The following is a 46,570-nucleotide window of genomic DNA, read 5'->3' as shown; positions in this document are numbered from 1 at the left end:
TGGACGAGATCAACGAGGATTTCCCCGACACCGATGTGGCGATCGTCATCGGCTCGAACGACATCGTGAACCCGGCCGCGCAGGAAGACCCCAACAGCCCGATCGCCGGCATGCCGGTGCTGGAATGCTGGAAAGCCAAACAGGTGTTCGTCAGCAAACGCGGCCAGGGCACCGGATACTCGGGCATCGAAAACCCGCTGTTCTACAAGGAAAACACCCGCATGTTCTATGGCGACGCCAAGGACAGCGTGTCGAGCCTGTTGGCGAAAATCGACTGATCGCGGTTCTTCGTGGATCACGAAAGGGGGCGCTCCGACCGGGGCGCCCCTTGTTCATCCGGTGGCGCGTGGCGGGAGCGGCGGGAATTGAGTATTTTTGCCAAGAAGAAGCCCGAAGTCCGTGCAGTATACCGATGTGTGCCGCTAAATCATTGGAATCGAGGGAAAAACCCTTTTGCGTGGCTGGCAGGTCGGCTATGAAGCCGGGGAATAAGGAGATCGGAAAATGCCCCCGATAGAGGATCATCCCCTGCGCTATGAGCTGGCCAATGAGCTGCACGCGCGCCCGTTTCCCTCGCTGAGCGCGCCTTGTACCGCCGCCTACCTCGCAATCAAACAGCCCCATGATGCCGCCAAGCGGGACCGCGCCGCGGATCTGGCGCATCTGACTGCCTTGCTTGATCGCTATGGGGCGAGTCATCCGCAACCCGGTGCCACGCATTATTCCGGGCAGATCGGGCGGCATGTTCTGAAATGGGAAAGCCACACCGAATTCGTGACCTACACGGTCTTTACCGAAGGGGTCAGCACGCGCCCCTTTGATCCGGCCGATTTCGAGGTCTTCCCCACCGACTGGCTTGCCAGGTCTCCGGGGATGCGGGTGACCTCTGCGCTGATCCGGGTGACGCCGTGGGAAAACAAGGACCGGACCCGCGAAGATACCGATCAGTGGTTTGTCTCTGAAAGCGTGGCGGTAGCACGGGTGCTTGATGATGCTGCGGTGATCGTGGGGGATTTTCGTATTGATACGGCGGGGCATCTGCGATTTTCGGTCAATGTTGCCCCAGGCACCGGGGCGCGCCGGATCGGTCGTATCGTCCAGCGCCTGTGCGAGATTGAAACCTATAAGTCGATGTCGATGCTCGGCTTTGCGCGGGTGCGCGAAATGGGCCGCCAGATGGGCGAGACCGACAGCCAGCTGAGCCGCCTGATCGGCGATATGACGGGGGGGGCACAACCGGCCGAGGACACCCTGCAAGACCTGCTGCGGGTGTCAGCCGAGCTTGAATCGCTGGTGGCGCAGTCGTCGTTTCGTTTTGGGGCTACGGCGGCTTATGAACAGATCGTCAATCAACGCATCAGCGTGCTGCGCGAGGACCGCTTTGAGGGCCGTCAGACATTCGCCGAATTCATGATGCGCCGCTATGAACCCGCGATGCGCACGGTGCGCGCCACCAAGGAGCGGCTGGATGCGATGGCGGACCGCGCGATGCGCGCGGGCGAATTGTTGCGCACAAGGGTGGATGTAGAGCGCAGCGCGCAAAACCAGGCTCTGCTGGAAAGCATGGACAAGCGCGCCGATCTGCAACTGCGCCTGCAACGCACGGTCGAGGGGCTTTCGGTGGTTGCGATCAGCTATTACGCGGTGTCGCTTGCGGGCTATCTGCTTTATCCGCTGACCGGGGTGCTGGGGCTGAGCAAGGGCATGATCACCGCCGCCGTGACCCTGCCGGTGGTTGGCTTCGTGTGGTGGATGGTGCAACGTATTCGCAAGAAATTGCACTGAGACGTCGCGCGCGCCTTTGCGGAGCGCGCGCAGTGCTTCAGGTGATGTAATGCAGGCGGTCAAATTCCTGCCGCCAGGCCGACACTTCGGGTAAAAGCACGGCGGCGTCATTGCCGCGCAGCGCCTGTGCGATAAGCGCGGCCATGCGTGGGGCGTCATCCGGGGTAAACCCCCACCGCACCAGTTCTGGCGTGCCAATCCGCAGGCCGTTCATGTCGCCCGCAACCGGATCAATCGGAAGCCCGATGCCACAGGCCAGAAATCCGGCCTTGCGCAGGGTTTTCGATGCGGCCTGTCCGCCGCCAAACCCGGCGGCGGCAATCGCGAACTGATGCGAATTGGTGGCTCCCTGCGCGCCCTTGAACACCGGCAGCCCCTCGGCCTCAAGCGCTGCCGCCAAGGCCTGCGCCACGGCCACCATCTGCGCGGCATAGGCCACGCCATGGGTGCGCCAATCCAGCAGGGTCACAGCCAAAGCCGCCGATTTGGCCGCATCGAAATTGGCCGTCATACCCGGAAAAGCGATCGCATCAAGGCGTTCGGCAAGGGCGGCGTCATTGCTCACGATCAATCCCCCCGCCGGGCCGCCAAGGCTTTTATAGGTGCTCATCGTCATCATATGCGCGCCCTCGGCCAGAGGGTTGCGCCAGGCGCGCCCTGCGATGATGCCGCATTGATGGGCCGCGTCAAACAGCAGTTTTGCGCCCACCTCATCGGCAATCGCGCGCACCTCGCGCACCGGATGCTCGAAGAGATTGAGGCTTGCGCCAAGCGTGATCAGTTTGGGGCGTTCCTTGCGCGCCAACTCGGCCAAACCGGCCAGATCGACGGTATAGCCATCTGCATCGACCGGCGCCTCGATGATCCGCAAGCCATAAAGCCCGGCACAGCCGCCCATATGATGCGTCACATGCCCGCCGATGCTGGCGGGGGGCGCGATGATCGTATCGCCCGGTTTGCAGGTGGCCATAAAGCCGTAGAGATTGGCAATCGCCCCCGAGGGCACGCGGATTTCGGCAAATTCGGCTTCGAACACCTCGGCGGCGAGGGTGGCGGCGATCACCTCGATCTCTTCAATGGCCTCAAGCCCCATTTCGTATTTATCCCCCGGATAGCCAAGCGAGGGTCGCGAGCCGATGCCGCTGGCCAACAGCGCCTCGGCGCGCGGGTTCATCACGTTGGTGGCGGGGTTGAGGTTGAAACACTCGGCCTCATGAATGTGGCGGTTATCGGCGGCAAGCGCCTCGATCCGGGCGGCGATGCTGGCGCTGTCCTCGGCATCTGTGCGCGTGGCGAGGGTTTGAACAAGGTCTTCGCAGGGGGCAGGCACCCAAGGGCGGCGGGCCAATGTCATTGTGAAATCTCCCAGACTGGTTTGGGTCAATCTGCCCCGGCGCGGCTTGTGTGCGCAAACCAGAATATGTAAAAATCAGCTTAGAAAAACTAAGGCTAGAAAAATGTCAGTTTCCCCGCCGCGCCCCAAGGGGCCGCCGCTGAACGCCCTGCGCGCCTTTGAGGCCGCCGCCCGGCTAGGCGGCTTTGCCAATGCCGCAGACGAGCTTTGCGTGACGCCGGGCGCCGTGTCGCAACACATCAAGGCGCTTGAAGATTGGATCGGTGCCGATCTGTTCGAGCGCCGCTCGCAGGGCGTGCGCCTGAGCGCCTTTGGTGCCGAGGTCGCGCCCGGCTTTGCCCTGGCTTTCGATGCAATGGGCGCGGCGGTGCATGGCATGCGCAGCGCCGCGCGGCACAAGACGCTGCATATTGCGGCCCTGCCGAGTGTGGCGCAACTTTGGTTGTCACCGCGCTTGCCAAAAGTGCGCGTCGCCTTGCCAGAGCTAAGCATTTCGGTCTCGGCGGTTGAGGCCCCGCCAAATCTGGCGCGCGAATTGTTTGACCTTAGCCTGTTCATCCGCCGCCCCACCGGGCGCGCGCGCGAAACCGTGCTGGCCAGAGATGTGATCTTTCCCGTCTGTACGCCGGTGATTGCCGCGCGGCTCGAGACCCCTGCTGACCTTATGCATCAGACGCTGTTGCATGATGCGCTCTGGCCCGGCGATTGGGCGCTTTGGGGTGGGGTGGCGCTGCCCGATCATAAGCTGCCCGACAAGGGCCCACACTTTTCGCTTTACAGCATTGCCCTGGAAGAGGCGCGCAACGGGGCGGGTGTTCTGATGGGGCATCAATCGCTGGTGGAGGCCGCGCTTGCCTCTGGTGATCTGGTCGCGCCGTTTGCGGCCAAGGTCGAAACCGGCAAGGCCTTGGTGCTTGAGCGGGCGGGCTTTGAGGCGGGGCCAAATCACCTGGCGCAGGTTCTGAGGTTGCTGCAAGAGGCGTAATCTGCACCATTCACCTCTGGCCAATGCCGCCCGGCTGCGCTATCCGGGCCGGGCTATGCAAGCGAGAAGGGGGCACCTGATGTCCGACACTGTGCCATTTGAAAAGCCCGGCCCTGTCGAGGCCACTTTAAAAGGCGCGATTGCGCCCACCGAAGAGATCATCGCCGAGGCGCGCGCCGGGCGGATGTTCATTCTTGTCGATCACGAGGATCGTGAGAATGAAGGCGATCTTGTGATTGCCGCCGAATTTGCCACGCCCGAAGCGATCAACTTCATGGCCAGGCATGGGCGCGGGCTGATTTGCCTTCCGATGACCTCAGAGCGGATCGACCGGCTTGGCCTGCCGATGATGGCGGTCAATAATTCGTCGCGTCATGAGACCCCGTTTACCGTTTCGATCGAAGCGCGGGAGGGTGTCAGCACCGGCATTTCCGCTCATGACCGCGCCCACACGGTTGCAACCGCGATCAACGAACAGAACACCATGGCCAGCCTCGCCACGCCGGGCCATATCTTTCCGCTGCGCGCGCGCCGGGGCGGGGTGTTGATCCGCGCAGGCCATACCGAGGCAGCCGTCGATATTTCGCGACTGGCCGGGTTGAACCCCTCGGGCGTGATCTGCGAGATCATGAAGGACGACGGCAGCATGGCGCGGCTGCCTGACCTGATCACTTTTGCACAGACGCATGGCATGAAAATCGGCACGATTTCGGATCTGATTGCCTATCGCCACAAGCATGACAACTTGATCACCGAAGTGCGCCGCGAGACGGTTCAGTCAAGTCATGGAGGCGCCTGGGATATGCGGATTTTCGCGGATCAGATCACCGGCACCGAGCATGTTGCGTTGATCAAGGGCGATATCACCGATGGCAAGCCGGTTCTGGCACGCACCCATGCGCTTGACGCGCTTGAAGATGTGCTTGGCATTGGCCTCGCGGCCTCTGAGGAGGGCGGGCCGACCGGCAAGCTGCCGCGCGCGATGGAGAACATCGCGGCCGAGGGCCGTGGCGCGGTGTTCCTGTTTCGCCAGCCCCGCCCCAAGCTTTCGGGCGAGATGGAGGATGACGACACCCCCCGCACGATCAAGCAAACCGGCCTTGGGGCGCAGATCATGTCGACCATGGGCGTGCATGAGTTGATCCTGCTGACCGATAGCCCCAAGACCCGGTATCTTGGCCTTGATGCCTATGGCATTTCCATCATTGGCACCCGCCCCATCACATAGGTTGATCCCAAATGGCCGAAAAAGAATACACCCTGCCGCGCGCCGAATTTGACAAGCCGGTCAAGATATTGATCGTGGTGGCGCCGTTTTATCGCGATATCGCCGACAATCTGATCGCCGGTGCACAGGCGGAAATCGAAGCTTCTGGCGGCACCTGGGAGCTGGTCGAAGTGCCCGGTGCGCTGGAACTGCCCACCGCCATCGGCATTGCCGAGCGGATGTCGAACTTTGACGGCTATGTGGCGCTTGGCTGTGTGATCCGAGGCGAGACGACCCATTACGAAACCGTCTGTAACGACAGCTCGCGTGGGATCACTCTGCTCGGGCTTCAGGGGTTGTGCATCGGCAATGGCATCCTGACGGTTGAAACCCGCGCCCAGGCCGCGGTGCGCGCCGATCCGGGCGCGATGAACAAAGGGGCAGGGGCGGCAGCCGCAGCCTTGCATCTTATCGCGCTCAGCCGTAAGTGGGGCGCCTCGCGCAAGGGCGTTGGGTTTGTTCCCTCGACCAAAGAATACAAGCTGGCAGGCGAGCCGAAGGATACCCCCAAAGCATGACGAGCCCCGATCCCGACAATATTGGCCCGGTCTCTGGTAACCAGAAACGCAAGATGCGCTCCGCGGCGCGTCTTTATGCGGTGCAGGCGTTGTTTCAGATGGAGCATTCAAACCAGACCGTCGATGCGGTCATTGAGGAATTCCTTGAACACCGGTTCGGGGCAGAGGTGGATGACGGTGTGGACATGGCCGAGGGCGATGTTGATCTCTTTCGCAAGCTGCTTGGGGATTCGGTCAACTGGCAGGCGTCGATTGACCAGATGACAGACCGCGCGCTTGTGGCCAAATGGCCGATTGCGCGGATTGATCCGACCCTGCGTGCCCTGTTTCGCGCAGCGGGCGCCGAAATGACCCAGTCCGATACGCCGCCGCGCGTGGTGATCATGGAATACGTCGATGTAGCCAAGGCGTTTTATCCGGAGGGCAAGGAACCTAAATTCGTGAATGCGGTTCTTGATTTCATGGCGCATGAGGCCAAACCGCAGGGCTTTTGACACTTCGGGTTTTTCCAAACGGAGCGCGTCGGGACGCGCGCATTTATGGTCATTGAATGAGGGGCGCTGCCCCTCAAACTCCCCGGGATACTTTCGGCCAGAAGAAGGTAGAAAAGCCACTTCTGTTTCTTCTGGCTTTAAATATCCCCGCCAGAGGCTCCTGTTGGTTCCGCAGGCGCTGAGTCTTCGGGTGTAGCGGTATTGCAAACTAATCCGGCGAAAAAGCGCGCGTGTTAGCTCTTTATTAGCCACTCCCTTGGGAAGATGGGGGAAACCGGCTATACTAAATCAAGACCGTCGAAGGATTTCCAGATATGCCCAAGCTTGTTCGTCTCTACATCACGCAGGTTGCTATTGGATTTGGCATAGCCGGTGCCTTTGTGGCGATGTTGCTATGGTTTAATGTCGCAAACCTTTGGCATCTGGTCAGTCATTCCGACAAGGGTCTGCTTGCGGTGGTTATCCTGTGGCTTGCCAATGGGATCGTGTTCGCGGGTGTTCAATTCGGCATTGCCGTGATGCGGATGAAGGACGACGATGATGATGAACCGCGTGGCGGTCACCGTCAGCGTATCATGCAGCAGGAGTATTCCGTCATCCCTATCCCGGTGGATCAGGGTCAAAGGCCGAATCCCTGGCGCAATCGTTAAGGCGTCGCCCCTGTAAATTCATCAAATTCTGAACAACGACCGGCGGCGGTAAAGGTGTGGCGGGCCCGCCGCAGCCGTTTGGTTTTCTCATTCCCGAGGACCTGTGTGTACAGGTGGGCACCGGATAAACGGACCACGGTCCGGACAGAGCCAGTTCCCTCGGAATTGCTTAAGGCCACCGGAATGCAACCGTTAACGAGAAGGGCAGCACCCGCCACCCGTCTTAGGTAGTCCTTTGTGTGACTTGGGACAAGGGGCGTCAGTTCAGAAATGACGCGTCGCCGCCAACATGTGCATTCGGCCCATGTAATCCGTGATCCACTCGCCGTGATCGCCCCTAGCCAAACCCATCATAAAGGACTGGCGCGGCCGAAACGATCAGGCCCTGCATCGCCGCGAAATGGCGCAAATTTGGCCGGATGTCCTGCGGCTCTGGTAGCGGGGGCGTGGGTATGGATCATGTCGAACTGCTTGCAGGCAAAGCGACTCGTGAAAGCTGGCACGATCACCGGGCCTTCGCCCCCGAATTCGGTCGTTGATAGTGGGGCAGTCGCCGCGCGTCGCGAACATAAGCCATCCCGGCGCAATCTTGCGGGAGCGTCGCGTCCACCATGTCGGGCCGATTCGAGCGCCAGCCATTGACGTCTCATCGCGCCAGTTTAGAGGCGCGCGAAGCGCCGTTTAGCTTGAATGTCATATTGACTTTGTTCATGAAATGTTCATGTTTGTCTCATGACAATGCGTTCCGACCCAATGCCTCAACCCGGCCAACTTCTGGCGCGCGGTGTCTGCCGCCATTTGCGCAGTTATAACTTTGATTCTATTGTTGAATTCACGCCCGAGCGTGGCCGCCGCGTGGATGTGATGGCGCTTGGCCCCAAGGGCGAGATCTGGGTGGTGGAGTGCAAATCAAGCCGTGCCGATTTCATGTCGGACGGCAAATGGCAGGGCTATCTGCAATGGTGCGACCGGTATTTCTGGGCGGTCGATTCAGAGTTTCCGGTCGAGTTGCTGCCCGATGGCACCGGTCTGATCATGGCCGACGCCTATAGCGCCGAGATCATTCGCATGGGGCCGGAAACCCGTCTTGCGGCGGCGCGGCGCGCGGCGCTCACGCGCAGGTTTGCCCGGCACGCGGCACGGCGGTTGCAATCGGCGCTTGATCCGCGACTATGAGGTTTTGGCGCGTGCGGCCTTGGCCGAGGCCATCAGCTCCGAGGCGATTTCCTCTGCCTCGTCAGGGGTGAAGTCCATCGGAATTTCAACACCTTGCCCTTCAACGTAAAGGCGCACCATGCCCTGATCGGTAGGCCCGATTTGCAGGTTCGCTTCGATATCGCTTTCGCTGTTGATGCCCATGGCTGCCTCCTTGAAACAGGCGATGAGCTACTCTTTTCGTTCTTGCTTGGCAAGCGGCTTCGCGGTTTTCCGGTGGGGATGATCATGGTCACCCTGCGCGCGATTGTGACTATCGGCGATACCGCTTTGACCCCATGAAAGCCACCGCGCGGCCTGTGCGCTTTGACAAAAAACCGGCTGGCGTATGCTTGGCGCGGTGCCGGTCCGCTCTTTTGCGCAGGACCTTGTTGAACAAAGCTGGGAAATCACGCTCTAAGAGGCTTGCAATCGGACGTGGGAAAAGATAATTCGCCTCCCAGTGCCGCCTTAGCTCAGTTGGTTAGAGCGCTGGATTGTGGATCCAGAGGTCCCCCGTTCAAGCCGGGGAGGCGGTACCATCCCACCCTTTACCTAATCGTCTGGCTCGATCGTCACGCTTTGGCGCAGGTTTCCGGTGGTGCGATCATAGATCAGAATGCGGTCATCGGCGGTGACGATCGCGTACCAGCCGGTGCCTTGGGTAAAGGCCGTGGCGCGGGCGCCGTCGGGGAGGGTGATCGTCGCGGGCAGGTCTGGCGCATCATTGCCCCAGAAGCGGATGACAAACAGCGCAATGATCACTAGAAGGCCAGCAATCATCGTGGCGGTCAGCACCGTGACCAGCCGCGTCAGAAATTTCAGCATCGCCGGATTGACCGGCTGAGGGGTATCATCCATGGGCCACGCCCCGCTTAGCTTTGAGATCGAAAGTGATCCGCCTGCGCGCCTTGATAAGGCGCTTTCGCGCGATGTGCCAGAGGCAGCGAACCTGTCGCGCACCCGGCTTATGCGGCTGCTGGCCGAGGGGTTGGTGACGGTGAATGGCGTTGTGGTGAAAGACGCCAAGGCCCGCGTGGCCGAGGGCGACCGAATCGAGATCACCGTGCCTGAGGCCCGCGAGAGCCATATCAACGCGCAGGATATCCCGCTTGAGGTGGTGTTCGAGGATGACGATCTTATCGTGGTGAACAAGCCCGTTGGCATGGTGGTGCATCCGGCCCCCGGCACACCCGAGGGCACGCTGGTGAACGCGCTGCTGCATCATTGCGGCGATACCCTGTCGGGGGTCGGCGGCGCCAAGCGGCCCGGCATCGTGCACCGGATCGACAAGGATACCAGCGGCCTTCTGGTGGTGGCGAAATCCGACGCGGCGCATCACGGCCTTGCGGCGCAATTCGAGGCCCATACCGTCGAGCGTTATTACCGCGCCATCGTGCATGGCGCACCCGAGGCCAGCGACCCGCGGCTGCGCGGCGTGCGCGGTGTCAGTTTCGAGCCGGGCAATGTGATTCGGATCATCACCCAACTGGCGCGCCACAAGACCGACCGCCAGCGTCAGGCGGTGCTGTTTCAGGGCGGGCGTCATGCGGTGACCCGCGCCCGCGTGGTTGAAACCTTCGGCATGCCCGCCACCGTCAGCCTTGTGGAATGCTGGCTTGAGACCGGGCGCACCCATCAAATTCGCGTGCATCTTACCTATGCCGGGCACGGGCTTGTCGGCGATCCGGTCTATGGCGGGCGGCGCAAGCTGTCGGAAAAGGCGCTGTCAGTGGCGGGCATCGAGGCCGCGCGCGATTTTCCGCGCCAGGCGCTGCATGCCGCGATTTTGGGGTTCGAACATCCGGTAACGGGCGAAAACATGCGCTTTGAGGCGCCTTTGCCCGCCGATATGACCGGTCTGATCGAAGCGCTGCGGGGCTGAACCTCGCCAATTTCAAGAAATTTTAATTTTCTTTGCGACGGAAAGTCTAAGTTTTGCGTTAAACTATATGACCTACCAAGCCTTGAAAGAGGCGGCGTGAGTTCCTAGGTCAATGTTAACGATATAAACATCGAGAGGGATGCAGTCATGGGCAACTATAAAAATCTGCCGGCTCCGACACCAGAAGGCGGGCTGAACCGCTATATGCAGGAAATCCGCAAGTTTCCGTTACTGGAACCGGAAGAAGAATACATGCTGGCCAAACGCTGGGTCGAGGAACAGGATACCGAGGCCGCGCATAAAATGGTCACCAGCCACCTGCGGCTCGCGGCCAAGATCGCCATGGGCTATCGCGGTTACGGGCTGCCGCAGGCCGAGGTGATCTCCGAGGCGAATGTGGGCCTGATGCAGGCGGTCAAACGGTTTGACCCCGAGCGCGGCTTTCGCCTTGCGACCTATGCCATGTGGTGGATTCGTGCCAGCATTCAGGAATATATCCTGCGCAGCTGGAGCCTTGTGAAACTGGGCACCACGAGTGCGCAGAAAAAGCTGTTCTTCAACCTGCGCAAGGCCAAGGCCAAGATCGGCGCGTTCGAGGATGGCGACATGCGCCCCGACGTGGTCAAGAAGATCGCCACCGACCTTGGCGTGACCGAGGCCGAAGTCGTCAGCATGAACCAGCGGATGGCGGGGGCGGATGCGTCTCTCAACGCCACGGTCGGCTCCGAGGGCGAAGGCAGCATGCAATGGCAGGACTGGCTTGAGGATGAAGGGGCCGATCAGGCCGGCGATTACGAACGTGCCGACGAACTTGATGCGCGCCGCGAGTTGTTGAGCGAGGCGATGGATGTGCTCAATGAGCGCGAGCGCGATATCCTGACGCAACGCCGCCTGAGCGAAAAGGCGGTCACGCTTGAGGATCTGAGCGGGTCCTATGACGTGAGCCGCGAGCGTATTCGCCAGATCGAGGTGCGGGCCTTTGAAAAACTGCAAAAGCGGATGCGTGCCCTTGCGCAGGAAAAAGGCATGCTCGCCTCTGCATAAGGCTTGGTATGCGCCGTGATTCCAAGTAGGTTCTGCCGCAAGGCGAGGGGCTGTGGGTCATGGGGCATGCAATGGGTTTGGCGGTGCGCAGGGGGCGTTGGGGTGGCACAGCGGGCAACCGGTTGAGCCGCGCCACGCTTTGCCTCTGCGCGCTGCTTTTGACGCTCGCAGCCTGCTCCGAGCGCATGACCGCCGAGCGCGCCTTGCCGCACCCCGATGCGCGCATTCAGCCGATCTTTGTCGCGACCGAACGCAAGCTGGATAAGACCGGGCCATTTTTTGGCTTCCAGCGCCCGGAGGGCATGAATTACTTTCGCGCCGATATTTCCGTGCCCCCCACCCATCAGGTCGGGGTGATCGAATGGCCCGACGGCCCCCCCGATGCGGCCAGTGATTTCGTCGTGACCGGAACGCATGTGTATGACGGGCCGGGGCAGATGATTGGCGATATCCGCCGCGCCGGGCCGGGGCGCGAAACGCTTGTGTTCATCCACGGCTATAACAACACCCTGTCGGAATCGATGTACCGGCTGGCCCAGATCCAGACCGATTTTGCGACAAACATGCCCGCGATGCTGTTTTCCTGGCCCTCGGCGGGCGATCCGCGCGGGTATATCTATGATCGCGACAGCGTGATGTTTGCGCGCGACGATCTTGTGGCGCTGCTTGACCGGCTGACGGCACGACCGGGTGACAAGGTGTTTTTGATCGCCCACTCGATGGGCTCGCATCTCGCGATGGAGGCCCTGCGTCAGGCCAAGCTAAGCGGCAAGACACGGCTGTTGTCGCGCGTGAGCGGCGTCACCCTGATGTCACCGGATATTGATCCGGATCTGTTTGACCGTCAGGCCGAGGTAATCGGTAAACTGCCGCAACCCTTCCTGATCTTCATCTCGAAACAGGACCGCGCCCTGAGCCTGGCCGGATTTATCACCGGGCGCAAACCCCGGCTTGGGGTTATCGACGAGGCCGAAAAGATCACGCGCTCCGATGTGACGGTGATTGATTTCACCGAGTTGGCCGATGGCAATAATCTCAATCACTTCGTGCCTGTCACCTCGCCCGCCGCGATCAGCGTGCTGAATGGCATCATCTCGCAGGCCGGACGCGAGGGCACCGGCTTTCTGCGGGATATGGCGCTAAAGCTGCCGACCGCGCGGGCGGTTCAGCCTTAGTCTTCCATCGCTTCCAACTGGTCGATAAAGCCCGAGATCATCGACAACCCCTTGTCCCAGAACGCCGGGTCGCTGGCATCAAGGCCAAAGGGCGCGAGCAATTCCTTGTGGTGCTTTGATCCGCCCGCCTTGAGCATGTCGAAATATTTTTCCTGAAAACCCTCGGGGTTTTCCTCATAGACCGCGTAAAGCGCGTTCACCAACCCGTCGCCAAAGGCGTAGGCATAGACGTAGAACGGCGAATGTACGAAATGCGGGATATAGGCCCAGAAGGTCTCGTATCCGTCCGCGAAATCAAACGCCGACCCAAGGCTTTCGGCCTGCACCGACATCCAGAGCGCGTTGATATCGTCGGGTGTCAATTCACCCTCGCGGCGCGCGGCATGAAGCTTGCATTCGAAGTCATAAAACGCGATCTGGCGCACGACGGTGTTGATCATATCCTCGACCTTGCCCGCCAGAAGCACCTTGCGCTCCTGATCCGACCTGGCCCCGTCAAGCATCTTGCGGAAGGTCAGCATCTCACCGAAAACGCTGGCGGTCTCGGCCAGCGTTAGCGGCGTGCTGGCCAGCAATTCGCCCTGATCGGCGGCCAGAACCTGATGCACGCCGTGGCCAAGCTCATGCGCAAGCGTCATCACATCGCGCGGTTTGCCCAGATAGTTGAGCATCACGTAGGGGTGCACATTGGTCACCGTCGGATGCGCAAACGCCCCCGGCGCCTTACCGGGTTTCACACCCGCATCAATCCAGCCTTTGTCAAAGAACGGCTGCGCCAGATCGGCCATGCGCGGATCAAACGCGCCATAAGCCTCGATAACGGTTTTACGGGCGCTGTCCCAATCGACGATTTTCGTGCTTTCCATCGGCAGCGGCGCGTTGCGGTCCCAGGTTTGCATCCGGTCAAGCCCAAGCCATTTGCGCTTGAGCTCGTAATAGCGATGGCTGAGCTTCGGGTATGCCTTGACCACCGCATTGCGCAGCGCCTCGACCACCTCGGGCTCGACATCGTTACTGAGGTGTCGCCCGGTCTGGGCGGTGGGCATGCCGCGCCAGCGGTCGATGACCTCTTTCTCCTTGGCGGCGGTGTTGTGGACACGCGAAAACGTGCGGATATTCTCACCAAAGACGCGGGCAAGTTCGCGGCTGGCGGCCTCGCGTTTGCTGCGGTCCTGTTCGGTCAGAAGGTTCAGCGTGCCCTCAATGGTCAACTCTTCGCCGTCGACGTCAAAGCTTAGCCCCGCGATGGTTTCGTCAAACAGACGTTCCCAGGCATCGCCCACAACCCCGAGATCATGCAGGAATTTCTCAAGCTCATCGGAAAGCTGATAGGGCTTCATCGCGCGAATCCGGTCAAGCACGGGCTTATAGCGCGCCAGATCGGAAGTCTCGGCGTACATCGCGCTCAGCGTCGCCTCGTCAAGCCGGTTGAGTTCGAGCGAAAAGAACACCAGCGGCGTGGTATAGGTGGTGATTTTTTCCTGACAATCGGACATGAATTTCGCCCGCCCGCCATCGGTCGTAAGCTGATAATAGCGCAGCCCAGCAAACGACATGATGCGCCCGGCGATATTGCTGATCTTTTCGTCGCGGTGCAGACACTCCAAAAGACCGGGCCCATCCAGATCGGCAAGCTTGCCTTCATAATCGCGGGCAAATTCAGCGCAGGCGGTCTTGAGCCAGTCAAGATCGCGCTCAAGCTCGGGCGCGTCTTCACCGCTGTAAAGATCGCTCAGGTCCCATTCCGGCAGCTTTCCCAGATCCTTGTTGCCAGATGTGGCATTTGCATCGCGGACGGGGAAGGGCAGGTTAATCATGGGGCACCTCTTGTTGCATGTTGACCCAAGACATAGGCCGCACCGCCGCGCGCCACAAGGGGCCGGTCTTTTGGTGGCCAGTGTCTTGCCATTTGCGAAGCGCTGGCTAGGGTGGGTCAAACGCGAAAGGGGAGTGGAGCCATGAAGTTTGCAAGATACGGTGAACCGGGCCAGGAAAAGCCCGCAGTGGTTGACCACGCGGGACAGCTTCGTGATTTGTCCGGTGTGTTGCCCGATCTGGCGGGCGCTGTGCTTGGTGATCTGCCTGTGGTCAATCCCGACAGTCTGCCCCTCGTTATGGGCAACCCGCGGATTGGACCGCCGGTCGGCAATGTGGGCAAGCTGATCTGCATCGGCCTTAACTACATAGATCACGCGGCCGAGCTTGGCGTTGATCCGCCAAAGGATCCGGTTGTCTTTCTCAAGGCGACCTCGGCCATCATCGGGGCGAATGACACGGTGGTTCTGCCGCGTGGATCAACCCGTGGCGATTGGGAGGTCGAGCTTGGCATAGTGATCGGCAAGCGCGCGAAATACGTGAGCGAGGAAAACGCCCTTGATCATGTGGCGGGCTATACCATCGTCAATGATGTTTCCGAGCGCGCGTTTCAGCTTGAGCGGTCGGGCCAATGGACCAAGGGCAAAAGCTGTGACACCTTCGCGCCGGTGGGCCCCTGGCTTGTGACCCCGGATGAGGTGGGCGATGTGCAAACCCTTGATCTGTCGGTCGATGTGAACGGCGAGCGCGTGCAAACCGGCAACACCCGCCTGATGATCTTTACCGTAGCAGAGATTGTGGCCTATCTCAGCGAACTGATGACGCTGGAGCCGGGCGATGTCATCGCCACCGGCACGCCGCCGGGCGTCGGCATGGGGCATAAACCGCCGCGCTCTCTGTCGCCAGGCGATGAAATGGTGCTCAGGATTTCCGGGCTTGGTGAGCAACGCTCGCCTGTCGCGCAGGACCGTTAGCATTGCTGTCGCCCGTGCCAGAGTAGAACTGGCATAGCATCCTGAACAGACGGCCCCGCATGTCGGGGCTGTCCATCAGGGTTTCGTGGCGCCCGGTTTCGACCATCTCAAGCCGGCCTCCGGGCCAATGCGCCATGCGGTCGTGCACGCGGGCCACATCTACGATCTGCTCATCGCTGCCAAGCAGCGTCAGACAGGGCATGTCAGGCGAGGGGCGGCGCGCCAGACTGCGGGTTTCATGTAGCGCCTCGTGCAGCCAGTGCAGGCTTGGCCCGCCAATGCCAAGTTCGGGATGCGCAGTGGCCTGATTGATCATGTATTGATACATCTCACGATCATTGGTCAGCTTGTTGGTCTCGAACGGCTCGGTCAGAACATAGTTTTGCGGGGCGGTGCCGGGGGCATAAAAGTGGCTCATGCCGAAACGCCGACTGCTCCAGGACAGAGACCAGGCCACCGGGCGCAGGGCATCGGCCATCGCGATCCCCCACATCGGCCCGGAAAAGGCACAGCTTTGCACCTCCATCCCCTGCATCACCGCGCGCAGACCAATGCAGCCGCCCATCGAATGCGCCAAAAGATGCCAGGGGCGCGGAAGGTCAAGGCGATGCGCGGCCTCAACCATCGCCGCCACATCCATCTGATAATCGGTAAAGCGATGCACATGGCCCGACATCACGTCATCCTGAAGCCGATCCGCAAGCCCCTGACCGCGCCAGTCAATCACCAGTGTGGCATAGCCGCAGTCGGCCAGATGCGCGGCGGCGATCCCATATTTCTCGATATACTCGGTACGTCCGGGGAACAGGAACACCGTGCCTTTCGTTGCGCCGCGATTCCACAGACCGACACGGATGCGCACGCCGTCGGCGGTTGTCATCCACCAGGCGGCGCCGTCATCCGGGCCCTGTGCGATATCCGAGAAAAGCGGCGCCTCTTTCATCAGCTCAGCACGCTTCCAAGCTTCATCGCCATGCCCATATCGCCGTCAACACTCAGTTTGCCGGTCATGAAGGCGGCGGTGGGATCAAGATCGCCTGACAGGATCGACTCAAACGTTTCCTGATCGGCCGTGAGGGTCACATCCGCCTCGGAATCACCCGCCCGCGCGCCATCGCTGTCGATCAGAACGGCGCCTTCGCCTTCGATCACGAATTTGGCCAGGCCGTCAAAGCCCTCGTCGCCCATTTTTTCATTCAATGCGGCCACGGCTGCGGTAATCACTTCGCTCATTTGCAGTTCCTTTCACATTTCGGTTGTCGGGGGTTTGTTTCCCGGCATTCTGCGCTAAACTCACACCTGTTATGCGCATGGCACGTCTCAATCTCAACCGTATCGTCGCGGCACTTCTGGCGATAGTCACGTTTTCCCTACCTGCCTCGGCGGCTCCGAACGCGCGGCTTGACGGGTTGTTTGAACAGCTCTCGCAGGCCGATGAAAAGGAAGCGCGGCGAATCGCCGGTGAGATCGAGCTTGAGTTGGAGAAATCCGGCTCGCCCGCGATGGATCTTCTGCTGCGCCGTGGCCGCGACGCCATTGAGGCAGGCGATACCAAAATGGCCATCGAACATCTCAGCGCGCTGATTGATCATGCGCCGGATTTTGCCGAGGCCTGGCACCTGCGCTCGGTGGCATTTTTCAAGGCGGATCGCTATGGGCTGGCGCTGTCGGATATCGAACACGCCCTGGCGCTTGAGCCGCGTCATTACAACGTGCTTTACGGCCTTGGCGTCCTGCTGGATGAAATGAATCAACCCGATCTTGCACAAGAGGCCTTTTCCCGTGTTCTGGCTATACATCCGCATCATGAGGACGTAACCAAGGCGATGGAAGGCATCAAAAGCCAGCTTGGCGGCGCAGACCTCTGATCAGGTAACGGGAGAGACGGCACATGGCCGAGCAGTCAAGAACCCTTGCGGTTCTGGGCCCGACAAATACCGGCAAGACGCATTATGCGATTGAACGGATGCTGGGCTATCGCACGGGGGTGATCGGCCTGCCGCTGCGTCTTTTGGCGCGCGAGGTTTACGACAAGATCGTCGCCCTGCGCGGCCCCTCGGTGGTGGCGCTTGTCACCGGCGAAGAGCGGATCGTGCCGCCGCGTGCCAAATACTGGGTCTGCACGGTCGAGGCGATGCCCGAGGGCATGGGCGCCGATTTTCTGGCGGTTGACGAAATTCAGCTCTGCGCCGATCCCGAACGCGGCCATGTCTTTACCGACCGCCTGTTGCGGATGCGGGGGTTGCGCGAAACCCAGTTTCTGGGCAGCCACACCATGCGCCCGACAATTGCCGCGCTTGTGCCTGGGGTCGAGTTTATAAGCCGCGAGCGGATGTCGCAGCTTTCTTATGGCGGCCCGAAAAAGATAAGCAAAATGCCCGCCAGAAGCGCGATTGTCGGGTTTTCGGTTGAAAACGTCTATGCGATTGCCGAACTGTTGCGCCGCCAGAAGGGCGGGGCGGCGGTTGTCATGGGCGCACTTTCCCCGCGCACCCGCAATGCGCAGGTCGAGCTTTATCAAAATGGCGATGTCGATTACCTCGTCGCCACCGACGCCATCGGCATGGGGTTGAACCTTGATATCAACCATGTCGCCTTTTCCGCGCTGTCCAAGTTTGACGGCCAGCGGATGCGCATGCTGGCCCCCAACGAGCTTGGCCAGATCGCCGGGCGCGCGGGCCGGGGCATGAGCCATGGCACCTTTGGCGTCACTGGCGAGGCCCGCGATCTTGACCCCGAAGTGGCGCAGGCGATCATGGATCACCGCTTTGCCCCGATCCGCAAGCTGGAATGGCGCAATTCCAACCTGCAATTTGGCACCACCTCGGCGCTGATCACCGCGCTTGAGGCGCGCCCGGACGATGAATTGCTGGTGCGCGCCCGCGAGGCCGATGACCTCGGCGCGCTCAAGACCCTCTCGGCCCAGCCTGAAATTGCCGAACGCGCCATTGGCGGTCCTGCCGTGCGGCTGTTGTGGGATGTCTGCCGCATCCCGGATTTTCGAAGCATCAGCCACGGCGAACATACCGGCCTTTTGAACACGATCTTCCGCGATCTGCATGAGTTGGGCCGGGTGCCCGATGACTGGCTGGCGCGCCAGGTCAAACGCATTGACCGGACCGATGGCGATATTGACACATTGTCGAAACGGCTCGCCTATATCCGCACCTGGACCTATGTTGTGCAGCGAAAAGGCTGGGTTGATGACGAAAACCATTGGCGCGGGGCGACGCGCGCTGTAGAAGACCGCCTGTCGGATGCGCTGCACGAGCGTCTGACCCAAAGATTTGTGGACCGGCGCACATCCGTGCTTTTGCGCCGGCTCAAGCAGAAGGAAGCCATGGTGGCCGAAGTAAACGAGAATGGTGATGTAACGGTCGAGGGCGAATTTGTCGGTCGGCTTGAAGGGTTTCGCTTTATCCAGGATAAGGCGGCTGCCGGGAAAGAGGCGCGCACGCTTCAACAGGCCAGCCAATCGGCCCTTGCCCCGCATTTTCATCTCAAGTCGGACCGCTTCTATAACGCGCCCGACACCGAGATTGATTTCACCGAACAGGGCGGCTTGCTCTGGGGGAAGGACGCGGTTGGCAAACTGGTTGCCGGTGCCGATCCTCTCAAGCCCCAGGTCGCGGCCTTTGTCGATGAAGAGGCCGGCCCGGACGTTGCGCAAAAGGTGCAACGCCGCCTGCAACACTTCATTGATCGCAAGATCGCTACCCTGTTCGAGCCGCTGTTGAACATCCAGCGCGACGAAAGCCTGAGCGGCCTTGCGCGCGGCTTTGGCTTTCGCCTTGTCGAGGGGTTTGGCATCCTGCCGCGCGGCGAGGTGGCCGATGAGGTCAAGGCGCTGGATCAGGAGGCGCGCGGCGCGCTGCGCAAGCACGGCATCCGCTTTGGCCAGTTCACGATTTTCATGCCACTGCTGCTCAAACCCGCACCGACGCGTCTGCGGCTGGTGCTGTGGTCGCTCAGCAACGGGCTTGATGAATTCCCCGAGGCACCGCCGCCGGGCCTTGTGACGGTGCCGTCAAATGACAGCGTCGCCAAAGGCTTTCACACGATGTCGGGCTATCGCGCCGCCGGTGAACGGGCGATTCGCATCGACATGCTGGAACGGCTTGCCGATATGCTGCGCTCGGAAGACAGCCGGGGCGGATTTGAGGCCAAGGCGGACATGCTCTCGATCACCGGCATGACGCTGGAACAGTTCGCCACCCTGATGCAGGGGCTTGGCTATAAGGCCGAGCGCGGCGAGCGCGAAAAGGTCAAGGCGGTCGATAAGGCCATCGCCGAGGCCCCCGCCGATGCCGCCGCTGCGGCAGAGGATGCCGCACCCGACACCGCGGCCGATATCGTCGAGACGATTGCCGATGCCGGTGAGGCGCCGATTGCCGCTGACCCCGCGCCCGAACCCGAAGTGCCCGCCGAGATCCCGGAAACGGCCGAGGCCGAGGTCGCCCCCGGCGAGACCCCCGAGGTGGCCGCGCCCGAAATCGAGGTGTTCTATACCTTTACCTGGGCCCCGCGCGCCAATCGCGCCCGCGCCGAGCGTGCCGCTGGGGGTGGCGGACGTGACAAACCGGCCAAATCCGGCAAGCCGCGTGGCAAGCCCGGAAAAGGCAAGCCCCGCGGTGCCCCGCAAGAAAAAGGCGCCAAGAGCTTTAGCGCCCGCCCCGAGAAGAAAGACCGCATTGATCCCGACAACCCCTTCGCGGCGGCCCTTATGGGTCTTAAAACCAAAGGCTGATCTTTGGCGGCGGAGGGGGTGAGAATCCGGCTCGACAAATGGCTCTGGCATGCGCGGTTCTTCAAGACCCGCACGCTGGCCGCCAAGGAGGTTTCTGCCGGTCATATCCGGGTCAATGGTACGCGGGTGTCGAAACCGGCCCAAGCTGTAGGCTCCGACGATGTGCTGACGTTCGTTCAGGGGCGCGCCGCGCGGGTGGTGCGCGTGCTCGCAATCGGCACCCGACGTGGCCCCGCCCCCGAGGCGCAACTGCTCTATGATGACCTCTCGCCGCCGGTGCCCGAGGAAATTGTTCCGGCCGCGCCAAAATATGAGGGAAAAGGGCGCCCGACCAAGCGTGACCGGCGCAAACTCGATCTGAATGGGCCGGGACCGCTTGAATGATCCGCGCCTCTGGATTAGGTGAAACGCAAAGCGCCAAGGATGAGAGACGGCCATGACCTATATCGTCAACGACAATTGCATCGCCTGTAAATACACCGACTGCGTCGAGGTATGCCCTGTGGATTGTTTCTACGAGGGCGAGAACATGTTGGTCATCCACCCCGATGAATGCATTGATTGTGGCGTCTGCGAGCCGGAATGCCCTGCCGATGCGATCCGCCCGGATACTGAGCCGGAGATGGAAAAATGGGTCGAATTCAACCGCAAATACTCTGAGATGTGGCCGGTGATCATCACCAAGAAAGACCAACTGCCCGAGGCCAAGGAACGCGATGGCGAGACCGGCAAGCTTGAGAAATACTTTTCCGAAGCCCCCGGCGAAGGTGGCTGAACCGGGCAGGGCGGCGGGAAAACCCGAACTGATTCGTTTAGTTCACCGGGTCGCGACAGCGTTTGCCCGATCTTTCGGGGGGCAAGCGCCTGATTTCAAAGAGGTTATGGCTATCCGACGGTGAGCGGCCTTTCGCGGGGCCGTTTTTTATGTTATACATCTATGACTGATGAATTGACTTGCCCGGTTCCATGTGCCCGCGCCACCGCCCGGGGCTGGAATTCTTTGCGCCAGATGCATATATACTGAGGACCGTGTCGGCCCTTGGCATTTTTTCTGCGTTTGCGACCGGGCACCCCCTGCGAGGAAGACCTGAATGACGAAGTCCAAAAAATCCGAGTTTAGTCCTGACGATTATGTGGTTTACCCGGCCCATGGTGTGGGCCAGATCGTTTCGATCGAAGAGCAGGAAATCGCCGGCATCACGCTGGAACTGTTCGTGATCTCGTTCGAAAAAGACAAGATGACCCTGCGGGTGCCGACCAACAAAGCAACCGAGATTGGCATGCGCAGCCTGTCCAGCCCCGATGTGGTTTCCAAGGCGATGACCACCCTCAAGGGCAAGGCCAAGGTCAAGCGCGCGATGTGGTCGCGCCGGGCGCAGGAATACGAGCAAAAGATCAACTCGGGCGATCTTATCGCGATTGCCGAGGTTGTCCGCGACCTGCACCGCGCCGACGATCAGCGCGAGCAGAGCTATTCCGAGCGTCAGCTTTACGAGGCCGCGCTTGAGCGTCTGACCCGCGAAGTGGCCGCCGTCAGCGGTGGCGACGAAGTGCTTGCCGCCAAACAGGTGGATGATGTGCTGGTGTCGCGCGTCGCAGCCTGAGCTGTTGACCTGATTTCGAAAGGGCCGTGCCAGAGAGGCGCGGCCTTTTTCGTGTCTGGGCTAAACCAGCAGGCTGAACAACACGGCGATTTCCGCAATCTGTTGGGTCGCGCCAAGGATATCGCCGGTCTGCCCGCCGATCTTTGCCCGCGCAATCGCGCCCGTGCCAAGCGCCGCCAGCCCCGCGCAAAGCGCCGCCGTGACACCCGCACCCCCGAGCATCGCAATCGCGAATACCCCCGCGAGCGCGAGCGCAAGCGCGGCAGTCATCGGCGTGACGCGCCCCACCCTGTGCGACAGCCCGGTTGCGCGCGCATGCGGCAGGGCGGCCATAAGTGCCGGCATCACTCCGCGCGACAGGGTCGCCGCCGCAATCAGGGCGATTGCCCCCGTCGCCGGGCCGATCTCGAACACCAGCCAAAGCGCGCACCACCGCGCCCCGAGCGACAGGATCAGTGCCAGCACGCCATAACTTCCGATATGGCTGTCTTTCATGATCTCAAGGCGCTTTTTCCGGTCCCAGCCGCCCCAGAGCCCGTCTGCGCTATCGGCAAGCCCATCCTCATGCATTGCCCCGCTCAGCACAATCAAAAGGCCAAGCGCGACAAGCGCCGCCAGAAGGTCGGGCAGGCCGATCCACTGTGCCACAAGCCCGCCAAGCGCGGCCAGGGCGCCAAGCACCACGCCGACCAGAGGATAGGCCCAGGCCGCCTCTGCGCTGCGGGTATAGGCACCCACCCGCACCGGCAAACGGCTCAGCAGGCTTAGCGCCAGCACCACATCCCTCACTCGGATCAGGCTGTTGTCGTTTTCCGTCATGGGCGTGCCCTTTTTCGGCTGGGGCGTCGGCTGACCCTGCGATACACAGGGGGCGAATAACATGCAATGAGGGTCTTATGTCCCCGAATTTCACCACCCTTGCCGAATTTTCCAGCCTGCTTGCGGATTTACCCGCCCCGGACGCGGCGGCGATTGAGGCGGCGCATGCGCGCGATCGCCAACTGACCAAACCGCCGGGCGCGCTAGGGCGGCTTGAGGAACTGGCGCTTTGGTATTGCGGCTGGCGCGGTGATGCACGGGCACGGATCAAGCACCCGCAGGTGATTGTCTTTGCGGGCAATCACGGCGTCACGGCGCAGGGCATTTCCGCCTTTCCCGCCGAGGTGACGGCCCAGATGGTGGCGAATTTCCAAAGCGGCGGCGCGGCGGTCAATCAACTGGCCGGTGTCGTGGGGGCGCGGATGGATGTGCACGCCCTCGCGCTTGACACCCCGACACAGGACATGACCAAAGGCCCGGCGATGTCCGAGGCCGAGTTTTTGAGCGCGCTGAAAACCGGCTGGGAGGCGGTCGACCCTGATACAGATCTGCTTGTGGTGGGAGAAATGGGGATCGGCAACACCACCAGCGCCGCGGCCATCGCGCTTGCGCTGTTTGGCGGCGATGCCGCAGGCTGGATCGGGCGCGGCACTGGCCTTGCGCCCGAGGCGATGACCCACAAGGCCGAGGTCGTCGCGCGCGCGGTTGCGGCCAATCCGGGCGCGCAGGACAGCGGGTTGGAGGCGCTGCGCTGTCTCGGCGGGCGCGAGTTGGCGGCGATGGCGGGCGCGATTCTGCGCGCAAGGGTGCTCTCTATCCCGCTGATTCTGGATGGCTTTATCTGCACCGCTGCGGCGGCCTGTCTTGAGCTGGCCGGGCCCGGCGCGCTTGATCACGCAGTCGCGGGCCATGTCAGCGCCGAACCGGGGCATGCCAAGCTTTTGGCGCAGCTTGGCAAAGAGCCGATCCTGTCGCTTGGTATGCGCCTTGGCGAAGGCTCGGGCGGGACGCTTGCGATTGGCATCCTTCAGGGCGCGCTTGCCTGTCATTCGGGCATGGCAAGCTTTGCCGAGGCAGGCGTCTCAACAGGTTGAAAACGCGCCAAAACAACGCGCCTGCCTCTCTTGACCCTTGGCGGCGCAGGGAATACTGATCAAAACAGTCGGAAATTGCGCCCCAAGGAGGCGAAGGCATGAGCGAGCGCCTGTTGCATCGTCTGGCATGGGTCGTGGTGGTGTTTTGCGTCGCCCCGATAGTGGCTGCGGCACTGGCAGCGCTGAGCGGTGATCTTGAGACCTGGCGCGAGGTGCTCTCGACGGTTCTGCCGCGCTATACGGCGACCACGCTGACGCTGGTGGCGATTGTCGGGATAAGCACGGCGGTGATCGGTTCGGTGACGGCCTGGCTGGTTACGGTCTATCGCTTTCCGGGCGTGCGCATTCTGGAGGTGGCGCTTGCGCTGCCGCTGGCGTTTCCGGCCTATGTGATGGCCTATGCCTATACCCATATGCTGGATCACCCCGGCCCGGTGCAAACCACCCTGCGCGCGGTGACGGGGTGGGGCCCGCGAGATTATTGGTTCCCCGAAGTCCGCAGTCTTGGCGGCGCGGCGCTCATGCTGACCATCGTGCTTTATCCTTATGTTTACCTTCTGGCGCGGGCCTCGTTCCGTCAACAAAGCGCCAATGCCTTTCTGGTGGCGCGCACGCTTGGCCGCTCGCCGCTCAAGGCGTTCTGGCGGGTGGCCCTGCCGATGGCGCGCCCGGCAATTGCGGGCGGCGCGCTTTTGGCGGTGATGGAAACGATTGCCGATTTCGGCACGGTGGCGTTTTTCAATGTTCAGACCTTTGCCACCGGCATTTATCAGGCCTGGTTTTCGCTTGGCGACCGGGCGGCGGCGGCGCAACTGGCGCTGTGCCTGCTGAGTTTTGCGCTGCTTCTGGCCGGGCTGGAGCGTGCCAGCCGGGGCCGCGCGCGTACCGCCGGGCGCGGCGCGCGGTTCGAGACGATGGAGCGCCCGACATTGCGCGGCGCGGCGGGCTGGATCGCCTGCGCGATCTGCCTTTTGCCGGTCCTGCTTGGCTTTGTGATCCCGGTGATCATGCTGGGCAGCATGGCGATGGGATCGGGGCAGAGCCTGTTGTCGGAGCGCTATCTTGGCTTCATGGCAAACTCGGTCACTCTGGCGGGCGTTGCTGCGGTGCTTACGGTGATCGGCGCGGTACTTATCGGCTTTCGTGCGCGCACCAGTCCGGGGCGCGCCTCGCGCTGGCTGGTGATCGGGGCCGGGCTTGGCTATGCGGTGCCGGGCGGGGTGATCGCGGTCGGGCTCATGGTGCCGATGGCGGCGCTGGACAATACCGTTGACGCCTTCATGCGTGCGAATTTCGGGATTCGCACCGGGCTTTTGATCACCGGGTCGATCTGGCTGATGGTGCTGGCCTATGTGGCGCGGTTCATGGCCGCCGCGCTCAATGCCTATGACAGCGGGATGGCCACGGTGCCGCGACATTTCGATGCGATCGGTCGTTCGCTTGGTCAGCCGGGGCCGAAGCTATTGATGCGGGTGCATCTTCCAGTGGCGCGCACGAGTGTCTTGACGGCGTTGCTGATCGTCTTTGTCGATGTGATGAAAGAGCTGCCGGCGACGCTTATTCTGCATCCGTTCAACTTTCAGACCCTTGCGGTGCAGGCCCACCGCCTTGCCGCCGATGAGCGGCTGGCCGAGGCGGCGGTGCCCTCGCTTGTGCTGGTCGGCTTTGGCCTTGTCCCGGTTCTGATCCTGTGCCGCACAATTGGCCGTGACAGTCCGGGGCGCAGCGCCGCCAAGCTTGGGACGGCGATTTCAGCCGGATAGCGGGGCAGGGGCGCTGCCCCTCTTGGCCGATGGCCAATTCACCCCGGGATATTTAAGGCCAGAAGAAGCCGGAGCCTATTCACCGGGGCGTTTGAGGCTGAACTTTTCGCGGATAACCGAATAATCCTGATAGCCAAGCCGGGTCAGCGGGGTGTAGCGCAGCACGTCGAACATGCCGTCAACCAAGCAATCATCGCGCATATGCACGCCGATCACCTCGCCGAAGACGGCAAAATTCGCCTCGCCGGGCAATTGCAGGATCTGGGTGAGTTTGCATTCAAGGTTGGCCGGGGCGCGGGCGACGCGCGAACAGGCAATGGTTTCGCATTCGGCTTTTTCCAGGGCGGCCAGCTCGAATTCATCGGTGGTGCGATCCCAGGGGCCGGAGGTCTGGTTCATCGCGTCGCGCATTTCATATTCAACGATATTGACGCAGAACACGCCGGTGTCGCGGATATTGGCAACGCTGTCCTTGGTGTCGCCGCGATCTTCTTTGGTCGAGGTCGAGGAAAACATCACCTGAGGCGGAACATAGGCGACGGCGTTGAAAAACGAATAGGGGGCAAGATTGTCGCGCCCATTCGCACCGCGGGTCGAAATCCAGCCGATCGGGCGCGGAGTCACGATCGAGTTGAACGGGCTGTGCGGCAGGCCGTGGCCATCCTCGGGTTTATAGAACATCTGCCTCTCCTTCATGATCCGGTTTGTGCCAGACCTAGCGCCGTGCTAGGCGCTTTGCCAGTTGAATTCACCAAGGGGATGGCCCGCATGCTCGATCTGCGGCCCGAAACAGCGCAGGATTGGTGGGAGGTCGAGGCGCTCTATGACCTGTGCTTTGCACCGGGGCGTGAGGCCCTGTCGTCTTACCGGCTGCGCGACGGGGTGGCGCCGGTGGAAGGGCTTAACCTTGTGGCGCGCGATCCGGACGGCATTCTGGCCGGGGCGATCCGCTTTTGGCCGGTGCGGATCGGGCGGTTTGAAGCGCTTTTGCTGGGGCCGGTGGCGGTGCATCCGACCCATCAGGGCGAGGGGCTTGGCCGCTACCTGATCCAGGGCGGGCTTGAGCGCGCGCGGGCAAAAGGCTGGGCGCGGGTGATGCTGGTGGGGGACGCACCCTATTACGGGCGCTTTGGCTTTGAGCGGTTGAGCGGCGTCGAGATGCCGCCCCCCACCAACCCCGAGCGGATTCTGGGGCTGGAATTACAGCCCGGCGCGTGGGACCATGTGACCGGTAAAGTCACACGTTACGCTTGAATTAGGGGTCGACAGGGGCAATCTCATACCTCATGGAGCACAGTCAGGACAGCAAGATGGAGCTTTTGGGCAAGCCGATCGACGCGACCGAGATCGACGCGCGGTTGCGCGATCTGGCGCGGCGACATGCGCGTGCGGGCAATGCGGCGATTGATCTGTTGAACCTTGTCGGCGGGCAGGCCGAGGGGCTTTTGGATCGTTTGCCGGTGTCGGTGCGGATGCGTCTGGGGGAAGTCACGGAAAATGCGCTTCACCGGGCGATGGACATGGCGCATCGCTCGCGCGATGTGGTCGGCGATCAGCCCGGCTGGATGGCGCGGGCAATGACGACGGCGATGGGGGCAGCGGGCGGCATGGGCGGGCTGCCGACGGCGCTCGCCGAGCTTCCGGTCACTACGACGGTGCTTTTGCGCGCCATTCAGGATGTGGCGGTCGAGCATGGCTTTGATCCCGCCGAGCCAAGCGTGCGTTTTGAGGCGATCGAGGTGTTTGGCGCGGCGGGGCCTTTGGCGGGCGACGATGGCGCGGACCTTGGCTTTATCGGCACGCGGGTCACGGTGACCGGTGCGGCGCTCAACTCGTTGATTGCGCGGGTGGCACCACGGCTTGCCACGGTGCTTGGCCAGAAGCTTGCGGCACAGACCGTGCCGATCTTGGGGGCAGCGGCCGGGGCGGCGACGAATTACGCCTATACCAGCTATTACCAGCAGATGGCGCATGTGCATTTCGGCCTGCGCCGTCTGGCGATTGATGCCGGGCACGATCACGACGATATGGTTGAGGCGTTGCGCCTTGCGGTCGAGAAACTGCCGCTAAAACGGGGCTAGCCCCGGGCGTTTTATCCCAGCCAGACATCGAGAAAGAGCATCAGCACAAGCCCGACGGCAAAGCCGAGTGTGGCCTTGTTCTGATGGCCGCTGCGATGGGTTTCGGGGATGATCTCGTGGCTGATGACATAAAGCATCGCGCCGGCAGCAAAGGCCAGACCCCAGGGCAGGAATGGCTCTGACACCGAAATAATGGCCGCCCCAAGAAGGCCGCCAACCGGTTCGACAAGCCCGGTAAGCGCCGCAATCCCGAACGAACGCCAGCGGCTATACCCCTCGCCAAGGAGTGCTATGGCAACGGCAAGGCCTTCGGGCATGTTTTGCAACCCGATCCCGATCGCCAGAGGCATGCCGCCAGACAGTCCGTGCGCACCAAAGCCGACACCCACGGCAAGCCCTTCGGGAAAGTTGTGGATCGTGATTGCGATGATGAAAAGCCAGACCCGCCGGAGCGAGGCCGATTCCGGGCCTTCACGCCCGGTATTGAAATGCTCATGCGGCAGGGTTTCATTCAACACTGCCACGGCGGCCATTCCAAGAAGGATGCCGATCACGGCAATTGCGGCAGGCAGGGCACCATCGCCAAATTGCTCGGTTGCGGCATCGAGCGAGGGAATGATCAGCGAAAAGAACGAGGCCGAAAGCATCACGCCAGCGGCAAAGCCAAGCGACATATCCCGTATCGCGCGGCTCGGGCTTTTGCCCAAAAGCACGGGAATGGCCCCGACAGAGGTCATCATCCCGGCAACAAGACTTCCTATGACACCAAGCGCGATGGGCGATAAATGTTCCACGTCTGACCTTTGATTTTCGCTATTTTCCTTGCCATATAAAGGGTTAGCGCAAGAAGTGAAATCAGAATCGTACCATCAGGAGAGGCGCGGAAACGGGCGGTGCCTTGGGGGGCAAGCGTGGGTTTCACCCACCCTACACAACCCGGCAGGGTCAGAACTTGCCGCGCAGATGCTCCATCACCGCGCCGCGCACCGTTTCGGCGCCGCTGTCGCGCTCAGAGTGGATGACATCGCGCAATTCGCGCAGATCAAGCCGCCGCAGCAGGCTTTTGACCGGCCCGATCGAGGCCGGGCGCATCGACAGCGTGCGAAACCCGATGGCGGCAAGACAAGCGGCCTCGACCGGGCGGCCGGCATCCTCGCCACAAAAACTAAGCGGGGTGCCGGTGGTGGCGCAGCGATAGACGATGCCTTCGAGGAAGTTCAGAAAGCTGACGTTGAGGGTGTCATAGCGTTTGCGCACCCGTTCGTTTTCGCGGTCAGCGGCAAAGAAGAACTGTTTAAGATCATTGCCGCCGACCGAGATAAAATCGACCTCGCGATAGAAATCATCCGGCGCAAAGGCCAGCGAGGGGGTTTCCAACATCGCCCCCACCTCGATCGAGGCAGGTTGGGGGTGGCCAAGAATGCGCTCGCGTTCAAGCGCCTTGTCCATCTCGGCGCGCGCGGCGGTGAATTCGCTGCGCTGTGCCACGAAGGGGAACATGATCGACAGATGCCGCCCCTTGGCGCCCCGGATAAGCGCCTGAAGCTGCATGCGCATGACACCCGGTTTATCCAATCCGACGCGGATCGCACGCCAGCCCATGGCCGGGTTTGGCTCATCCTCAGCCTTCATGTAAGGCAGCACCTTGTCCGACCCGATATCAAGCGTGCGAAACACCACGCGCTGATCCTTGGCGGCGTCCATCACCCGCGAATAAAGCTCGGACAGTTCGGCCCGCTTGGGCATATGGCTTCGGATCAGGAACTGAAGCTCGGTGCGAAACAGGCCGACGCCTTCGGCGCCCGAACCCTCAAGGCTGGGCAGATCGGCCATCAGACCGGCATTCATCTTGAGCTTGATGTGTTGACCACAGAGCGTATCGGCCGGTTTGTCACGGATCGAGGCATAGCGTTCCTGCGCCTGCGCCTGCATCGCCATCTTGTCACGAAAGGCCGCAACGATCGCATCGTCGGGCCGCAGATGCGCCAGCCCCTGATCGCCATCGACCAGAATAAGATCGCCGTTCAGCGCCTCGGTGGCGATGTGCGAGGCATGGATCACAAGCGGAATGGCCAAAGCCCGCGCCACAATCGCGGCGTGGCTGCCGACAGAGCCCTCTTCGAGCACGATTCCCTTGAGAGAGCGACCATAATCCAAAAGCTCGGCCGGGCCGATATTGCGGGCAATCAGGATCGGGTCGGGCGGCATCTCGGCGCCGGTTTCGCGGCCCTGCCCGGTCAGAATCCGCAAAAGCCGGTTGGAGAGATCATCAAGATCGTGGAGACGATCACGCAGGTAGGCATCGCTGACCTGGTTCATCCGCGCGCGCGCCGCGGATTGTTCCTTCTCGACGGCGGCCTCGGCGGACAGGCCGCTGTCGATGTCCTCTTCCATCCGGCGCATCCAGCCCTTTGAATTGGCGAACATGCGGTAAGCTTCGAGCACCTCAAGCTGGTCCTTGTCGCCCCGGGCGGTAGACAGCATCCGGTCAACGCCGACGCGCAGCGTCTCGACCGCCTCGTGCAGACGCTCAAGCTCGCGCGCCGGGTCTTCGGCAATCAGGTTGGTGACGACGACGCGCGGTTCATGGAGCCAGACATGCCCCTGCGCGGTGCCTTCCTGTACGGTTGTGCCGCGAATCAGCTTGGCCTGTTGGTGGCGCGCCGACATCGCCGCGCCTTCACCAGCAAAGGCGCCCAGTTCTGCCATTTCGGCCAGTACCATGGCGACCACCTCGACGGCATAGACCTCTTCATCCGAAAACAGCCGCGATTTCTTGGATTGCACCACCAGCACGCCAAGCTTTTCACCAAGCCGCTGGATCGGAACACCCATGAAGGACGAATAGGCCTCTTCGCCGGTTTCCGGCATGAAGCGAAAGCCCTTGCTTGAGGGCGCATCCTCGGTGTTCACAACTTCGCCGGTGCGTGCGACGCGCCCCACAAGGCCCTCGCCAAGCTTGAGGCGGGTTTCGTGAACCGCCTGCGGGTTAAGCCCCTCTGTGGCGCAAAGCTCCAGCGTGTCCTCGTCGCGAAACAGATAGATCGAGCAGACTTCGGTGCGCATTTCCTCGGCAATCAGGCGGGTGATCTGATCCAGCCGCGCCTGACCTGCGGCATCTTCGGCCATGACGCCACGCAGACGCCCCAGCATTTGACGGCTGTCGGTCTTGAAAGTGTTGGTCATGGCAGCATTGCACCCCGGGCGCGGTTTCAGATCCTGGCCCGGCCCTTGCCGCCCCTTATTGGACAGAAAACAGGATCAGGCCGTTTTATCCAGTTCAAAGGCATCATGCAGGGCTTGGACCGCGAGTTCCATGTATTTCCGGTCGACCAGCACAGAAATCTTGATCTCTGAGGTTGCAATGACCTTGATGTTCACACCTTCATCGGACAGCGTCTTGAACATCTTGGCGGCCACGCCCGATTGGCTGCGCATGCCGATGCCGACGGCGGAGATCTTGGCCACATCGGTGTCTGCGACCAGATCGTGATAGTTGATCTCGCCCTTTTCCTTGGCCTCTTGCAGGCCCTTTTCGGCGCGCTTGACCTGATCGGTGGGGCACGAAAAGGTCATGTCTGTGCGGCCCTCTTCGGCGATGTTCTGAATGATCATATCGACATTCACCCCCGCCTCTGACAGCGGACCAAAGATCGCGGCGGCGATGCCGGGGCGGTCGGCGACAGAAATAAGGGTCATCTTTGCCTCGTCTCGCGAATAGGCGATGCCACTGACGACATTTGATTCCATGATTTCCTCCTCGGCGCAGACCAGGGTTCCTGCGTCGTCTGATTGCTCCTCAAAGCTGCTGAGAACCCGCAGCCGGACATTGTACCGCATCGCCAGTTCGACCGAGCGGGTCTGAAGCACCTTGGCCCCGAGCGATGCCAGTTCTAGCATTTCCTCGAAGGCGATCTTTTCAAGCTTGCGCGCCTTGGAGCTGATCCGAGGGTCGGTGGTATAGACACCATCGACATCGGTATAGATATCACACCGTTCGGCGCCAAAGGCGGCGGCAAAGGCCACGGCGGTGGTATCCGATCCGCCCCGCCCAAGCGTGGTGATGCGCCCCTCGGGGGAAATCCCCTGAAAGCCTGCGACCACGGCCACGCGCATGCCTTCGCCGAACTTGGCGTTGAGGTTGTCGGTGGGGATCTCTTCGATGCGGGCCGAAGAATGCGCCGAGGTGGTCATGAGCGGCACTTGCCAGCCCTGCCAGCTGCGCGCGGGCACATCCATTTCCTGAAGCGTCAGCGCCATGAGCCCGGCGGTGATATTCTCGCCGGAACTTACCACCGCATCATATTCACGCGCATCATAAAGCGGCGAAATTTCACTGACCCAACCGACAAGCTCGTTGGTTTTGCCCGACATCGCCGAGACAATGACAATCACGTCATAGCCTTTGGCCACTTCCACGCCAACGCGCTTTGCGGCGCGGCGGATACGGTCCAGGGTGGCAACCGAGGTGCCACCGAATTTCATAACGAGAACGGGCATGATCTATGTCCTGAGCCGGTTTGTCGCGCGCGGTTTACGCGCGGGCAGGGCGCGGCGCAAGAGGGCAGGTGTCGCAGGGCGAAACAGACCAGAAAATTAGGAGGAATTTTCTGGGGCATTTTCTTTGGAGAAAGAAAATGGGCGCTCTGCCTAAAACACGTGGTCTTGCCCGTCATAGGTGCGAAAACATCCGGTGCTTGCAAGGTCAAGCTCTACAAACCGCGCGATCAGCCCCTCGGCGGCCTCTTCCACCGAAATGGCAGCGGCGTCTCCGCCCATGTCGGTGCGCACCCAGCCGGGATGATAGATGCCAACGGCAATACCCTTGGGCGCCAGATCAACCGACAGGTTGCGCCCGAGATTAAGCGCCGCCGCCTTTGACGCGCGGTAGATATAGCTGCCGCCAGGGGCGAGGGTGTCGCTTGCCATCTGGCTTGAGATCACCGCGATCTTGCCCGCCTTTGCCGCCTTGATCCGCGGCAGGAGTGTCTGAATGCTCAGGAAAACGCCGGTCACATTGGTGGCAAACGCCTGTGCCCACATTGAGGCCGGGTAGCCATCTTCGAGGGTTTCGTGCTTGTCGGGATAGACTCCGGCGTTGCAGATCAAAAGATCGACCGGCTGATCGCCGATCTGCTGTGCCATCGCGTGATGCGCGGTCGGATCGGTCACATCGAGCGCGATCAGATCGCCCGAGGGCTGGCGTGCGGTGCCGGTCACCCGGTGCCCTGCCGCGCGATAGCTGTCGGCCAGCGTCTTTCCGATGCCGCGGTTCGCGCCTGTGATGACGATATGCATGAAAAACCTTTCAGGTTGGGATCAGTTTGATTTGCGCCCCGGAATGAACGGCAGCGGGGCGACGGGCACGCCCTCTTCGACAAGTTTGCGCGCCTCTTCGGGCCGCGCCTCGCCATAAATCGCGCGCTCGGGGGTGATGCCGTCGTGCATGTCGCGCGCTTCGCGCGCAAAATTGCCGCCAACATATTCCGAGTTTTCCTCGATCCGGCGGCGCAGCTCGGTCATGGCCTTTTCTGCGGGGCTTGCCGGGGTGCCCAGGGCGCCGCTTTCTGGTGCGGTCGGCGTGTCCGGGTCTTGCGCACACGCCCGGCTGGCCCGCACACGCGGCGCCATAAGGGCCTTTTCCACATCATCAGAGCCGCAAACAGCACAGGTCACCATGCCGCGCGCTTGCAGTTTCTCAAAGGCTTCGGCCGATTGGAACCAGCTGTCAAAGCGGTGATTCCCGGCGCATTTCAGGCTGAATTGAATCATGTCCCAGTCCAGATGCAATACGATTGATACTTACGCGTGGGCGGGCAAAGATCAAGGCGCAAGCGCAGCTTAAAGGCCCAACCTGTGCGGATCGAACACCCGGATGATATGTGCAAGTTCCGGCTCATCGACGCGGGCGGCGGCCTTTTTCGGGCGCAGCCATTTGTGTTTGCGCTGTCCGGCCTCAGGGAATTTCCCGGCAAGCGTTTTGACCCGCACCGGATAGACCATCGCAAGACAGGGCAACCCGCGCTCTGGCCCGATTGCCTTGGTGTAGGAATAGGCGCCAAGGCAGTGTTCATAGGCGCGACCGCGCACGCCGGCCTCTTCCCAGGCCTCAAGCTCGGCGATTTCGGCAGGGGTTTTGCCCGCCATCGGCCAGCCCTTGGGCACGATCCAGCGCCCCGATCCACGGCTTGTGATCAACAGGATTTCAGGCTTGTTGCGGACCATGCGATAACAAAGTGCCGCAAATTGCGTGCGCACTTCGGTCTTTGTGGCCGCTGGCAGGGCAAGCGGCAGTTGCGGTATGGCCTGAAGGCGCATCGGCCCTATCCCTTTGGCTGCTCGTCACTGCGGGAGTTGGGATCAGGTATATACCGGCCTGTCGCGATCTTGCCAGCGTGTTTTGCAGACTTCGGTGTGTCACACCACAAACCGTGCCCATCTGCCCGAAAAATGACGACTGAAGCGTCAGGTTTCTGCGCCGCCGGCCGGGGTGTCGTCATGCGGCGCCGGATTGGCGGATTCTTCGATCTGTGACAACAACATGGTTTCAAGGTCTTTTTCCAGCTCGCGCGCGCGATTGATATAGGCGGCATTGTTGACCGTGGGAATACTCGGATCCCAGAGCGCCGCCAGCTCGCGCACCGATTTACGATCGTGCTGATAAAAGGTTTTTTCTAGCTCGGCCGCCTCGAATTCGGTCACTCCCATGTTTTCAAGCACATAACGCCCCGCGCGCAGCGAGCTATCGAAAAGTTCGCGCACGATGTCATTGGCACCGGCCTGATAGAGGCGAAACACATGGGTGCGGTCGCGCGCCCGCGCGATGATGTGAAGATCGGGGCATTCGCGACGCGCAAAGGCGACAAGGCGCAGGGTTGCCGCCGGATCATCAAGCGCCGCCACAAGGACGCGGGCGTCGTGCAGGCCGGCGGCATGCAAGAGATCGGGGCGGGTCGGATCGCCAAAGAACCCCTTGATGCCAAACCGGCGCATGCGTTGAATCGCATTAAGGTCATGATCAAGCACGACTGTTTCAAACCCGCTTGAGCGCACAAGCCGGTTTACCACCTGGCCAAAACGCCCGATTCCGGCGATGATCACCGGGCCAGTGGCGTCGATTTCATCGGCATCCTGCGCCTCGCCACTTTCCTGAATGCGTTTTGACAGCCAGTCGTAAAGCATGAACAAAAGCGGCGTGATCAGCATGGTCAGAGCCACCACAAGCAACAGCGTTTCGCTCAGGCCCTGCGGCAGAACATTCTGCTGATCGCTAAAGCCGATCAGGACAAGCCCGAATTCCCCCGCCTGCGCCAGACTCAGCGTGAACAGCCACAGATCGCGCCCGCGCAGCGCAAAGGCCCAGCCCAAAAGAAACAGAACGCTGCCCTTTATCACGATCACCGCAAGCGCCAGCCCAAGCACCAGAAACGGCGCGCCGGCCAGGATGGTGAAATTGATGCCCGCCCCGACTGTGATAAAGAACAGACCCAGCAACAGGCCCTTGAATGGCGCGATATCGCTTTCAAGCTCGTGGCGGAATTCGCTGTTGGCCAGAACCACACCCGCCAGGAACGCGCCAAGCGCGGGCGACAGGCCGACCAGCATCATCAGAAAGGAAATCGACACCACGATCAGCAAGGCAAGCGCCGTGTACATCTCGCGCAGGCGGGCGGCATGGATAAAACGAAACATCGGCCGCGTGAGGTAGACACCGGCCAGGATGACGGCAGCAACAGCGCCGATGGTGACCAGAGCGGCGCCCCATCCCGGCAGGCTTGCGATCAGCGATTGCGCGACCTGATGCGCGCCGACTGCGGCGTGATCGGCGGCCTGACTGTCGCGCGTTAGCAATTCGCCCATCACCATATCGGCGGTTTTCGGCAGCGCCAGAAGCGGCAGGAACGCCAGCATCGGGATCACAGCGATATCCTGCGTCAACAGAACCGAAAACGCCGAGCGCCCGCCGCCTGTGCGCATCAATCCTTTTTCCGACAGGGTTTGCAGAACGATCGCCGTCGAGGACAGCGCAAAGATAAGCCCAATGGCGAGCGCCACACTCCACCCAAGCCCCAAAAGGCTTGCCCCGATCATGATCGCCAGCGTGGTCAAGCCGATCTGCAACCCGCCAAGCCCCAACAGGCGATGACGCATATCCCAAAGCGCGCGCGGCTCAAGCTCCAAGCCGATGAGAAACAGCATCATCACCACGCCGAATTCGGCAACATGCTGTAATTCAACGGTTTCATGCCCGCCAACAAGGCCAAAGACCGGTCCGATCAGCACCCCTGCCAACAGATAGCCAAGCACCGAGCCAAGCCCAAGCCGCGCCGCAAGAGGCACGGCAATTACGGTGGCTGCAAGAAAGATCGAGGCTTGAAAGAGAAACTCTTCCATCAGCCCTTGGGCATCCGAAGAACCACGTCGCGGCCGCTCTTTTTATAGCGAAGTTCGGTGTCGCCAATCGCCGACACGCGCCCGCCATTCAACCGGTCACCAACCTGGACCTTTTGATAGCGCCCATTGGCCAGCCGTACCAGGGCGCGCCGGTTCTTGGGGTTGCCGTAAACGCCGATCAGATTGACGTTGCGCAGGTTGATCGCGTTGCGCGCGGTGGCCTGTCGCGCGACCGAGGCAGTGGTGGGGATGGACGGCGCAGCGCGCCTGGCGGTCTGCCCCGAGATGCCGGGGGTGTCGGCGGGTTTGCTGCGACGTACAATCTTGTCAAAATTGCCGGGCCGGGTTTTCGGTTTGAGCGAAGCCAGAACCGCCTGCTCTGTCTCGCGTATTTCGGGCTCTGGCGCTTCGACGGCCTCGGCAAGGGCCGCCGCCACCGCAGAGGCGTCAAGTACGGATGCCGCAGCAGAGGCGGCAGCGGCTGGATTGGCGGCGGCGGGGGCATTGGCCGCAGCCGCAACGACCGATTGGGGCCGTGTCCGGGGGCGCAGTGCCGCCAGTTCTGATCGAGTGCGCCCGCTCAGGGCGCCGCGCTCCTGTTGTTCGGCGAGGTTGTCGGGGCGGGTACGCGGGCGAACTTCGCCAAGCCGCTGTTGTTCGGCGAGGGCCTCGGCGGTTTGCTCGACCCCTGGCAGGGGCACGACGCGTGCGGGCATGTCCGGCGGGCTGCGCGGCGGCGGACCTGCGCGCACCAGCACGCCATCTGGAGTCAGGGCGCCGCCGGGTGTTGCCAGAACAAACCCGCGCGGGTCTATCGTGAACTGCGTGCCTGGCGGTGCAGGCGAGGCGGGCGTTTCGGGCCGCCTGTCCGCGCGCTCATCCAAAGCATCGGGCAGCGCAACGGCATCCTGGAAATTGACCTTGTCATCAATCGAGGTGAGATAAAAATCGTCAAGCCCGGTGGCATTGGGGGCCTCGGTCGGGGTCGGGGCCATCTGCCAGATACCGGTCGCGGCATAGCGTGCCATGGCCTGATCGGGGGTAAGCTCTGCGGCTGGGACGGGGGGCGCTGTTTCGGCGACATCCAGCTCGGGTTCGGGTGCGATTTCATCTGGTTGCGGGGCAAGCGCGGTCGCGACCGGGGCGTCCTTGCGGGAGGGCGCTTCGGGCAGCGGCGTCGGCTGATTGGCGGCTTCGGTGACCGGGTCTTCGGTTGGCGCAGGCGGCGTTGTCGGAGTGGCCACAATCTCGGGCGTTGATTTGCGGAAAACCCCGGCAAGCCCGTCGTCGGTAAAGAGTGCCGCCCAAGCCGCGATGACCATCAGAACGACCAGCAGGATGGCCGTCAGGATCACACCCAGATAGCGGGGCTTGCCACCGACCGTCTGCTCTGCGCGCGCACCAAAGATCGTCAGGCGCTCGGCCTCATCCGGTGAATTGGCGCTGATTTTGGCCGGGGTGGGGGCCGTTTTGCGGCGGCTGAGAAAACCGGACTCGCGCGGCGCTTTGGCCACATCCTCGTCCTTGGCCTCAGGCTCGGGTGACAGGCTGGCGGCGGCAAGAGCGCTCAGCGCCGGATCGGCGGCGCCGGTCAATTGCGGGGCCGGTCCGGGGGCTGGCACATCAGGCAGCGGCGCCGAAGGGGCCGTCGGTGTAAAGCGCGCCGCACCGGCGAGTATTGGCGCCTGTCCCGGTTCAGCCTCGCGATCGGCGCGCATGCTTGAAAACGCGATGACGGGGGGCTCGGGCGCCGACTCTTTTGAGGGGGAAGGATTTACAGAAGACGCTTGCGGCGCATCCGCAATCGGTGTCGACCCCTCATCAACCTCGGGCATATGGTCCGCGCCGATGATCGCAACGGCCGTTTCATCCCGGTCAATCCGAACCTTGGTCCCAAGCGTGTCGCGGGCGTGCCGGGTGCCGCCAAAAAACGGCTCGCCGGGAAAGGGGCTGTCATCGGGGCGCGCGACAAAGCATATCGGGTTGACCTCATGCTCAAGTCCAAAGGCCTCGGCCTCGTCCAGGGTTTCGCGGGCAACGGCCGCCACCAGAATTTTATCGCCATCCAGCGCCCAGTCATAGGCCAGATCGTCAAGCGCGTAAGGCGTGGCGCCATCAAGTGCCTCGGTCACCGCGCGATCAAGATCGCCGTCCGGGGCGCTATCGGCGGAAAGCTCAAGGTATTTGATCTGTTCATTCGGCAGGATAAGCTTGCAGGCAAAGCCCGCCGGATCAAGCGCCGCGGCCTTGTCGCGCAATGCCGCCAGATCACCGCTCAGGTCGTCTGCGTCGAGGGCCACTTCACCCACCAGATGCCACCCCGCGCCGGCGCGGTGCAAAAGGGCGATGCCCTCAAAAGACAAAGATAAGGCGAAATTCGGTTTCATCTCTACCGCTCTAACACTGGTAATGCGCAATCGGGAGTCCTGCGTTCACCGCGTTGATTTTATAGCAGCTTTGCGCCGAGGCAAACAAAAACCCCCACCCGGCGCCGCAGATCGCGAAGCCGGGTGGGTGTGCGTCAGCGTCAGCCGTGGGCCTTGGTCAGCGCCTGATCAAGATCGGCGATGATATCTTCGGCATCCTCGATCCCGATCGAGATGCGCACCACGTTGGGTGCGGCCCCGGCGGCGGTCTGTTGCTCCGGGGTCAGCTGGCGGTGCGTGGTCGAGGCCGCGTGGATCACAAGGCTTCGGGTATCGCCGAGGTTGGCCACATGGCTGAATAATTCCAGGCTGTCGACAAAGCGGATGCAGGCGTCATAGCCGCCCTTGAGCGCGATGGTGAACAACCCGCCTGCGCCCTTGGGGCAAATCCGCGCAACCCGGTCGTGATAGGGCGACGAGGCAAGCCCGGCATAGGTCACCGCCTCGATCGTCGGATGGCTTTCAAGCCAGCCCGCGACCTGTTCGGCGTTCTGAACATGGCGCTCCATCCGCAGGCTCAGGGTTTCGATGCCCATCAGCGTGTAATGCGCCGCCTGCGGGTTCAGGGTCATCCCGAGATCGCGCAGGCCGATGGCAATGCCGTGAAAGGTAAAGGCGAGCGGGCCAAAGGTCTCGTGAAACTTGAGGCCGTGATAGGCGGGTTCCGGCGCGCTGAGCGAGGGAAATTTATCCGATGCCGACCAGTCGAAATTGCCCGAATCCACGACAACGCCCCCGGTGACGGTGCCATTGCCGGTGAGGTATTTGGTCATCGAATGCACGACCAGGGTCGCGCCATGCTCGAACGGGCGGCACAGGTAGGGCGTGGCGCTTGTGTTATCGACGATAAGCGGAATGCCTGCGCTGTCGGCCAGTTTCGCAATCGCATCCAGGTCGGCGATATGGCCGCCGGGATTGGCGATGGATTCGCAAAAGATCGCGCGGGTGTTGTCGTCAATCGCCGCCGAGATGGCATCGAGGTCGTCGATGTCAACGAATGTCGCCGACCAGCCAAAGCGCTTGATGGTCTGGCTGAACTGGGTGATCGAGCCGCCATAAAGCCGGGTTGAAACCACCACGTTTAGCCCCGGACCCATCAGCGGGAACAGCGCCATGATCTGCGCCGCGTGTCCCGAGGAACAGCACACCGCACCGACGCCGCCCTCAAGCGTGGCAACGCGTTCTTGCAATGCGGCCACGGTCGGGTTGGTCAGGCGCGAATAGATGTATCCCACCTCTTGCAGGTTAAACAGCGCCGCGGCGTGTTCGGCATCGCGGAATACATAGGCGGTGGTCTGGTAAATCGGCACCTGCCGCGCGCCGGTGGCGGGGTCAGGCCGGGCGCCGGCGTGAATTTGCAATGTGTCAAAGCCATAAGCCATTTTATCGGTCCTCCTCGGAAATGCTTGCATTCGGGTTTAGGGCATCCGAGTTTGCGCCACAACTGGCGTTGAGACATTCAAAGGAGGCCAAGATGGCATATCCGTTTCACCTTGCGATCAATGTGACCGACCTGAACGCAGCACGCGGCTTTTATGGCGGGCTTTTGGGCGCTGTTGAGGGACGATCGACCGAAAGCTGGGTCGATTTCGATTTTTTCGGCCATCAGCTTAGCCTGCATCTTGGCGCGCCCTTTGCCACGCAGGCCACCGGCAAGGTCGGCGATCACATGGTGCAGATGCCACATTTCGGGGTGGTTCTTCCGCTTGAGACATGGCGCGAGGTGGCCGAGCGGCTTGCGCAGGCGGGAACAGAATTCGTGATCCCGCCCACGGTGCGTTTCGAGGGAGAGCCCGGAGAGCAATGGACAATGTTTTTTTGCGACCCCTCGGGCAACCCTGTGGAATTGAAAGGCTTTGCCGATATGGGGGCCGTCTTTGCGTCTTGAGGTCTAGCGCATCCAGAAGCCGTTGCGCTTGATGGTGTTGCGGATCGCCTGTTCGCGGCGGGGCAGGTCGTCCTGATCAAAAAGCGCGCGCACTTTCTGGCCGCGCCCCTGATAGATCATGCGCTTGATCGGATCGTATGCCTTGAGCACCTTCTTGATCCGATTGGGCGCGGTTACGGTTTCCAGTACCTCGACCACATGATCGGATTCGCGCGCATAGAGCAGCGGCAGCACCCGGTAATGACAGGTGATATCGCCATCCAGAAGACCGGGCGGGATCGTATCGCGCCCGCCGCCAAATGAATGGATCACCAAAGGCAGGGCCACCTGATCAAGCCAGGGGTCAAGCGACTGACAGATCAATTCTGGCGGGGCATCCTTGGCGATGGCCACGGCATAGTCCAGAAACCGCTGACCAAAGGCATGTGGGCATTTGTAAAAGAAAAACCCGGCGTTGAAATAAAGATAGCGCTGCCAGTATTCATCGGGCTGGCTCAGGTCGAGCGAGCTTGCAAAATCAAGCCCGAATTTATCGTAGAGCGATTTCCAGATCGCGCCATAGCCGGGGCCGTAAAGTTCAAGTTGCGGCCAGGTGCCCTCGCGCCGCATCGAGGCGGTGGGGCGGGCAAAATCAAACGGCACCGCCGTGATATCCCCGGTGATCAGCGTATCTGTGTCAAAAAACACGAAGGGCTCGCCCTTTGGCAGGCTGAACAGCGCCTCGATCTTGTTGCCATAGGGATAGGCATGGCCAAAGTGCTTGTTCTCAAACGGGATTATTTCGGCGCCAAGTTCTTCCAGAAGCGCGCGGGTATCCTCGCCCTTGATGCGCGGATCATTGGGCCAGAGCGCGCCGGGCTGGGGTTCGGCGACGAACAGGCGACCCTTGAAATCGGGGCTCTGGTCGCGCAGGGAGGCCGCGAAAATCAGCGCCTCGAATTGCAGCCGTCCGCCCTGGCCGACAATCACAATATTGAAGTCGGTCTTTTGTTCCGTGGTCTTTGCCATGCCCGCGCCCCGGTTTATGCCCTACTGCTTTTGGGGCATTATAGGCACAATCCGCGAGGGGCAGAAGAGGCGAAGTGATCCGCCCTCAGGCCCGCACCGCGTCGGCGGGTGATTTCAACGTTTTGAACGCCTCATATTGCGACAGAAAAACCCGGCCGGTCAAATCGTCAAGAAAATGCTGCGCCTCTAGGCGATCCATCACCGGGCCTTTGACCTCGGAGAGGTGAAGCTGAACATCCATCTCGCGCAGGCGGTCGTTGATCGTTTCAAGCGATTCAAGCGCGCTCAGGTCAATCTCGTTGATCGCCGAGCATTGCAGGACAACGTGGCGGATATTTGGGTCATGCGTCACTCGGTTGTGGATTTTTTCCTCAAGAAAGCGGGCATTCGCAAAATAGAGGCTTTCATCGACCCGCAGGCTTACGATGTGCGGATCGGTGAGCACCTCGTGGCGCAGAATATTGCGGAAATGTTCGCTGCCCGGCACTTGTCCGACTTCGGCCACATGCGGGCGCGATGATCGGTAGAGATGGAGCAGGATCGACAACCCGACCCCGGCAGAGACGCCAAGTTCGACCCCAAAGCCAAGCGTCACGAGGATGGTTGTAAGGACGGCGGCAAAATCGGCCTTTGAATAGGTCCAACTGCGTTTGAGAATGCTGAAATCCACAAGGCTCAGCACGGCGACGATAATGGTTGCGGCAAGCGTCGCCTTGGGCAGGAAAAAGATCAGCGGCGTCAGAAACAGCGCCGCAATCGCCAGCCCCACGGCCGTATAAGCCCCCGCCGCGGGGGTTTCGGCGCCGGCATCAAAGTTCACCACCGAGCGTGAAAACCCGCCCGTCACCGGAAAGCCGCCGGTAAAGGCCGCGCCGATATTGGCCGCCCCCAGCCCGATCAATTCCTGATCGGGATCAATGCGTTGGCGTTTCTTGGCCGCCAATGTCTGGGCCACGGAAATCGATTCAACGAACCCGATGATCGAGATCAGAAAGGCCGGCAGCACAAGCTGGCCCAAAAGCGTGGGCGACAGCGATGGCAGCGTCAGCGGCGGCAGGCTCTGCGGCACCTCGCCGACGATACTGACACCCCGATCCGGAAGCCCGAACCCCCAGACGGCAAGTGTGCTGAGCACGACAACCGCAACCGGACCGGCTTTGACCATGATGCCCGTCACGCCAGCCCCCGCGCCGAGGCGCTGCATCAGCGGCTTGAGATCCTTGCGCACCCAGAACAGGAAGGCGGTGCCCAGCACGCCGATCACGGCGGTGATCGGGTTGGTCTCGGAAATATGCCCGACCAGCGACACCACGATCTCCCAGAGGGTGTGGCCTTGCGCATTGATCCCGAGGATATGCTTGAGCTGACTGGCGGCAATGATAAGACCCGAGGCGGTAATGAAGCCCGCAATCACCGGATGTGACAGGAAATTGGCCACAAACCCCAGCCGGAAAAGCCCCATGCCCAACAGGATCACCCCCGACAGCCCCGCCAGCGTCAGCGCCGCAACCGCGTAGCCCATGGTGCCCTGTTCCACGATATTGCTGAGCGCGGCGGCGGTCATAAGCGACACCACGGCGACCGGGCCGACGGCAAGCGCGCGGCTGGTGCCGAAGATCGCATAAAGCATGATCGGCATGATCGAGGCATACAGCCCGGCCTCGGGTGGCAACCCCGCCAACAGAGCATAGGCCAGCGATTGCGGGATCAGCATGATCGTCACGATCAGCGCCGCAATCAGGTCATTGCCAAGGGCCGTGCGGTCATAGGCCCCGCCCCATTTCAGTATGGGCAGAAAGCGGATCAGGTAGGGATGCATTCAAGGCTCGGTCTTGTCAGGGCCGCCTTTACGGGAAAAGCAAAAGCGGCGCGCTAAGGGATTACTTTACAGTGATTTTTTCGGGCTTTGCCATCCATTCACGCCCCTTGAGCATGGCCTTCCAATAGATCGGCGGCAGCATCTTTTCCTTCAGGAACCAGGCCGCACGCGACGGCTTGGTGCCGTCAATAAACGCCTTTGGAAAACTCGGCAGCATGGTCCCGCCATAGCCGAATTCCGCCAGCACGATCTTGCCGCGCTCGACCGTCAGCGGACAGGAGCCATAGCCGTTATATTGCGCCACCGGCGATCCGGCGCGCATGTCGGCCAGGATATTCTCGGCCACGATAGGCGCCTGAATGCGCGCGGCGGCGGCGGTCTTGGCGTTGGGGGCGTTCATCACATCGCCGAGCGCCCAGATGTTGTCATAGCCCTTGTGTCGCAGCGTCGCCTGATCCACATCGACCCAACCGGCGGCATCCGCCAGAGGCGAGACACGGATGAAATCGGGCGCGCTCTGGGGCGGGCAGACATGCATCATGTCAAATTCCATTTCGATGCGCTCGACCGGTGCATCGGGCTTCTTGACCTCGAAGACCGCTGTTTTCGCGGGACCGTCCACCGCGACGAGATTGTGAAAGAAATTCAGCGTCGCGTCGTATTTCCTGACGTACTCCATCAGCGCGGGAACGTAATCTTTGACGCCAAAAAGCACGCCACCGGCATTGTTGAACCGAATGTCGATGTCTTTCAACACCTCGCGCCGGAACCAGGCATCGCCGGAAAGATACATCGCCTTTTGCGGCGCGCCGGCGCATTTGATCGGCATCGGCGGTTGGGTGAAAATCGCGCAGCCCTCTTTCATCTCCTGCACCAGTTTCCAGGTATAGGGCGCAAGATCATAGCGGTAATTCGAGGTCACGCCGTTCTGACCCAATGTGTCGACCAGACCCTCGATCTTGTGCCAGTCAAGCTTGATCCCCGGACAGACGATCAGCCGCGTGTATTTCACCACCCGACAGCCATCGAGGATGATCGCGTTGTTATCGGGCTCAAAGGCGGCCACGGCGGATTTGATCCAATGCACACCGCTTGGAATGAGCGATCCCATGGTGCGCGCGGTATCGGAGGCCTCGAAAATGCCGCCGCCGACCATGGTCCAGCCGGGCTGATAGTAATGAATATCGGCAGGGTCGATGATCGCGATCTCAAGGTCGGGTTTGCGCGCCTTAAGGCTTGCGGCGGCGGCAATGCCACCGGCGCCTGCACCGACGATCACCACCTCAAAGCTGGCATCGCCGGTATCGGTCGGCGTCTTGCCGCCATTCGCGATCCGGCGCACCACGCCGCCCATGTCATAGCCCGCCGCCTTGGTCGCGGCGAGGATATCGGCAACGCCAAGCGTCCTGGCCTGTGACAGCGACCAGAGCGTGGCCGAACGCGTGCCGGTGCGGCAATAGGCCAGCGTCGGCCCCGGCAACGAACTCAGCGCCGCGCCAAAGGCCTCGGCGTCCTCGTCGCTGACCTTGCCTGCCACGATCGGCAGGTAAACCGCCTCCAGCCCCAGTTTCCCGGCGGATTTTGCAAGCTCATCAAAGGTCGGCTGATCCGCGCCTTCGCCATCGGGGCGGTTGCAGATGACCGAGCGAAAACCGGCCTCTTTGAGGGCCTTCATATCGTCGACGGTAATTTGCGGGCTGACCGACAGGCCCGCCGTGATGGTTTTGATTTCCACTGGATTTACCTCGGATTAAAGAGCGTTGACCGGCACCTTGAGCATCGGATTTCCGTCTTTATCTGTCGGCACCGCGCCGGCGCGCATGTTCACTTGCAGCGACGGAATGATTAGCCGTGGCATCGCCAGTGTCGCGTCACGCTCGGTTCGGAATTTGATGAAATCGGCGCGGGTTTTGCCGCCACCGACGTGGATATTATGGGCCTTTTCCTCGGCCACGGTGGTTTCCCACTGAATGTCGCGACCGTCGGGGCCATAGTCATGGCACATGAACAGACGCATCTCGTCGGGCAGGGCAAGCACCTTTTGAATGCTATCATAGAGCACCCCCGCATCGCCGCCCGGAAAATCTGCGCGCGCCGAACCGCCATCGGGCATGAACAAGGTGTCGCCGGTAAAGGTCGCATTGCCCATCACATGCACCATGCAGGCCGGGGTATGGCCGGGCGTATAGATTGCAAAGGCGGGCATGGTGCCGATCATATAGGTGTCGCCATCCTTGAACAGCGCGTCGAATTGCGAACCGTCACGCTGAAACTCGGTGCCCTCGTTGAAGACTTTGCCAAAGGTGTCCTGCACCACCAGGATCTTTTCGCCGACGCCGATCTTGCCGCCAAGCTTGTCCTGAATATAGGGCGCCGCCGACAGGTGGTCGGCATGGACATGGGTCTCGATGATCCAGTCAAGGGTAAGACCGCGCTTGCGCACTTCGGCAATAAGCGCATCGGCATGATCATAGGTGATCCGGCCGGCCGCATAATCAATATCCATGACGCTGTCGACAATGGCGCAATGATCGCTTGCGGGGTCCTTGACGATATAGCTTATCGTGTTGGTCGCCTCATCGAAATGGGCGGAAACGTCGGGTTTGATGTTCATATCGACGGGATAGGTCATGGCCATGTTCCTCTTCAATGTTACCTTTGAAGTAGTAGTTATGGGTCGCGGCGTCGGTGACAATGTCACTGATGCGTTTTTCCGTGCTAAGAATTATGTCCGGCCAGGTTTTCAAGCGCGGTTCGGTTCACAAGGCTGACCGCGCCGCGCGATTGTTCGATCCAGCCGCGGCGTTGAAATTCCTGAAGTTGGCGCGAGATCACCTCGCGCGCGGTGCCAAGTTCGACCGAGAGCTTTTGATGCGTGGTGGCAATCACTTCCTTGCCGCCCGAAAGTTCAATAAGCTTGTCGGCAAGACGCACATCCAGGCGCTGAAACGCCACCTCGTCGATCATCAGGAACAGATCGGTGATGCGCTTGGAAAAGGCCGCGAAGACGAAATCACGAAAGGATTTCGAGCGCGCAACCAACTCGTCAAACACGGCACGCGGGATCGCGGCGGCCTCGACGGCGGTCTCTGAAATGCCCTCGGCAGTGTAATCCTCATAGGCCAGAAGACAGGCGGTGGTCAGCACACAGCTTTGCCCGGCGTGGATACGATAGAGCACGATTTCATGCCCGGTTTCCGAGGTCTGTTGCACCCGCACCGTGCCATCGAGCAGGAACAGCATATGTTCGGGCGATTTGCCGGGGCCAAAGATCGTGGTGCCCTTGGGGACGGTCACGATCGCGCTGCGCGACAGCAAAAGCTGTTTCGTCTCGGAATCGAGGCGCGCGAGGCCGGGAAAGCGTTCGACCCAGTGTTCGGCGAGGACGGTCATGTCAGGGTCTCCGGGGCTTTGGGAAATTCAAACGGCGCGATCCGGTCAAGCAACTGGCCCCGGTTGGCCGAAATATCGGCAATCGTCAGATCGTCCAGCACCGCCATGAAGGCGCGTGTCGCCTCCTGAATCTTGCGCGACAGCGTACAAATCCCGATCAGCGGACAGGTGTTCTTTTCAGGGTTGAAGCATTCGACCACGTCAAGCGGCCCTTCGGTCAGGCGCACCACTTCCCCGACGGTGATATCTTCGGGCGGCTGGCCAAGGCGAAAGCCGCCACCGCGCCCGCGAACGGTTTCAAGAAAGCCCGCCTTGCCAAGCTCGTGCACGATCTTGACGATATGGGGCCGTGATAATCCATGGATATGCGCCACGTCATCCACCCGCACAAGAT

45 protein-coding genes and 1 tRNA gene (1 of these 46 running past the window's edge) are annotated in these 46,570 nt (G+C 61.4%); 23 read left to right on the top strand and 23 right to left on the bottom strand.

Annotated features, from left to right (window positions below):
• Positions 1–278, top strand: a 278-nt coding sequence (locus tag BMZ91_RS06385; protein WP_143076305.1) for an NAD(P)(+) transhydrogenase (Re/Si-specific) subunit beta, incomplete at its 5' end; no start/stop codon positions are given.
• A 226-nt stretch (positions 279–504) separates the two neighbouring features.
• Positions 505–1,785: a DUF3422 family protein gene (locus tag BMZ91_RS06380; protein ID WP_092835880.1), complete on the top strand. Its 1,281-nt coding sequence runs from the start codon at positions 505–507 to the stop codon at positions 1,783–1,785.
• A 37-nt stretch (positions 1,786–1,822) separates the two neighbouring features.
• Here BMZ91_RS06380 and BMZ91_RS06375 read toward each other — a convergent pair whose 3' ends face one another.
• On the bottom strand, positions 1,823–3,139 hold the full coding sequence (locus tag BMZ91_RS06375; RefSeq protein ID WP_092835878.1) for a serine hydroxymethyltransferase: 1,317 nt from the start codon (positions 3,137–3,139) through the stop codon (positions 1,823–1,825).
• Positions 3,140–3,242: 103 nt separating this feature from the next.
• Here BMZ91_RS06375 and BMZ91_RS06370 point away from each other — a divergent pair, with 103 nt between their 5' ends.
• The 6 genes from BMZ91_RS06370 (at position 3,243) to BMZ91_RS06345 (ending at position 8,229) form a co-directional block, all read left to right on the top strand.
• Positions 3,243–4,124, top strand: a complete 882-nt coding sequence (locus BMZ91_RS06370; RefSeq protein WP_092835876.1) for a LysR family transcriptional regulator — start codon at positions 3,243–3,245, stop codon at positions 4,122–4,124.
• Positions 4,125–4,203: 79 nt separating this feature from the next.
• Positions 4,204–5,352: a 3,4-dihydroxy-2-butanone-4-phosphate synthase gene (gene ribB / locus BMZ91_RS06365; protein ID WP_092835874.1), complete on the top strand. Its 1,149-nt coding sequence runs from the start codon at positions 4,204–4,206 to the stop codon at positions 5,350–5,352.
• 11 nt (positions 5,353–5,363) lie between these two features.
• The gene (locus tag BMZ91_RS06360; RefSeq protein ID WP_092835872.1) at positions 5,364–5,909 is read left to right on the top strand and encodes a 6,7-dimethyl-8-ribityllumazine synthase; all 546 of its coding nucleotides are present in this window, start codon (positions 5,364–5,366) and stop codon (positions 5,907–5,909) included.
• Complete coding sequence (nusB, locus tag BMZ91_RS06355) at positions 5,906–6,403, top strand: transcription antitermination factor NusB (RefSeq protein ID WP_092835870.1); 498 nt, start codon at positions 5,906–5,908, stop codon at positions 6,401–6,403. Before BMZ91_RS06360 ends, nusB begins: the two co-directional genes overlap by 4 nt.
• A 314-nt stretch (positions 6,404–6,717) precedes the next feature.
• On the top strand, positions 6,718–7,053 hold the full coding sequence (locus tag BMZ91_RS06350; RefSeq protein ID WP_092835868.1) for a hypothetical protein: 336 nt from the start codon (positions 6,718–6,720) through the stop codon (positions 7,051–7,053).
• A gap of 732 nt (positions 7,054–7,785) precedes the next feature.
• Entirely contained in the window at positions 7,786–8,229 is a 444-nt protein-coding gene (locus tag BMZ91_RS06345; RefSeq protein WP_092835866.1) for an MmcB family DNA repair protein, read from the top strand.
• Here BMZ91_RS06345 and BMZ91_RS06340 read toward each other — a convergent pair.
• Positions 8,224–8,412 carry a DUF6324 family protein gene (locus tag BMZ91_RS06340; protein WP_092835864.1) on the bottom strand — a complete coding sequence of 63 codons (189 nt, stop codon included), beginning with the start codon at positions 8,410–8,412 and terminating at the stop codon, positions 8,224–8,226. The genes BMZ91_RS06345 and BMZ91_RS06340 overlap by 6 nt on opposite strands.
• Positions 8,413–8,712: 300 nt before the next feature.
• Here BMZ91_RS06340 and BMZ91_RS06335 point away from each other — a divergent pair.
• Positions 8,713–8,789, top strand: a tRNA-His gene (locus BMZ91_RS06335).
• Between the two features lie 13 nt (positions 8,790–8,802).
• On the opposite strand, the gene BMZ91_RS06330 is transcribed toward BMZ91_RS06335, so the two are convergent.
• Positions 8,803–9,108 carry a DUF6476 family protein gene (locus tag BMZ91_RS06330; protein WP_092835862.1) on the bottom strand — a complete coding sequence of 102 codons (306 nt, stop codon included), beginning with the start codon at positions 9,106–9,108 and terminating at the stop codon, positions 8,803–8,805.
• Between BMZ91_RS06330 and BMZ91_RS06325 the strand changes: the two genes are divergently transcribed.
• The 3 genes from BMZ91_RS06325 to BMZ91_RS06315 all read left to right on the top strand — a co-directional run bounded on the left by BMZ91_RS06325 (position 9,107) and on the right by BMZ91_RS06315 (position 12,351).
• Positions 9,107–10,132, top strand: a complete 1,026-nt coding sequence (locus tag BMZ91_RS06325; protein WP_092835860.1) for an RluA family pseudouridine synthase — start codon at positions 9,107–9,109, stop codon at positions 10,130–10,132. The genes BMZ91_RS06330 and BMZ91_RS06325 overlap by 2 nt on opposite strands.
• A gap of 147 nt (positions 10,133–10,279) precedes the next feature.
• The gene (gene rpoH, locus BMZ91_RS06320; protein ID WP_092835858.1) at positions 10,280–11,176 is read left to right on the top strand and encodes an RNA polymerase sigma factor RpoH; all 897 of its coding nucleotides are present in this window, start codon (positions 10,280–10,282) and stop codon (positions 11,174–11,176) included.
• Positions 11,177–11,235: 59 nt separating this feature from the next.
• On the top strand, positions 11,236–12,351 hold the full coding sequence (locus BMZ91_RS06315; protein ID WP_245736224.1) for an alpha/beta hydrolase: 1,116 nt from the start codon (positions 11,236–11,238) through the stop codon (positions 12,349–12,351).
• Here BMZ91_RS06315 and BMZ91_RS06310 read toward each other — a convergent pair.
• A complete protein-coding gene (locus BMZ91_RS06310) occupies positions 12,348–14,168 on the bottom strand; it encodes a M3 family oligoendopeptidase (RefSeq protein ID WP_092835854.1) in 1,821 nt (606 codons plus the stop codon). The genes BMZ91_RS06315 and BMZ91_RS06310 overlap by 4 nt on opposite strands.
• Before the next feature lie 141 nt (positions 14,169–14,309).
• Between BMZ91_RS06310 and BMZ91_RS06305 the strand changes: the two genes are divergently transcribed.
• Entirely contained in the window at positions 14,310–15,140 is an 831-nt protein-coding gene (locus BMZ91_RS06305) for a fumarylacetoacetate hydrolase family protein (protein ID WP_092835852.1), read from the top strand.
• On the opposite strand, the gene BMZ91_RS06300 is transcribed toward BMZ91_RS06305, so the two are convergent.
• Positions 15,088–16,083 (bottom strand): alpha/beta fold hydrolase, encoded by a 996-nt coding sequence (locus tag BMZ91_RS06300; protein WP_092835850.1) that lies wholly within the window; start codon positions 16,081–16,083, stop codon positions 15,088–15,090. The two genes, BMZ91_RS06305 and BMZ91_RS06300, sit on opposite strands and share 53 nt — an antisense overlap.
• Complete coding sequence (locus tag BMZ91_RS06295) at positions 16,083–16,373, bottom strand: SCP2 sterol-binding domain-containing protein (protein ID WP_092835848.1); 291 nt, start codon at positions 16,371–16,373, stop codon at positions 16,083–16,085. The genes BMZ91_RS06300 and BMZ91_RS06295 overlap by 1 nt, the downstream gene beginning before the upstream one ends.
• A 77-nt stretch (positions 16,374–16,450) precedes the next feature.
• Here BMZ91_RS06295 and BMZ91_RS06290 point away from each other — a divergent pair, with 77 nt between their 5' ends.
• The 5 genes from BMZ91_RS06290 (at position 16,451) to BMZ91_RS06270 (ending at position 21,491) form a co-directional block, all read left to right on the top strand.
• Positions 16,451–17,008, top strand: a complete 558-nt coding sequence (locus BMZ91_RS06290) for a tetratricopeptide repeat protein (protein WP_245736223.1) — start codon at positions 16,451–16,453, stop codon at positions 17,006–17,008.
• 23 nt (positions 17,009–17,031) lie between these two features.
• Positions 17,032–19,887, top strand: coding sequence for a helicase-related protein (locus BMZ91_RS06285; protein WP_092835844.1), 2,856 nt, complete (start codon positions 17,032–17,034; stop codon positions 19,885–19,887).
• 18 nt (positions 19,888–19,905) lie between these two features.
• A complete protein-coding gene (locus tag BMZ91_RS06280; RefSeq protein WP_245736222.1) occupies positions 19,906–20,271 on the top strand; it encodes an RNA-binding S4 domain-containing protein in 366 nt (121 codons plus the stop codon).
• Between the two features lie 52 nt (positions 20,272–20,323).
• Entirely contained in the window at positions 20,324–20,662 is a 339-nt protein-coding gene (fdxA, locus tag BMZ91_RS06275; RefSeq protein ID WP_092835840.1) for a ferredoxin FdxA, read from the top strand.
• A gap of 316 nt (positions 20,663–20,978) precedes the next feature.
• Entirely contained in the window at positions 20,979–21,491 is a 513-nt protein-coding gene (locus BMZ91_RS06270; RefSeq protein WP_092835838.1) for a CarD family transcriptional regulator, read from the top strand.
• Between the two features lie 60 nt (positions 21,492–21,551).
• On the opposite strand, the gene BMZ91_RS06265 is transcribed toward BMZ91_RS06270, so the two are convergent.
• Positions 21,552–22,310: an adenosylcobinamide-GDP ribazoletransferase gene (locus BMZ91_RS06265; RefSeq protein ID WP_092835943.1), complete on the bottom strand. Its 759-nt coding sequence runs from the start codon at positions 22,308–22,310 to the stop codon at positions 21,552–21,554.
• Positions 22,311–22,387: 77 nt separating this feature from the next.
• Here BMZ91_RS06265 and cobT point away from each other — a divergent pair, with 77 nt between their 5' ends.
• Both cobT and BMZ91_RS06255 read left to right on the top strand, forming a co-directional pair.
• The gene (cobT, locus tag BMZ91_RS06260; protein WP_092835836.1) at positions 22,388–23,404 is read left to right on the top strand and encodes a nicotinate-nucleotide--dimethylbenzimidazole phosphoribosyltransferase; all 1,017 of its coding nucleotides are present in this window, start codon (positions 22,388–22,390) and stop codon (positions 23,402–23,404) included.
• A 98-nt stretch (positions 23,405–23,502) separates the two neighbouring features.
• Entirely contained in the window at positions 23,503–25,167 is a 1,665-nt protein-coding gene (locus BMZ91_RS06255) for an ABC transporter permease (RefSeq protein ID WP_092835834.1), read from the top strand.
• Positions 25,168–25,242: 75 nt separating this feature from the next.
• Here BMZ91_RS06255 and BMZ91_RS06250 read toward each other — a convergent pair whose 3' ends face one another.
• Positions 25,243–25,848, bottom strand: a complete 606-nt coding sequence (locus BMZ91_RS06250; protein WP_177193802.1) for a flavin reductase family protein — start codon at positions 25,846–25,848, stop codon at positions 25,243–25,245.
• Between the two features lie 87 nt (positions 25,849–25,935).
• Here BMZ91_RS06250 and BMZ91_RS06245 point away from each other — a divergent pair, with 87 nt between their 5' ends.
• On the top strand, positions 25,936–26,421 hold the full coding sequence (locus tag BMZ91_RS06245) for a GNAT family N-acetyltransferase (protein WP_092835941.1): 486 nt from the start codon (positions 25,936–25,938) through the stop codon (positions 26,419–26,421).
• Positions 26,422–26,477: 56 nt separating this feature from the next.
• Positions 26,478–27,248 (top strand): EcsC family protein, encoded by a 771-nt coding sequence (locus BMZ91_RS06240; protein WP_092835939.1) that lies wholly within the window; start codon positions 26,478–26,480, stop codon positions 27,246–27,248.
• An 11-nt stretch (positions 27,249–27,259) separates the two neighbouring features.
• Here the strand turns inward: BMZ91_RS06240 and BMZ91_RS06235 are convergent, their stop codons facing one another.
• The 9 genes from BMZ91_RS06235 to BMZ91_RS06195 all read right to left on the bottom strand — a co-directional run bounded on the left by BMZ91_RS06235 (position 27,260) and on the right by BMZ91_RS06195 (position 39,450).
• Positions 27,260–28,042, bottom strand: a complete 783-nt coding sequence (locus tag BMZ91_RS06235) for a ZIP family metal transporter (RefSeq protein ID WP_092835830.1) — start codon at positions 28,040–28,042, stop codon at positions 27,260–27,262.
• Positions 28,043–28,193: 151 nt separating this feature from the next.
• Positions 28,194–30,434, bottom strand: a complete 2,241-nt coding sequence (gene ptsP / locus BMZ91_RS06230) for a phosphoenolpyruvate--protein phosphotransferase (RefSeq protein WP_092835828.1) — start codon at positions 30,432–30,434, stop codon at positions 28,194–28,196.
• Positions 30,435–30,509: 75 nt separating this feature from the next.
• Positions 30,510–31,748 (bottom strand): aspartate kinase, encoded by a 1,239-nt coding sequence (locus BMZ91_RS06225; protein ID WP_092835826.1) that lies wholly within the window; start codon positions 31,746–31,748, stop codon positions 30,510–30,512.
• Positions 31,749–31,898: 150 nt separating this feature from the next.
• Positions 31,899–32,546 carry an SDR family NAD(P)-dependent oxidoreductase gene (locus BMZ91_RS06220; RefSeq protein WP_092835824.1) on the bottom strand — a complete coding sequence of 216 codons (648 nt, stop codon included), beginning with the start codon at positions 32,544–32,546 and terminating at the stop codon, positions 31,899–31,901.
• 21 nt (positions 32,547–32,567) lie between these two features.
• A complete protein-coding gene (locus BMZ91_RS06215; protein WP_092835822.1) occupies positions 32,568–33,020 on the bottom strand; it encodes a DUF1178 family protein in 453 nt (150 codons plus the stop codon).
• A gap of 69 nt (positions 33,021–33,089) precedes the next feature.
• Positions 33,090–33,566: an NUDIX hydrolase gene (locus BMZ91_RS06210; RefSeq protein WP_092835820.1), complete on the bottom strand. Its 477-nt coding sequence runs from the start codon at positions 33,564–33,566 to the stop codon at positions 33,090–33,092.
• Between the two features lie 147 nt (positions 33,567–33,713).
• Complete coding sequence (locus BMZ91_RS06205) at positions 33,714–35,642, bottom strand: cation:proton antiporter domain-containing protein (RefSeq protein ID WP_092835818.1); 1,929 nt, start codon at positions 35,640–35,642, stop codon at positions 33,714–33,716.
• The gene (locus tag BMZ91_RS06200) at positions 35,642–38,029 is read right to left on the bottom strand and encodes a hypothetical protein (protein ID WP_092835816.1); all 2,388 of its coding nucleotides are present in this window, start codon (positions 38,027–38,029) and stop codon (positions 35,642–35,644) included. The genes BMZ91_RS06205 and BMZ91_RS06200 overlap by 1 nt, the downstream gene beginning before the upstream one ends.
• Before the next feature lie 140 nt (positions 38,030–38,169).
• On the bottom strand, positions 38,170–39,450 hold the full coding sequence (locus BMZ91_RS06195) for an O-acetylhomoserine aminocarboxypropyltransferase/cysteine synthase family protein (RefSeq protein WP_092835814.1): 1,281 nt from the start codon (positions 39,448–39,450) through the stop codon (positions 38,170–38,172).
• Positions 39,451–39,542: 92 nt separating this feature from the next.
• Between BMZ91_RS06195 and BMZ91_RS06190 the strand changes: the two genes are divergently transcribed.
• A complete protein-coding gene (locus BMZ91_RS06190) occupies positions 39,543–39,956 on the top strand; it encodes a VOC family protein (RefSeq protein WP_092835937.1) in 414 nt (137 codons plus the stop codon).
• Between the two features lie 3 nt (positions 39,957–39,959).
• Here the strand turns inward: BMZ91_RS06190 and BMZ91_RS06185 are convergent, their stop codons facing one another.
• The 6 genes from BMZ91_RS06185 to BMZ91_RS06160 all read right to left on the bottom strand — a co-directional run.
• On the bottom strand, positions 39,960–40,964 hold the full coding sequence (locus BMZ91_RS06185; protein ID WP_092835812.1) for a hypothetical protein: 1,005 nt from the start codon (positions 40,962–40,964) through the stop codon (positions 39,960–39,962).
• A gap of 85 nt (positions 40,965–41,049) precedes the next feature.
• A complete protein-coding gene (locus BMZ91_RS06180; protein ID WP_092835810.1) occupies positions 41,050–42,783 on the bottom strand; it encodes a SulP family inorganic anion transporter in 1,734 nt (577 codons plus the stop codon).
• A gap of 61 nt (positions 42,784–42,844) precedes the next feature.
• The gene (locus BMZ91_RS06175; protein ID WP_092835808.1) at positions 42,845–44,518 is read right to left on the bottom strand and encodes a bifunctional protein tyrosine phosphatase family protein/NAD(P)/FAD-dependent oxidoreductase; all 1,674 of its coding nucleotides are present in this window, start codon (positions 44,516–44,518) and stop codon (positions 42,845–42,847) included.
• Positions 44,519–44,533: 15 nt separating this feature from the next.
• Positions 44,534–45,415, bottom strand: a complete 882-nt coding sequence (locus tag BMZ91_RS06170; protein ID WP_092835935.1) for an MBL fold metallo-hydrolase — start codon at positions 45,413–45,415, stop codon at positions 44,534–44,536.
• Positions 45,416–45,501: 86 nt separating this feature from the next.
• A complete protein-coding gene (locus tag BMZ91_RS06165) occupies positions 45,502–46,176 on the bottom strand; it encodes a Crp/Fnr family transcriptional regulator (protein WP_092835806.1) in 675 nt (224 codons plus the stop codon).
• Positions 46,173–46,570, bottom strand: partial view of an RrF2 family transcriptional regulator gene (locus BMZ91_RS06160; protein ID WP_092835804.1) — the 3' portion only. It continues 67 nt past the right edge of the window; only the last 398 of its 465 coding nucleotides appear in the window; its start codon lies beyond the right edge, outside the window; the stop codon is at positions 46,173–46,175. The genes BMZ91_RS06165 and BMZ91_RS06160 overlap by 4 nt, the downstream gene beginning before the upstream one ends.

The sequence above is a fragment of the Roseovarius lutimaris genome, from assembly GCF_900115165.1.
Classification (GTDB): domain Bacteria; phylum Pseudomonadota; class Alphaproteobacteria; order Rhodobacterales; family Rhodobacteraceae; genus Roseovarius; species Roseovarius lutimaris.
This window is presented reverse-complemented; position numbering and strand designations above follow the sequence as displayed.

Bases quoted from the DNA above. Each gene is read 5' to 3' on its own strand.
- BMZ91_RS06380 (WP_092835880.1), top strand. From the start codon at position 505: ATGCCCCCGATAGAGGATCATCCCCTGCGCTATGAGCTGGCCAATGAG.
- BMZ91_RS06375 (WP_092835878.1), bottom strand. From the start codon at position 3,139: ATGACATTGGCCCGCCGCCCTTGGGTGCCTGCCCCCTGCGAAGACCTT.
- BMZ91_RS06370 (WP_092835876.1), top strand. From the start codon at position 3,243: ATGTCAGTTTCCCCGCCGCGCCCCAAGGGGCCGCCGCTGAACGCCCTG.
- ribB (WP_092835874.1), top strand. From the start codon at position 4,204: ATGTCCGACACTGTGCCATTTGAAAAGCCCGGCCCTGTCGAGGCCACT.
- BMZ91_RS06360 (WP_092835872.1), top strand. From the start codon at position 5,364: ATGGCCGAAAAAGAATACACCCTGCCGCGCGCCGAATTTGACAAGCCG.
- nusB (WP_092835870.1), top strand. From the start codon at position 5,906: ATGACGAGCCCCGATCCCGACAATATTGGCCCGGTCTCTGGTAACCAG.
- BMZ91_RS06350 (WP_092835868.1), top strand. From the start codon at position 6,718: ATGCCCAAGCTTGTTCGTCTCTACATCACGCAGGTTGCTATTGGATTT.
- BMZ91_RS06345 (WP_092835866.1), top strand. From the start codon at position 7,786: ATGACAATGCGTTCCGACCCAATGCCTCAACCCGGCCAACTTCTGGCG.
- BMZ91_RS06340 (WP_092835864.1), bottom strand. From the start codon at position 8,412: ATGGGCATCAACAGCGAAAGCGATATCGAAGCGAACCTGCAAATCGGG.
- BMZ91_RS06325 (WP_092835860.1), top strand. From the start codon at position 9,107: ATGGGCCACGCCCCGCTTAGCTTTGAGATCGAAAGTGATCCGCCTGCG.
- BMZ91_RS06330 (WP_092835862.1), bottom strand. From the start codon at position 9,108: ATGGATGATACCCCTCAGCCGGTCAATCCGGCGATGCTGAAATTTCTG.
- rpoH (WP_092835858.1), top strand. From the start codon at position 10,280: ATGGGCAACTATAAAAATCTGCCGGCTCCGACACCAGAAGGCGGGCTG.
- BMZ91_RS06315 (WP_245736224.1), top strand. From the start codon at position 11,236: ATGGGGCATGCAATGGGTTTGGCGGTGCGCAGGGGGCGTTGGGGTGGC.
- BMZ91_RS06310 (WP_092835854.1), bottom strand. From the start codon at position 14,168: ATGATTAACCTGCCCTTCCCCGTCCGCGATGCAAATGCCACATCTGGC.
- BMZ91_RS06305 (WP_092835852.1), top strand. From the start codon at position 14,310: ATGAAGTTTGCAAGATACGGTGAACCGGGCCAGGAAAAGCCCGCAGTG.
- BMZ91_RS06300 (WP_092835850.1), bottom strand. From the start codon at position 16,083: ATGAAAGAGGCGCCGCTTTTCTCGGATATCGCACAGGGCCCGGATGAC.
- BMZ91_RS06295 (WP_092835848.1), bottom strand. From the start codon at position 16,373: ATGAGCGAAGTGATTACCGCAGCCGTGGCCGCATTGAATGAAAAAATG.
- BMZ91_RS06290 (WP_245736223.1), top strand. From the start codon at position 16,451: ATGGCACGTCTCAATCTCAACCGTATCGTCGCGGCACTTCTGGCGATA.
- BMZ91_RS06285 (WP_092835844.1), top strand. From the start codon at position 17,032: ATGGCCGAGCAGTCAAGAACCCTTGCGGTTCTGGGCCCGACAAATACC.
- fdxA (WP_092835840.1), top strand. From the start codon at position 20,324: ATGACCTATATCGTCAACGACAATTGCATCGCCTGTAAATACACCGAC.
- BMZ91_RS06270 (WP_092835838.1), top strand. From the start codon at position 20,979: ATGACGAAGTCCAAAAAATCCGAGTTTAGTCCTGACGATTATGTGGTT.
- BMZ91_RS06265 (WP_092835943.1), bottom strand. From the start codon at position 22,310: ATGACGGAAAACGACAACAGCCTGATCCGAGTGAGGGATGTGGTGCTG.
- cobT (WP_092835836.1), top strand. From the start codon at position 22,388: ATGTCCCCGAATTTCACCACCCTTGCCGAATTTTCCAGCCTGCTTGCG.
- BMZ91_RS06255 (WP_092835834.1), top strand. From the start codon at position 23,503: ATGAGCGAGCGCCTGTTGCATCGTCTGGCATGGGTCGTGGTGGTGTTT.
- BMZ91_RS06250 (WP_177193802.1), bottom strand. From the start codon at position 25,848: ATGTTCTATAAACCCGAGGATGGCCACGGCCTGCCGCACAGCCCGTTC.
- BMZ91_RS06245 (WP_092835941.1), top strand. From the start codon at position 25,936: ATGCTCGATCTGCGGCCCGAAACAGCGCAGGATTGGTGGGAGGTCGAG.
- BMZ91_RS06240 (WP_092835939.1), top strand. From the start codon at position 26,478: ATGGAGCTTTTGGGCAAGCCGATCGACGCGACCGAGATCGACGCGCGG.
- ptsP (WP_092835828.1), bottom strand. From the start codon at position 30,434: ATGACCAACACTTTCAAGACCGACAGCCGTCAAATGCTGGGGCGTCTG.
- BMZ91_RS06225 (WP_092835826.1), bottom strand. From the start codon at position 31,748: ATGCCCGTTCTCGTTATGAAATTCGGTGGCACCTCGGTTGCCACCCTG.
- BMZ91_RS06220 (WP_092835824.1), bottom strand. From the start codon at position 32,546: ATGCATATCGTCATCACAGGCGCGAACCGCGGCATCGGAAAGACGCTG.
- BMZ91_RS06215 (WP_092835822.1), bottom strand. From the start codon at position 33,020: ATGATTCAATTCAGCCTGAAATGCGCCGGGAATCACCGCTTTGACAGC.
- BMZ91_RS06210 (WP_092835820.1), bottom strand. From the start codon at position 33,566: ATGCGCCTTCAGGCCATACCGCAACTGCCGCTTGCCCTGCCAGCGGCC.
- BMZ91_RS06205 (WP_092835818.1), bottom strand. From the start codon at position 35,642: ATGGAAGAGTTTCTCTTTCAAGCCTCGATCTTTCTTGCAGCCACCGTA.
- BMZ91_RS06200 (WP_092835816.1), bottom strand. From the start codon at position 38,029: ATGAAACCGAATTTCGCCTTATCTTTGTCTTTTGAGGGCATCGCCCTT.
- BMZ91_RS06195 (WP_092835814.1), bottom strand. From the start codon at position 39,450: ATGGCTTATGGCTTTGACACATTGCAAATTCACGCCGGCGCCCGGCCT.
- BMZ91_RS06190 (WP_092835937.1), top strand. From the start codon at position 39,543: ATGGCATATCCGTTTCACCTTGCGATCAATGTGACCGACCTGAACGCA.
- BMZ91_RS06185 (WP_092835812.1), bottom strand. From the start codon at position 40,964: ATGGCAAAGACCACGGAACAAAAGACCGACTTCAATATTGTGATTGTC.
- BMZ91_RS06180 (WP_092835810.1), bottom strand. From the start codon at position 42,783: ATGCATCCCTACCTGATCCGCTTTCTGCCCATACTGAAATGGGGCGGG.
- BMZ91_RS06170 (WP_092835935.1), bottom strand. From the start codon at position 45,415: ATGACCTATCCCGTCGATATGAACATCAAACCCGACGTTTCCGCCCAT.
- BMZ91_RS06165 (WP_092835806.1), bottom strand. From the start codon at position 46,176: ATGACCGTCCTCGCCGAACACTGGGTCGAACGCTTTCCCGGCCTCGCG.